Source organism: Streptomyces sp. CNQ329 (assembly GCF_000482585.1).
Genome location: NZ_AXVU01000004.1, coordinates 1 through 57,671, shown reverse-complemented (window position 1 = coordinate 57,671; position 57,671 = coordinate 1). Strand labels below are relative to the sequence as shown.

General features: G+C 73.8%; 44 protein-coding genes and 2 tRNA genes (1 of these 46 running past the window's edge). 39 read left to right on the top strand and 7 right to left on the bottom strand.

The window, feature by feature from the left end; all coding sequences use genetic code 11:
- On the top strand, positions 1 to 4 hold the end of the coding sequence (mreD, locus tag I003_RS0102875; RefSeq protein ID WP_027770116.1) for a rod shape-determining protein MreD. It extends 716 nt beyond the left edge of the window; the window shows 4 of its 720 coding nt (coding positions 717-720); its start codon lies off the left edge, out of view; it ends in the stop codon at positions 2 to 4.
- Positions 1 to 2,088 carry a penicillin-binding protein 2 gene (gene mrdA / locus I003_RS0102870; protein WP_027770115.1) on the top strand — a complete coding sequence of 696 codons (2,088 nt, stop codon included), beginning with the start codon at positions 1 to 3 and terminating at the stop codon, positions 2,086 to 2,088. The genes mreD and mrdA overlap by 4 nt, the downstream gene beginning before the upstream one ends.
- Complete coding sequence (gene rodA, locus I003_RS0102865; protein ID WP_027770114.1) at positions 2,085 to 3,284, top strand: rod shape-determining protein RodA; 1,200 nt, start codon at positions 2,085 to 2,087, stop codon at positions 3,282 to 3,284. Before mrdA ends, rodA begins: the two co-directional genes overlap by 4 nt.
- A 52-nt stretch (positions 3,285 to 3,336) precedes the next feature.
- On the opposite strand, the gene I003_RS0102860 is transcribed toward rodA, so the two are convergent.
- Positions 3,337 to 3,900, bottom strand: coding sequence for a DoxX family protein (locus I003_RS0102860; RefSeq protein WP_027770113.1), 564 nt, complete (start codon positions 3,898 to 3,900; stop codon positions 3,337 to 3,339).
- A gap of 128 nt (positions 3,901 to 4,028) precedes the next feature.
- On the opposite strand from I003_RS0102860, the gene I003_RS0102855 reads away from it, so the two are divergent.
- From I003_RS0102855 to I003_RS0102840, 4 genes are all read left to right on the top strand, one after another.
- Complete coding sequence (locus I003_RS0102855) at positions 4,029 to 5,660, top strand: CYTH and CHAD domain-containing protein (RefSeq protein ID WP_027770112.1); 1,632 nt, start codon at positions 4,029 to 4,031, stop codon at positions 5,658 to 5,660.
- A gap of 90 nt (positions 5,661 to 5,750) precedes the next feature.
- Positions 5,751 to 7,718, top strand: coding sequence for a TIGR03960 family B12-binding radical SAM protein (locus I003_RS0102850; protein ID WP_027770111.1), 1,968 nt, complete (start codon positions 5,751 to 5,753; stop codon positions 7,716 to 7,718).
- A 317-nt stretch (positions 7,719 to 8,035) separates the two neighbouring features.
- Positions 8,036 to 8,350 carry a hypothetical protein gene (locus tag I003_RS0102845; protein ID WP_027770110.1) on the top strand — a complete coding sequence of 105 codons (315 nt, stop codon included), beginning with the start codon at positions 8,036 to 8,038 and terminating at the stop codon, positions 8,348 to 8,350.
- Positions 8,351 to 8,478: 128 nt separating this feature from the next.
- The gene (locus tag I003_RS0102840) at positions 8,479 to 8,889 is read left to right on the top strand and encodes a rodlin (RefSeq protein ID WP_027770109.1); all 411 of its coding nucleotides are present in this window, start codon (positions 8,479 to 8,481) and stop codon (positions 8,887 to 8,889) included.
- A 166-nt stretch (positions 8,890 to 9,055) separates the two neighbouring features.
- On the opposite strand, the gene I003_RS0102835 is transcribed toward I003_RS0102840, so the two are convergent.
- Positions 9,056 to 9,514, bottom strand: coding sequence for a hypothetical protein (locus I003_RS0102835; RefSeq protein ID WP_027770108.1), 459 nt, complete (start codon positions 9,512 to 9,514; stop codon positions 9,056 to 9,058).
- Between the two features lie 177 nt (positions 9,515 to 9,691).
- Here I003_RS0102835 and I003_RS0102830 point away from each other — a divergent pair, with 177 nt between their 5' ends.
- The 7 genes from I003_RS0102830 (at position 9,692) to obgE (ending at position 19,634) form a co-directional block, all read left to right on the top strand.
- A complete protein-coding gene (locus I003_RS0102830) occupies positions 9,692 to 10,246 on the top strand; it encodes a GNAT family N-acetyltransferase (RefSeq protein ID WP_027770107.1) in 555 nt (184 codons plus the stop codon).
- A 48-nt stretch (positions 10,247 to 10,294) separates the two neighbouring features.
- Entirely contained in the window at positions 10,295 to 11,227 is a 933-nt protein-coding gene (locus I003_RS0102825; RefSeq protein WP_027770106.1) for a hypothetical protein, read from the top strand.
- A 181-nt stretch (positions 11,228 to 11,408) separates the two neighbouring features.
- Positions 11,409 to 12,191, top strand: a complete 783-nt coding sequence (locus I003_RS0102820) for a TIGR03936 family radical SAM-associated protein (RefSeq protein WP_027770105.1) — start codon at positions 11,409 to 11,411, stop codon at positions 12,189 to 12,191.
- A gap of 414 nt (positions 12,192 to 12,605) precedes the next feature.
- Positions 12,606 to 16,826, top strand: a complete 4,221-nt coding sequence (locus tag I003_RS0102815; RefSeq protein ID WP_486584065.1) for an Rne/Rng family ribonuclease — start codon at positions 12,606 to 12,608, stop codon at positions 16,824 to 16,826.
- Between the two features lie 591 nt (positions 16,827 to 17,417).
- A complete protein-coding gene (gene rplU / locus I003_RS0102810) occupies positions 17,418 to 17,741 on the top strand; it encodes a 50S ribosomal protein L21 (RefSeq protein ID WP_027770103.1) in 324 nt (107 codons plus the stop codon).
- Positions 17,742 to 17,754: 13 nt separating this feature from the next.
- Positions 17,755 to 18,012 carry a 50S ribosomal protein L27 gene (gene rpmA / locus I003_RS0102805; protein WP_027770102.1) on the top strand — a complete coding sequence of 86 codons (258 nt, stop codon included), beginning with the start codon at positions 17,755 to 17,757 and terminating at the stop codon, positions 18,010 to 18,012.
- Between the two features lie 179 nt (positions 18,013 to 18,191).
- Positions 18,192 to 19,634, top strand: a complete 1,443-nt coding sequence (gene obgE / locus I003_RS0102800; protein WP_027770101.1) for a GTPase ObgE — start codon at positions 18,192 to 18,194, stop codon at positions 19,632 to 19,634.
- 211 nt (positions 19,635 to 19,845) lie between these two features.
- Here the strand turns inward: obgE and I003_RS0102790 are convergent, their stop codons facing one another.
- A complete protein-coding gene (locus I003_RS0102790) occupies positions 19,846 to 21,957 on the bottom strand; it encodes a membrane protein (RefSeq protein WP_027770099.1) in 2,112 nt (703 codons plus the stop codon).
- 353 nt (positions 21,958 to 22,310) lie between these two features.
- On the opposite strand from I003_RS0102790, the gene proB reads away from it, so the two are divergent.
- The 5 genes from proB (at position 22,311) to I003_RS0102765 (ending at position 27,589) form a co-directional block, all read left to right on the top strand.
- Positions 22,311 to 23,432, top strand: a complete 1,122-nt coding sequence (gene proB / locus I003_RS0102785; protein WP_078563683.1) for a glutamate 5-kinase — start codon at positions 22,311 to 22,313, stop codon at positions 23,430 to 23,432.
- A gap of 255 nt (positions 23,433 to 23,687) precedes the next feature.
- Complete coding sequence (locus I003_RS0102780; protein ID WP_027770097.1) at positions 23,688 to 24,173, top strand: hypothetical protein; 486 nt, start codon at positions 23,688 to 23,690, stop codon at positions 24,171 to 24,173.
- Positions 24,174 to 24,344: 171 nt separating this feature from the next.
- Positions 24,345 to 25,649: a glutamate-5-semialdehyde dehydrogenase gene (locus I003_RS0102775; RefSeq protein WP_078563681.1), complete on the top strand. Its 1,305-nt coding sequence runs from the start codon at positions 24,345 to 24,347 to the stop codon at positions 25,647 to 25,649.
- Between the two features lie 196 nt (positions 25,650 to 25,845).
- Positions 25,846 to 26,337 (top strand): SCO2584 family spore wall biosynthesis protein, encoded by a 492-nt coding sequence (locus tag I003_RS0102770; RefSeq protein WP_486584064.1) that lies wholly within the window; start codon positions 25,846 to 25,848, stop codon positions 26,335 to 26,337.
- Between the two features lie 166 nt (positions 26,338 to 26,503).
- Complete coding sequence (locus I003_RS0102765; protein ID WP_027770094.1) at positions 26,504 to 27,589, top strand: SCO2583 family membrane protein; 1,086 nt, start codon at positions 26,504 to 26,506, stop codon at positions 27,587 to 27,589.
- A gap of 145 nt (positions 27,590 to 27,734) precedes the next feature.
- Here the strand turns inward: I003_RS0102765 and I003_RS0102760 are convergent, their stop codons facing one another.
- The gene (locus I003_RS0102760; protein WP_027770093.1) at positions 27,735 to 28,811 is read right to left on the bottom strand and encodes a M48 family metallopeptidase; all 1,077 of its coding nucleotides are present in this window, start codon (positions 28,809 to 28,811) and stop codon (positions 27,735 to 27,737) included.
- A gap of 240 nt (positions 28,812 to 29,051) precedes the next feature.
- Here I003_RS0102760 and I003_RS36355 point away from each other — a divergent pair, with 240 nt between their 5' ends.
- The 6 genes from I003_RS36355 (at position 29,052) to I003_RS0102730 (ending at position 32,942) form a co-directional block, all read left to right on the top strand.
- Positions 29,052 to 29,228, top strand: a complete 177-nt coding sequence (locus I003_RS36355) for a hypothetical protein (protein WP_199784225.1) — start codon at positions 29,052 to 29,054, stop codon at positions 29,226 to 29,228.
- Complete coding sequence (nadD, locus tag I003_RS0102750) at positions 29,225 to 29,824, top strand: nicotinate-nucleotide adenylyltransferase (RefSeq protein WP_051368062.1); 600 nt, start codon at positions 29,225 to 29,227, stop codon at positions 29,822 to 29,824. The genes I003_RS36355 and nadD overlap by 4 nt, the downstream gene beginning before the upstream one ends.
- A 100-nt stretch (positions 29,825 to 29,924) precedes the next feature.
- Positions 29,925 to 31,613, top strand: coding sequence for an LCP family protein (locus I003_RS0102745; protein ID WP_027770091.1), 1,689 nt, complete (start codon positions 29,925 to 29,927; stop codon positions 31,611 to 31,613).
- Between the two features lie 100 nt (positions 31,614 to 31,713).
- Entirely contained in the window at positions 31,714 to 32,145 is a 432-nt protein-coding gene (gene rsfS, locus I003_RS0102740; protein WP_027770090.1) for a ribosome silencing factor, read from the top strand.
- Entirely contained in the window at positions 32,138 to 32,773 is a 636-nt protein-coding gene (locus I003_RS0102735; protein ID WP_027770089.1) for a histidine phosphatase family protein, read from the top strand. Before rsfS ends, I003_RS0102735 begins: the two co-directional genes overlap by 8 nt.
- Positions 32,774 to 32,869: 96 nt before the next feature.
- Positions 32,870 to 32,942, top strand: a tRNA-Ala gene (locus tag I003_RS0102730).
- 12 nt (positions 32,943 to 32,954) lie between these two features.
- Here the strand turns inward: I003_RS0102730 and I003_RS31350 are convergent.
- The gene (locus I003_RS31350; protein WP_051368076.1) at positions 32,955 to 33,905 is read right to left on the bottom strand and encodes an MmyB family transcriptional regulator; all 951 of its coding nucleotides are present in this window, start codon (positions 33,903 to 33,905) and stop codon (positions 32,955 to 32,957) included.
- A gap of 107 nt (positions 33,906 to 34,012) precedes the next feature.
- Here I003_RS31350 and I003_RS0102720 point away from each other — a divergent pair, with 107 nt between their 5' ends.
- The 9 genes from I003_RS0102720 to I003_RS0102680 all read left to right on the top strand — a co-directional run bounded on the left by I003_RS0102720 (position 34,013) and on the right by I003_RS0102680 (position 46,419).
- Positions 34,013 to 35,545, top strand: a complete 1,533-nt coding sequence (locus I003_RS0102720) for an MFS transporter (protein WP_037719934.1) — start codon at positions 34,013 to 34,015, stop codon at positions 35,543 to 35,545.
- Between the two features lie 246 nt (positions 35,546 to 35,791).
- Entirely contained in the window at positions 35,792 to 36,025 is a 234-nt protein-coding gene (locus tag I003_RS0102715; RefSeq protein ID WP_026276023.1) for a hypothetical protein, read from the top strand.
- Between the two features lie 40 nt (positions 36,026 to 36,065).
- Positions 36,066 to 36,138 (top strand) — tRNA-Ala (locus I003_RS0102710).
- Between the two features lie 242 nt (positions 36,139 to 36,380).
- On the top strand, positions 36,381 to 39,227 hold the full coding sequence (gene leuS, locus I003_RS0102705) for a leucine--tRNA ligase (protein WP_027770087.1): 2,847 nt from the start codon (positions 36,381 to 36,383) through the stop codon (positions 39,225 to 39,227).
- Between the two features lie 230 nt (positions 39,228 to 39,457).
- Entirely contained in the window at positions 39,458 to 40,228 is a 771-nt protein-coding gene (locus I003_RS0102700) for a hypothetical protein (RefSeq protein ID WP_027770086.1), read from the top strand.
- A 123-nt stretch (positions 40,229 to 40,351) separates the two neighbouring features.
- On the top strand, positions 40,352 to 41,209 hold the full coding sequence (locus tag I003_RS0102695) for a DegV family protein (protein ID WP_027770085.1): 858 nt from the start codon (positions 40,352 to 40,354) through the stop codon (positions 41,207 to 41,209).
- A gap of 631 nt (positions 41,210 to 41,840) precedes the next feature.
- A complete protein-coding gene (locus I003_RS36670) occupies positions 41,841 to 42,482 on the top strand; it encodes a ComEA family DNA-binding protein (protein WP_486584063.1) in 642 nt (213 codons plus the stop codon).
- 160 nt (positions 42,483 to 42,642) lie between these two features.
- On the top strand, positions 42,643 to 45,384 hold the full coding sequence (locus I003_RS0102685; protein WP_027770083.1) for a ComEC/Rec2 family competence protein: 2,742 nt from the start codon (positions 42,643 to 42,645) through the stop codon (positions 45,382 to 45,384).
- A gap of 150 nt (positions 45,385 to 45,534) precedes the next feature.
- Positions 45,535 to 46,419 carry a YceI family protein gene (locus I003_RS0102680; RefSeq protein WP_078563679.1) on the top strand — a complete coding sequence of 295 codons (885 nt, stop codon included), beginning with the start codon at positions 45,535 to 45,537 and terminating at the stop codon, positions 46,417 to 46,419.
- 24 nt (positions 46,420 to 46,443) lie between these two features.
- Here the strand turns inward: I003_RS0102680 and I003_RS0102675 are convergent, their stop codons facing one another.
- A complete protein-coding gene (locus I003_RS0102675) occupies positions 46,444 to 46,716 on the bottom strand; it encodes a hypothetical protein (RefSeq protein ID WP_027770081.1) in 273 nt (90 codons plus the stop codon).
- A gap of 58 nt (positions 46,717 to 46,774) precedes the next feature.
- Between I003_RS0102675 and holA the strand changes: the two genes are divergently transcribed.
- A complete protein-coding gene (holA, locus tag I003_RS0102670; RefSeq protein WP_027770080.1) occupies positions 46,775 to 47,788 on the top strand; it encodes a DNA polymerase III subunit delta in 1,014 nt (337 codons plus the stop codon).
- Positions 47,789 to 48,193: 405 nt separating this feature from the next.
- On the opposite strand, the gene rpsT is transcribed toward holA, so the two are convergent.
- The gene (gene rpsT / locus I003_RS0102665; protein ID WP_027770079.1) at positions 48,194 to 48,460 is read right to left on the bottom strand and encodes a 30S ribosomal protein S20; all 267 of its coding nucleotides are present in this window, start codon (positions 48,458 to 48,460) and stop codon (positions 48,194 to 48,196) included.
- 189 nt (positions 48,461 to 48,649) lie between these two features.
- Between rpsT and lepA the strand changes: the two genes are divergently transcribed.
- The 4 genes from lepA (at position 48,650) to hemW (ending at position 57,159) form a co-directional block, all read left to right on the top strand.
- On the top strand, positions 48,650 to 50,518 hold the full coding sequence (gene lepA, locus I003_RS0102660) for a translation elongation factor 4 (RefSeq protein ID WP_027770078.1): 1,869 nt from the start codon (positions 48,650 to 48,652) through the stop codon (positions 50,516 to 50,518).
- A gap of 184 nt (positions 50,519 to 50,702) precedes the next feature.
- Positions 50,703 to 52,610 carry a long-chain fatty acid--CoA ligase gene (locus I003_RS0102655; RefSeq protein WP_027770077.1) on the top strand — a complete coding sequence of 636 codons (1,908 nt, stop codon included), beginning with the start codon at positions 50,703 to 50,705 and terminating at the stop codon, positions 52,608 to 52,610.
- Positions 52,611 to 53,148: 538 nt separating this feature from the next.
- Positions 53,149 to 55,683, top strand: a complete 2,535-nt coding sequence (locus I003_RS0102650) for a SpoIIE family protein phosphatase (protein WP_051368061.1) — start codon at positions 53,149 to 53,151, stop codon at positions 55,681 to 55,683.
- 255 nt (positions 55,684 to 55,938) lie between these two features.
- Entirely contained in the window at positions 55,939 to 57,159 is a 1,221-nt protein-coding gene (gene hemW, locus I003_RS0102645) for a radical SAM family heme chaperone HemW (RefSeq protein ID WP_027770075.1), read from the top strand.
- Positions 57,160 to 57,671: the final 512 nt, after the last annotated feature.

Here is a 57,671-nt window from a genome sequence, read left to right as displayed (position 1 = left end):
GTGACCAACATCCCGGAGACCGGCAAGTCCACCCGTGTCACCGTCCGTCTGATCGGCATCCAGGTCCTCGTGCTCTCGCTGCTGCTCACCCTGGGCGGCCGGCTGTGGTACCTGCAGATCCGCAACGGCCAGGAGTACGAGGAGGAGGCCGCCGGCAACCACGTCCAGCAGGTCATCGAGCCCGCCGTACGCGGCTCCATCCTCGACTCCCGCGGTGAGCCGCTCGCCGACAACGAGACCCGCCTCGTGGTCTCCGCCAGCCGCACCGACCTGATGAAGATGGACGACGACGGCGAAGCGATACTGACCAAGCTCGCCGGTGTGCTCGGCATGGACCCCAAGACCCTCATGGAGCGGGTCCGGCTCTGCGATGCCGAGACCCCCAAGCCGTGCTGGAACGGCTCCCCGTACCAGCCCATCCCCCTCACCGACGAGGCCACGGCCCGCCAGGCGCTGCAGATCCGCGAGCGCAAGGAGGAGTTCCCCGGCATCACCGCGGAGCCCACCGCCGTCCGCCGCTACGGCTCGCCGAACGACGCGAACACCGCGCAGGTCCTCGGCTATCTCTCCCCGGTCACCGACGAGGAGATCACCGAGGCCGAGGAGAGCGACAACCCGCTGCTGCGCACCGACCAGATCGGCCGCTCGGGCCTGGAGCGCTCCTACGACTCCGAACTGCGCGGCCGGGCCGGGGTGACGAGCTACCGCGTCGACAAGCTCGGCCGGGTGATAGGAGAGGCCGACAAGCAGCCCGGCGTGCCCGGCTCCAACCTGGTCACGAGCATCGACTCGCGGGTGCAGGCGCTGGCCGAGAAGGAACTGGCCAAGGCGATGAAGGAGGCCCGTACCCAGTTCGATGACAACACCGGCACGAACTACAAGGCGGACTCCGGCGCGATGGTGGTGATGGAGGCCGACACCGGCCGCATCGTCGCCATGGCGTCCAACCCCACGTACGACCCGAACGACTGGATCGGCGGCATCGACGCCGACACGTACAAGCAGCTCACCGGGAAGAAGGCCAACTACCCGCTGCTGAACCGGGCGATCCAGGGCCAGTCGGCTCCCGGCTCGATCTTCAAGCCGATCCCGACGACCGCCGCGGTCAACGCCGGTTACGCCTTCGACGGCAACTACGAGTGCAGCAGCGACTACAGCATCGGCGGCCAGGTCTTCAAGAACTTCGAGTCGCAGAGCTACGGCGCCATCGGCCTCGGCCGTGCCCTCGAAGTCTCCTGCGACACGGTCTACTACCGGCTGGCGCACCAGGAGTGGCTGAACGACGGCGGCAACAAGCCGAAGAAGAAGCCCGACGACTGGTTCTACAAGACCGCCCACCAGTACGGCCTCGGCGAGGAGACCGGCATCGACCTGCCCAACGAGGTCACCGGCCGGGTGCCCGACCGGCAGTGGAAGAAGGACTACTGGCGGGCCAACAAGGACACCTGGTGCAAGCAGGGCAAGCGGGACGGCGACTACACCGAGCGCATCGCGTACGAGAACTGCCTGGAGGGCATGCGGATGCGTGCCGGTGACTCCGTCAACTACTCCATCGGCCAGGGCGACACGCTCGTCACGCCGATCCAGATGGCGACCATGTACGCCGCCATCGCCAACGGAGGCACGCTCTACGACCCGACCGTGGGCAAGGCCGTCGTCAGCGCCGACGGCAAGAAGGTCGACATGATCGAGCCGAAGGCGCACGGCAAGCTGCCGCTGGACAAGGCCACCCACGCCGCCATAGACGATGCGCTCGCGGGCGTCGCCACCCGGGGCACCGCCGCCTGGCGCTTCGGCGGCTGGCCGCAGGACAGGATCCCGATGCACGCGAAGACCGGTACCGCCGAGGTCTACGGCAAGCAGACGACATCGTGGTTCGCGACGTACACCGAGGAATACGCGATCGTCATGACCATCTCTCAGGGCGGCACCGGCTCCGGCGCCTCGGCGCCCGCCGTCCGCGCCGTGTACGACGCGCTGTACGGCGTCGGCAAGGACGGCGGCATCGACCCGAAGAAGGCGCTGCTGCCCAAGCCGGAGAAGGAGCTGCCGAAGATCTCGCCGGACGGCAGGATCGAGGCACGATGACGGCGACCGACGGGTACTCGGTCCGGCGCTTCACGCCCGAGCTGGGCACGTGGGGCAAGCTGACCGCGCGTGACTCGCTGGTGCGCCGGGTCGACTGGATGCTGCTCTTCTCCGGGCTCGGGCTCTCCGCCGTCGGCACCGCGCTCGTCTGGTCGGCGACCCGCAACCGCGACGACCTCACCGGCGGCGACCCGTACTTCTTCGTGATGAGGCACGCGATCTTCACCACCATCGGCATCGCGCTGATGGCCGCCACCGTGTGGGTGGGCCACCGCAGGCTGCGCGGGGTGGTGCCGGTGCTGTACGGGCTGTCGCTGGCGCTCGTCGCCATGGTGCTCAGCCCGCTGGGCAGCACCATCAACGGCTCCCGCGCCTGGCTCGACCTCGGCGGCGGCTTCACGGTCCAGCCGGCCGAGTTCACCAAGATCACGATCATCCTGGGGATGGCGATGATCCTGGCCGCCCGGGTCGACGCGGGCGACCGCGAGCACCCCGACCACCGCACCGTCGTCCAGGCCCTGGGCCTGGCGGCGGTGCCCATCGGGATCGTCGTGCTGATGCCGGACCTCGGCTCGGCGATGGTGCTGACGTCGATCGTGCTGGGCGTGCTGCTGGCCTCCGGCGCGTCGAACCGCTGGGTGCTGGGGCTGGTGCTGGCCGGCGTCGGCGGCGCGGCGCTGGTCGTCTCGCTGGGCATGCTCGACGAGTACCAGGTCGCCCGGTTCGCCGCCTTCGCCAACCCGGCGCTCGACCCGGCCGGCGTCGGCTACAACACCAACCAGGCACGTATCGCCATCGGCTCCGGCGGCGCGACCGGCAAGGGCCTGGGTGAGGGCAGCCAGACGACGGGCCAGTTCGTGCCCGAGCAGCAGACCGACTTCATCTTCACGGTGGCGGGCGAGGAGCTGGGCTTCGTCGGCGCGGGGCTCATCCTGCTGCTGCTCGGCGTGATGCTGTGGCGGGCGTGCCGGATCGCGCGGGACGCCAGCGACCTGTACGGCACGATCGTCGCGGCGGGCGTGGTGGCGTGGTTCGCGTTCCAGGCGTTCGAGAACATCGGGATGACGCTCGGCATCATGCCGGTGGCGGGGCTGCCGCTGCCGTTCGTGAGCTACGGCGGCTCGTCGATGTTCGCGGTGTGGATCGCGGTGGGGCTGCTGCTGTCCGTCAAGGCGCAGCGCCCCCTGTCCGCCTGAGAGAGCGTGGAACGGCGGGGTCCGGCGGTACGTCGCCGGGCCCCGCCGGCGTTCACCACCGGCGCAGCAGCAGCACCGCCGCCCCCGCGGCGGCCCCCAGCAGCACGGCCGCCACCCCCGAGGCGAGCCGCCCGCCCCGCACCGCCCCGAGCGCGCCGTCCACGGAGACCGGCCCCGCCCCGGTCAGCGCGAGCGCCACGCCCGCGGCGCCGAGCAGGAACTCGTACTCGACGCCCCGCCGATCCGACGCCGCGATCGGGCCGCTCCAGTCGAAGCCCCACTTGAACGCCACGGCGTTGATCACCACGCCGATCACGGCGGCGGCCGCCAACGGGGTGAGGAAGCCGGCGATCAGCGCGATCCCGCCGATGATCTCGCTCAGCCCCAGCACCCACGTCATGGTCCGCTCCGCGGGATAGCCGGCCGCGGCCAGGGACGACGCCGTCGCGCCGAACCCCGCGCCGTCGAACCAGCCGAGGAGCTTCTGCGCCCCGTGGCCCACCATGACCACGCCGACCACCGCCCGCAGCACCAGCAGCCCGGCGTCCACACGGGTCACGCCCTCGTCGATGTCCTCGGCGTAGCTGATGACGGGGATGGTGCGCGTCTGGGTCATGAGCGGGCTCCTTGTCGTTCTGGGCGCGACGCTAGGACACCCCCGGGGCCCTCGCCACCCGGCACGTTCCGCGATTCCGCCCCTGCACACCTCATGACCAACCGCCCGAGCACGGCTAAATTCGATTCATGGTGGACACGGTGCGCGAAATCGAGCGGAAGTACGAGGCCAAGGCGGGCACCCGCGAACTGCCCCCGCTGCCGGACCTGACGGGCGTCGACGGGGTGGCGGCGGTGATCGACCGGGGCACCTCTCTGCTCGACGCCGTCTACTACGACACCGCGACCCGCCGGCTGGCCGCCGACGGCATCACCCTGCGCCGCCGCACCGGCGGCGACGACGCGGGCTGGCACCTGAAGCTGCCGGTGGCCGCCGGCGTACGCGACGAGGTCCGCGCCCCGCTCGGCGAGGGCGTCCCACGCCGTCTCGCGGCCCTCGTCCGCTCCCGTACGCGCGACGCAGAGCTGGTGCCCGTCGTGCGCATCCGCTCGGAGCGGGACGTCCACCACCTGCTCGGCGCGGACGGCGAGCCGGCCGCGGAGGTCTCCGTCGACCGGGTGAGCGCGGAGCGTCCGGAGACGGGGGCGACGGCGCAGTGGGCCGAGGTGGAGGCCGAGCTGAGCCCCGGGGCGGATCCGGCGGTGCTGGACGCGGTGGAGGCGGCGCTGACCGGGGCCGGGCTGCGGCGGTCCGCGGCGCCGTCGAAGCTGGCGCGGGCGCTGGCGGAGACGGACGAGAAGGCGGCGACGCGGGCCGGGAAGAAGAGGAACGGCGGCAAGAACAGCAGGAACAGCAAGAACAGCAAGGGCGGTAAGAGCAGCAAGGGCAGCAAGGAGGGCAAGAAGGACAAGAAGGGCAAGGGCGGGAAGAAGCGGCAGGACGAGAAGCCCGCCAAGCCCGCCGCCGGCGACGTCGTCCTCGACTACGTACGCACCCAGATCACCGCCATCGTCGAACTCGACCCCGCCGTCCGCCGCGATCAGCCCGACGCCGTCCACCAGATGCGCGTCGCCTGCCGCCGCCTGCGCAGCACGTTCCGCAGCTACCGCGCCGTCCTCGACCGCACCCGCACCGATCCCGTCTCCGACGAGCTGCGCTGGCTGGCCGGCGAACTCGGGGTCGACCGCGACCGCGAGGTGCTCACCGAGCGCATCCACGCCGGCCTCGCGGAGCTGGAGCGACCGCTCGTCCTCGGCCCCGTCCGCGGCCGGCTGCGCACCTGGTCCGCCGCCCGCCGCAGCGGCTCCCGGCGCCGTATCGTCGCCGTGCTCGACGGCCGCCGCCACCTCGCTCTGCTCGACGCCCTCGACGGCATTCTCACCGATCCCCCGCTGCGCAGCGCCGCCGCCCGCAAGGCGAAACCCGTGCTCCGCAAGGCCGCCGACCGCCAGTACCGGCGCTTCACCCGCGCCCTGCAGCAGAGCTTCGACCTCGCCCCGGGCCCCGACCGCGACGCCGCCATCCACGACACCCGTAAGGCCGCCAAGCGCACCCGCTACGCCGCCGAGGTGGCCCGCCCCGTCCTCGGCGGGGAGGCCAGGACCGTCACGTCGCTGATGCGGGAGGTCCAGGACCTGCTCGGCGACTACCAGGACGGTGTGCTGGCGCGGGCCGCGCTGCGCGAGATCGCGGTGCAGGCGCAGGCCGCGGGGGAGCCCTCGTTCACCTACGGCGTCCTCTACGCGCGCGAGGAGGCGCACGCGGCGGAGTTGCGCGACCGGCTGCCCGGGGTGTCGCGGGCGGCGCGGAAGCATCTCTGAACAGTGCGAAGAGGGGCACGTGCGGGGCGCGCGCTACGCTGAATGGTCACCCGCGTACGTACCACAGGACAGCCGAGGACAGCTTTCCCGATGACTGCCGTGCCCGCATCCACCGTCGAGTCGGTCTTCCCCCGCCTGGAAGCCCTCCTCCCGCATGTCCAGAAGCCGATCCAGTACGTCGGCGGTGAGCTGAACTCCACCGTCAAGGACTGGGACGCGGTCGACGTCCACTGGGCGCTGATGTACCCGGACGCGTACGAGGTCGGCCTGCCCAACCAGGGCGTCATGATCCTTTACGAGGTGCTGAACGAGCGCGCCGACACCCTCGCCGAGCGCACCTACAGCGTGTGGCCGGACCTGGAGGAGCTGATGCGCGCCCGGGGCGTGCCGCAGTTCACCGTCGACAGCCACCGCCCCGTGCGCGCGTTCGACCTCCTCGGGGTCTCTTTCTCCACCGAGCTGGGCTACACCAACCTCCTCGCCGCCCTCGATCTCGCCGGAATCCCGCTGTCCGCCGCCGACCGCGGCGACGACGACCCGATCGTCGTCGCCGGCGGGCACGCCGCGTTCAACCCGGAGCCGATCGCCGACTTCGTGGACTGCGCGGTGATCGGCGACGGCGAGCAGGCCGTGCTGACGATGACCGACATCGTCAAGGCGTGGAAGGCCGAGGGCCGCCCGGGCGGACGCGAGGAGCTGCTGCTGCGGCTGGCGAGGACGGGCGGGGTGTACGTCCCGTCGTTCTACGACGTCGAGTACCTGCCCGACGGCCGCATCGCCCGCGTCGTGCCGAACCGCTCCGGCGTGCCGTGGCGGGTCTCCAAGCACACCGTGATGGACCTCGACGAGTGGCCGTACCCGAAGCAGCCGCTGGTGCCGATGGCCGAGACCGTGCACGAGCGGATGAGCGTGGAGATCTTCCGCGGCTGCACCCGCGGCTGCCGCTTCTGCCAGGCGGGCATGATCACCCGCCCGGTTCGGGAGCGCAGCATCACCGGCATCGGCGAGATGGTCGACAAGGGCCTGAAGGCCACCGGCTTCGAGGAGGTCGGCCTGCTGTCGCTGTCGTCGGCCGACCACAGTGAGATCGGTGACATCGCCAAGGGCCTCGCCGACCGCTACGAGGAGGACAAGGTCGGCCTGTCGCTCCCCTCCACCCGGGTCGACGCCTTCAACATCGACCTGGCCAACGAGCTGACGCGCAACGGCCGCCGCTCCGGCCTGACCTTCGCCCCGGAGGGCGCCACGGAGCGCATCCGCAAGGTCATCAACAAGATGGTCTCGGAGGAGGACCTGATCCGCACCGTCGCCACCGCGTACGGCAACGGCTGGCGGCAGGTGAAGCTCTACTTCATGTGCGGGCTGCCGACCGAGACCGACGAGGACGTCGTGCAGATCGCCGACATGGCGGCCAAGGTCATCGCCAAGGGCCGCGAGGTCGCGCGGTCCAACGACATCCGCTGCACGGTCTCCATCGGCGGCTTCGTGCCCAAGCCGCACACGCCGTTCCAGTGGGCCCCGCAGCTCTCGGCCGAGGACACCGACGCCCGCCTGGAGCAGTTGCGCGACCGCATCCGGGCCGACAAGCGCCACGGCCGCGCCATCGGCTTCCGCTACCACGACGGCAAGCCCGGCATCGTCGAGGGCCTGCTCTCCCGCGGCGACCGCCGCGTGGGCGACGTCATCCGCGCCGTCTACGAGGACGGCGGCCGCTTCGACGGCTGGCGGGAGCACTTCTCGTACGAGCGCTGGATGCGCGCCGCGGAGAAGGCGCTGCCGGCGCACGGCGTGGACGTCGACTGGTACACGACCCGCGAGCGCTCCTACGAGGAGGTCCTGCCCTGGGACCACCTGGACTCGGGCCTGGACAAGGACTGGCTCTGGGAGGACTGGCAGGACGCGCTCGACGAGACGGAGGTCGAGGACTGCCGCTGGACGCCCTGCTTCGACTGCGGCGTGTGCCCGCAACTCGACACGGAGATCCAGATCGGCCCGACGGGCAGGAAGCTGCTGCCGCTGAGCGTGGTCAACGGCCGCCCGGGCGGAGACGAGGGCTGACGCGGGCCGGCCGTCGAGCCGGCCGCCGATACCCGCACGGGCGGGCGAAAACCGGGAGGCCCCGGACCGGAACTCCGGTCCGGGGCCCTTTCCGTGCCCGTCCGCGGAGCCATTCCACGGCATTCCGAGCACCCGGTAGGAGGCAGACAATCGCACTATTACTCCGCACGGGGGACGTGAATGTGATTGTTCCGCGTGCCGTGTCGTCGGCGGGCCGCCCTCGTTTCGCATAACGAAGGTGGGGGTTTCGGGAGAGCGGCCGTCGTTCCGACGGTAGGGAAATCGTTCCGAACTCTCCGTGGCGGAAAGGATGCCAAGTGAAGTACGTCAAGTCTGCCGTGGTCCTGTGCGGTGCCGCTCTGGCACTCGGCACCGCCGGCCCGGCGGGCGCGATCGACCCCGGGCTCACCAACCCGGACCTGAGTCTGGACGCCGCGGCCCAGCGGGCCGTGGAGGGCCTGGCTGCCAACCGGCCCCCGGCCGACCTGGTGCAGCACAGCCTGCCGGTCGACGGTCCGGCGGTCCGGGAAGTCACCCGGCCGGTCGACGAAGCGGCGCACGAGGCCATCCGGGGCGCTGGGTGGCAGAACACCCCGGCGCCCGCCGGCGCGGAGCAGTACGGCGGCTCCTGAGCGGTCCGTTTTCGCTCCGGACACCATCCGATCGCCTCCACGGGCGAGACCGGATAACTCACTCAAGGGTGTGGGCGTGTTTCAGCGTGCCCGCATCGTTGTTCCCTCATGCCGAAAAGGAAGACACCATGAAGAAGTACCTGAAGACCGCGGCGGTCGCCGTCACCATGCTCGGCGCCTCCGCGATGGCCGCCCCGCAGGCGTTCGCCGCCGACGACACCGGCGACGGCCCGTACGCCAACGGCAACGGCTCGACGCAGGCATACGGCAACACCGCGACGGGCGGCTACATGAGCCCGAACATGGCCCTGGTCAACGGCTCGTTCAACAAGCCGTGCATTGCGCTGACCGACGTCGCGGAGGACGTGCGCAACGTCGCCGGCCTGGCCAACGTCAGCGTGGACGACATCCTGAGCCAGAAGCAGAACCAGACCTGCGCCGAGAACTCCAGCGCGGACCAGGGCGACGCCCCGTTCTCCCACGTGCTGGACGACTTCCCGATCCTCTCCGGCAACGGCGCGGGCAACAGGGCCGGCTGAGTCCGCACCACACGGGGGGCCCGGCACCCGGCCCGGGGCGGGTCACGCACTCGCCCCGGGCCGGGGCCTTGCGCGCGCACGGCCCTACGGCAACGGCCCAGGGCGCCGGAAGACGGCCCGCGGAGCGTGTCCGCGGGCCGTCCCGCCGGTCTGCCGGGAGCTGCGCTCAGCCGACGACGCCCGAGGCGAACGGGCCGACCGTCGGCAGTTCCTCCAGCGACGCGCCCTCGGCCAGCGGCCCGGTGACCGCCGCCGTGCTCAGCGGCGCACCGCCCTCGCCGATCGTGGTGCCGACCGAGTTGTCCAGCGGGTCGGAGCCGGTCTTGGCCATCGGGTTGATCTGCATGGCCGTCAGCGGCGCGAGCGCCGTGCGCCTGCTCGTGTCCACACCCTTGGCGGCGCCGGCCAGCGCCGCGGCGACCTCTGCGGTCTCGATCTTGTTGTCCTCCCCGACCTTCAGCTCGTCCAGCGCGTCCAGCGCCGTGCTCGGCGGCCCGTCCGCGGGCGCCGCCGACGCGGCGGCGGCGCCGGCCACGAGCGCGGAGCCGGCGGCCGCCGCGGTCAGTCCGGCGCGCAGCAGGGCGCGGTGCGTACGGGAGGGGAATCGGGAGGCGTGCTGGCCCATGGTCACCACCAGTGAGGAAACGACACTTTCGCGGTCATGCTTCCATAAAGCCCTGGATTACCGGTAATTCTCCCTTGCGCCTCACCCTCCGCATCCGTCCCGACGTGTCTTGTGAATCCGCTGTGACCTCCCGTTATCCGGTTGCCCGGATGCTCCGCAGCCCGTAAGCATGGAGCGATGCCGCACCTGACCGCCCCTCATGTTCGATTCCGCGCCTCCTTCGCCGCGGCGATGAAGGAATTCGAGGCCGAGGGCAGGGGCTCGGTCGGCGACGACACGTCTCTCGGCCAGGACCTCCGCCGCTGGCGCACGCGGTGGCACGACCCCGCGGTCTTCGCCTCGTACGTCGCGGGGCTGCGCGCCGAGGCCGACGAGACGATCCCGATGATCCGGCCCGGCTGGGTGCACTGCACCTCGCTCTGGTACGTGGACGGGGACGCATACCTCGGCCGGATCGCCATCCGGCACTCGCTCACCGGCTGGCTGCGCGAACAGGGCGGCCATATCGGCTACGACGTCCGTCCGTCGGCCCGCAGACACGGCCACGCCACCGCTATGCTGCGCGACGCGCTGCCCGTGGCCCGCGGCCTGGGACTGGCGGAGGTGCTGGTGACGTGCGATCACGACAACGTCGGATCGCGAAAGGTCATCGAGGCCAACGGGGGCGTGTTCGAGGACCGGCGGGGACTGAAGCTGCGGTACTGGATCGCCACGGGGGCGGCGCGGGCGTAGCGGCGCAAGGGGGCGCGTCCGCGCGGGCGGACGAGGGGGATGAGGGCGATGGCCCAGGAGTGGGAACGGTACGGGCAGAAGACGCCGGGCGGTGACGCGGGCGGCGGGGGCTGTCTCGCGGCGCCGCTCCGGTGGGTGGTGCTGGTCCTCGTGGTGCCGGTGCGGGCGGTGTGGGACGTGCTCGTGGCCGCCGCGAAGGCACTCGGCGCCGGTCTTCTGTGGCTGGCGGAGTGGCTGGTCGCCCGGCCGGCGGTGTGGCTGTACCGGTGGGTGCTGGCGCCGGTGGGCCGTGGTGTGGCGTGGCTCTGGCGGTGGGGCGTCGCCGTGCCCGTGGCGTGGCTGTGGCGGTGGCTGGTCGTGGCGCCGGCCGGCTGGCTCTACGCGTACCTCATGACGCCCGTCGGCCACGGCCTGTGGTGGCTGCTGCGCGTCCTCGTCGTCGTCCCCGTGGTGGCGCTCCACCGCTACGTCCTGCGCCCCGTCGGCCGCGGGATCGCCCTCGCGGCCGAGGCGGTGTCGGTGGCGGTGGTGTGGCTGTGGCGCTGGGTCGTGGTCTGGCCGCTCGCGCTGCTCTGGTCGTACGTCCTGAAACCGCTCGGCACGGGCCTCTTCTGGCTGCTCCGCCGGCTGGCCGGAATCGCCGGCCGGGTACTGAGCACCCTCTTCCTGCCCTTCCTCCTCCTCTGGCGCTACGTCCTGGCCCCCGCCTGGTCCGCCGCCGGGCGCTGCACCCGCTGGTTCTGGAACGCCACCGCCCGGCCCCTGGGCCGTGCCGTCCGCCGCGTCTGGCGGGCCGCCGGCGACGCCGTCGCCGCGGCGCGTGCGACGGCCCGCCGCACCCGCATGGAGCTGCGCGCCGCGCTCTTCGGAGGGCCCCGCGACCCGGCTCCCGGAGAGCCGCCGCGCGCGCCCGCACCGGCGCGGGCGGCCGGCCCCGCGCCCGGCGTGGACCTGGCCAAGCGCGAGGCCGGGCCCCGCTGACCGCCTGTTCCGCGGCGGCACCGGCGGCCGGCGCGCTCTCCGTGCGAGATACATGAAAGGCCGACGGAGCGGAGCCGCCGGAAAGGCGGGCACGTACTCTGGGGACAGGACAAGCTCACGGACGAAGGACTGAACGACTCTGGGCAAGCGACAGCCCGAAGGCCCGCCGCCCGCACCCCCGGTGCAGCGCATCCGCCTCCGCTACACCAAGCGCGGCCGCCTCCGGTTCAACAGCCACCGCGACTTCCAGCGCGCCTTCGAACGGGCGCTGCGCCGGGCCGAGGTGCCCATGGCGTACTCCGCAGGCTTCACCCCCCACCCCAAGGTCTCGTACGCGAACGCGGCGCCCACCGGCACCGCGAGCGAGGCCGAGTACCTGGAGATCGCGCTCACCGAGGCCCGTGATCCGGAGCTGCTGCGCGCGCTGCTCGACGAGTCCCTGCCCACCGGCCTCGACGTCGTCGACGCCGTCGAGGCCCGGGCCCCGGGACTCGCCGACCGGCTGGGGGCGTCGGTGTGGGAGCTGCGGCTCGACGGCGTGCCGCCCGCCACGGCCGGGGAGGCGGTCCGCGCCTTCCTGGCCGCGGAGAAGGTCGAGGTGGAACGGCAGACGAAGAAGGGGATGAGGACCTTCGACACGCGCGGCGCGGTGGCCGCGCTCGAGGTGCTCCCCGACGGGAGCGATAGGCCGCAGGCGGGTCCTTGTGCGATACTGCGGCTGGTAGTGCGGCACCTGACACCTGCCGTACGACCCGACGACGTCCTGTCCGGCCTGCGAGTCGCGGCTGACCTGGCGCCGCCGGTCCCGGCAGCGGTGACCAGGCTGGCGCAGGGGCCGCTCGACGCGGAGACCGGCACGGTGACCGATCCGCTCGCGCCGGACCGCGACGATGCCACGGCCCTCGCCGCCACACCGCAGGTCGCGAGCGGGGCCCCGCCCACGGCAGGGGACGGCACCGGGTAGGGACGGTGTCGACGCGCCGCCGGTCGACGAGGGAGCCACCCCGGGCCCGGCAGGCGCACGGACCAGCAGACTTTCGCCGGTCCGCCTGAGAAGGCGGGCCCGGCGAGCGAGACAAGAGCCCTCGCGCGGCGCATACGTCCCGGGCGGTGGCCCTGTGCACGGCACGGGCGCCGCCGCCGTACGGGGGGTGGCGCCCGGGGGCGTGACGGGAGAACCGCCCGCATGCTCGAACCGATTGAGCCTTCGGAAGCGCAGTCGCCTTCCGCGGGCAGCACCGGCGATGCCGAAGCCGCCGTTGGCGGACCACTCGACACCCCCAGTGACCGCCTGCCCTTCCGCCGCCGCCGGCGCACGGCGGCGGCGGAGCCGGCGGGGGAGGTGTCGCCGAGTACGTCCCCGCCGTGGGGCAAAGACGTGACGCAGAGAGCGACGGAGCCGATCGCCGGTGAGCCGGTGTCGGCAACGGCGTATGAGCCCGCCGGGGAGCCGGCGGGCGGGATGAGCGGCGCCCGGCCGGTCGCCGGCGTCACCGGGGAGGGGCCCGCCGCGGCGGGCGGCCTCGGCGGTGCACCGGCGGCCGACGACACCGGGCTCCCCGAGCCGCGGGCCGGCGCGACCGCGACCGCAGACATCACGGCGCCGCCCGCGAGTGTGGCCGCAGGAGCGGCCGCCGGGCCGGACGCGCCCGTGGACCCGGAGCAGAACACCGCCGGGCCGGCGTCGGAGCCGGTCTCCGGCGCCCCGGCCGCCGCGCCTGCGAGGCGTTCGCGTCGCCGGGTCGTACGCGACGCCGCCGCGCCGGAGACCGCCGCGCCGGGCACCGTTTCGGTGCCGGCGGGCGGGCAGCCCGAGCCCGCGACGTCCGGGCACGCGGTATCCGCGTCCGCCCCGGACCGGGACGCCGCCGAGCCGGTTACCGCACCGGCCGCCGAGGCCGCGCCGCCGCGCAGGCGGCGGGTCGTACGGGACGCGGGCACGCCGCGGCCGGCGGCCGCCGCCGGTCCCGTACCGCAGTCCGCCGCGCCCGGGGACCCGGCCACCGCAGACCACCATGACAGCACCACCGAGGGAGCCCACACCGTGGCCGACAACGACACAGAGGCCGACGGCGGCGACGCTTCCGCCGAAACCGGCCCCCGCCGCCGGCGCCGCCGGGTGACCCGCACCGCGGGCACCCCGGCCGCCGGCGCCGAGCAGACGCCGCAGACGGCACCGGAGCCGGCCGCCGAGGCGGCGCCGCTCCCGGAGGCGGAGGCCGGAACCGGCCCCGCCGCCGCGGAGACCGCGCCGGAGCCGGACGCCGGCGCCGCCGCCCCGAAGGGGCGCAAGCGCCGCCGCGTCGTACGCGGTGCGGGTACGCCGGAGACCGCTGAGCCCGCCGCCGCGGAGCCCGCCGCTGAGCCGCAGGCCGTATCCGCCGAGGCCCCGGTGCCCGACGAGGAGCCGGCGCCGCGCGCCCGTCGCGTACGCCGGCGCAAGGCCGCCGAAGCCGCCGAGCCCGCCGAGCCCGCCGAGCCCGTTGAAGCCGCCGAGGCCGCCGGCGCCGCGGAGACCGCCGCCGAGACCGCCCCCGCCGCCGGCGAGGACGCCGCCGAGCCGGCCGCGGGCACCCGCCGGCGCAAGGCCCGCCGGGTCACCGCCCCCGCGGGCGAGCCCACCCGCGCCGAGCCCGCCACCGACGCCCCGGCGGACGCGGGCGCCACCGGCTCCGCGCCGGCCGCGGAAGCCGCCGCCGGCACCGCGGAGGCCCCCGCCGAGGCCGCGCCGGCCGCCGGCAGCGGGCGCCGCCGTACCCGCCGCGTGACCGCGCCGGCGGGCGAACCCGCCGGCGACGCCGCGAGCGCGTCCGGCGAGCAGCCCGACGACGGGCCCGCCGCCGGGACCGCCCGCCGCCGTACCCGCCGCGCCGCCGCCGGATCCGGTGAGCAGGGCGCCGAGTCCGACTCCGGCACCCCCCGCCGCCGTACCCGCGCCGCCGCCGCCGCCGAGCCGGCCGCGGACGACACGGCCGGGCAGTTCTCCGACATCGGCGCCGAGCCGCCCCCGCCCGGCTTCGGTGCCGCGCCGCTCGCGCTCTTCCAGGCGCCCGTGTTCACCGAGCCCGCGTTCCAGACGCCGCAGCGCGCCGCCGCCGAGGCGGCGGTGGGCCCGGAGGAGCCCGAGGAGACCGACGAGACCGACGAGACCGAGGCCCAGACGGAGGCCGGCGCCGACGACCGCGGCGAGGCCGGGACCGCCGAGGACCGTGACGAGCAGGACGACGACGGCGAGGACCGCGGCCGCCGCCGGCGCCGCCGAGGCGGACGGCGGAGGCGGCGCGGCGAGGGCGCCGAGGACGGCGACCGCGGCGACGAGGCCGCCGAGGCCGAGGAGGACGCCCGCGAGACCGGCACGGAGGCCGCGGACGGCGGCGCCGAGGACGGCGACCGGGCCAGGGGCGGTGCCTCGGGCAGCAGCACCAGCAGCCGCCGGCGCCGCCGCCGGCGTCGCCGTACCGAAGGCGCGGACGGCGCCGAGGGGGCGCCGGACGACCCGGAGCGCACCGTCGTCAAGGTCCGCGAGCCCCGCGCCAAGGCCGAGCCCAGCGACGAGGTGCAGTCCATCAAGGGCTCCACCCGGCTGGAGGCGAAGAAGCAGCGCCGCCGCGAGGGCCGCGAGCAGGGCCGCAGGCGCGTGCCGATCATCACCGAGGCCGAGTTCCTGGCCCGCCGCGAGGCGGTGGAGCGCGTCATGGTGGTGCGTCAGCAGGGCGACCGTACGCAGATCGGCGTGCTGGAGGACGAGGTGCTCGTCGAGCACTACGTCAACAAGGAGCAGTCGGCGTCGTACGTCGGCAACGTCTACCTCGGCAAGGTGCAGAACGTCCTGCCCTCCATGGAGGCCGCGTTCGTCGACATCGGCAAGGGCCGCAACGCCGTCCTCTACGCCGGCGAGGTCAACTTCGAGGCCCTCGGCCTCGCCAACAGCCCCCGCCGCATCGAGCACGCGCTGAAGTCCGGCCAGTCCGTCCTGGTCCAGGTCACCAAGGACCCCATCGGCCACAAGGGCGCCCGCCTGACCAGCCAGGTCTCGCTGCCCGGCCGCTACCTCGTGTACGTGCCCGAGGGCTCGATGACGGGCATCAGCCGCAAGCTGCCCGACACCGAGCGGGCCCGGCTGAAGACGATCCTGAAGAAGATCGTCCCCGAGGACGCCGGCGTCATCGTCCGCACGGCCGCCGAGGGCGCCAGCGAGGACGAGCTGCGCCGGGACGTGGAGCGGCTGCAGAAGCAGTGGGAGGACATCCGCAGGAAGGCGAAGAGCGGCAACGCGCCCACGCTGCTGTACGGCGAGCCGGACATGACCGTCCGCGTCGTCCGCGACATCTTCAACGAGGACTTCTCGAAGGTCGTCGTCAGCGGCGCGAAGGCGTGGGACACCATCCACGGCTACGTCTCGCACGTGGCCCCGGACCTCGTCGAGCGGCTGTCGAAGTGGACGTCCGAGGTGGACGTCTTCGCCACCTACCGCATCGACGAGCAACTGATGAAGGCGCTGGACCGCAAGGTGTGGCTGCCCTCGGGCGGTTCGCTGGTGATCGACAGGACCGAGGCGATGGTCGTCGTCGACGTCAACACCGGCAAGTTCACCGGGCAGGGCGGCAACCTGGAGGAGACGGTCACCAGGAACAACCTGGAGGCGGCCGAGGAGATCGTGCGGCAGCTCAGGCTGCGGGACCTCGGCGGCATCATCGTGATCGACTTCATCGACATGGTGCTGGAGTCCAACCGGGACCTGGTGCTGCGCCGGCTGCTGGAGTGCCTGGGCCGCGACCGTACGAAGCACCAGGTCGCGGAGGTGACCTCGCTGGGCCTGGTGCAGATGACCCGCAAGCGGGTCGGGCAGGGCCTGCTGGAGTCGTTCTCCGAGCCGTGCGCGCACTGCAACGGGCGCGGCGTGATCGTGCACATGGACCACGCCACGGCGGCAGGGTCCGGCGGTAAGCGCAAGAAGAAGGGCAAGGAGGCGAAGGACGTCCAGGGCGGCGGCGAGACGAAGGCGGCCAAGGCCGCTCCCGCCGAGGCGGCGGTCGTCGAGCCGGTCGAGCCGGTCGATTCGGTCGCTCCGGTCGAGGCGGTCGAGGCCATCGAGGCGGTCGAGCCGCTGGAGGTCGTCGAGGCTGAGCGGCCGGAGGCCGGCGAGCCCGCGGAGGCGCCGCGCCCGGCGCGTACGCGGCGGCGGGTGACCCGCAGGGCGATGTCGCCGGGCGGCCCGCCGAAGGCGGCGGAGACGGCGGGCGAGGAGCCCGCCGGTACGGACACGGGGGCCGAGGAGGCGCCGCCGGCCGCGGAGTCCGCCCGGGCCCCGGAGCCGGCCGCCGCGGACGCGGACGGCGCGGAGGCGGACGGCGCGGAGAGGCCCCGGGCCCGTAAGAAGACCGCCGCCAAGCGTGCCTCCGCCAAGAAGGCGACGGCGAAGAAGGCCGCGGCCAAGAAGACGGCGAAGACCACCGCGAAGAAGGCCGCGACCAAGTCCGCCGCCACCAAGACGGCGACGAAGGCCACGGCCAAGAAGTCGGCCAAGAAGTCGGTCAAGAAGACCGCCGCGGCCGAGCAGGGCTCTCCGCCCTCGGTCTCCGTCACCACGGAGGACTGACGCCGCCCCGCCGGTTCCGTACGCCCCCCGCCCCCCCGCCCCGCCGGTCCCCGGCGGGGCGGGGGCTTTCTGTCATCCTTTGTCCGCCCGCTTGACACCGGTTCGTGAGCGGGTTTTCGATACACCGCACTCGAAGGCACGGGCGCCCCCATCGCGCGGCAGTCGGGGCAGCAGCCGGCAGCCGTGCACAAGTCACCGGCTCGCAGAACCTGACCGGTCCGGCGCTGCGCGAGAACGACGAGGCCGTGGTCAGGACCGACAGCGATCCCGTGCACGACACGTGCCTCGGCCACTGCTCGTCGATGCGGAGTGCGGCGTGGCGCGGGACGGCGGACAGGACGAACCTGTGCCAGGGTGTGAAGCCGCTGCCCCAGGACAGTGAGCGCCCTCGCCTCCAGACCGGTTTGACCAGGCGGTCAAGGGGCCCGTAACCTGATACGTCGGCGTGTCTGTGTGACGCGCCAGGCTCCTGAGCAACTCCCTCCCGCAGTCTCCTCGCGAGCGGCGTGAGAGGCCGCTCATCCCATGTGCCCCAGCCGAGCGGCTGGCATCAGGGGTCTCCGTCGCGACCGAGGAAGAGAGCTGAAGCGCGTGTACGCGATCGTGCGCACCGGCGGCCGCCAGCAGAAGGTTTCTGTGGGCGACGTCATCGAGGTAGACCGGATGTCCAGCAAGAGCGTCGGCGACAGCGTCGAACTCTCCGCTCTGCTCGTCGTCGACGGCGAGACCGTGACCAGCGACCCCTGGGTCCTGGACGGTGTGAAGGTCCAGGCCGAGGTCGTGGACCACCACAAGGGTGACAAGATCGACATCCTGAAGTACAAGAACAAGACCGGTTACCGCAAGCGGATCGGTCACCGCCAGCTGCACACCGCGCTGAAGATCACCGAGATCCCCGCGCCGGCCGCGAAGTAAGGACTGAGGAGAGATGGCACACAAGAAGGGCGCATCGTCCACTCGGAACGGTCGCGACTCCAACGCCCAGCGGCTCGGCGTCAAGCGCTTCGGCGGCCAGGTCGTCGGCGCCGGTGAGATCATCATCCGGCAGCGCGGTACCAAGTTCCACCCGGGCACGGGCGTGGGCCGCGGCGGCGACGACACGCTGTTCGCGCTGATCCCCGGCTCGGTCCAGTTCGGCACCAGCCGCGGCCGCAAGGTCGTGAACATCGTCCCGGCCGCCGAGTAAGCACCGGCTCCGGACACCACACACCTGATCCGAGGGCGGTCCGCCGCTCCGCACGTGCCACGGACGACGTGCGGGGAAGCCGGGCCGCCCTCGGCGCGTTTCCCTGGTCGTACGGCGCGAACGTCCCGTACGGCGCCGCAGGCCCCTGACCGCTCCACACCGCCGGGAGGCACACCCCAATGACCACCTTCGTCGACCGCGTCACCCTGCACGTGGCCGCGGGCAACGGGGGACACGGCTGCGCCTCCGTGCACCGCGAGAAGTTCCGGCCGCTCGGCGGCCCCGACGGCGGCAACGGCGGGCACGGCGGGGACGTCATCCTCACCGTCGACCAGAACATCACCACCCTGATCGACTACCACCACACCCCCCACCGCAAGGCCACCAACGGCAAGCCGGGCGAGGGCGGCGACCGCGCGGGCGCCAACGGCAAGGACCTCGTCCTGCCGGTGCCGGACGGCACGGTCGTCCTCACCCGGGAGGGCGAGGTGCTCGCCGACCTCGTCGGCCACGGCACCACCTTCGTCGCCGCCCAGGGCGGCCGCGGCGGCCTCGGCAACGCCGCGCTCGCCTCCCAGCGCCGCAAGGCCCCCGGCTTCGCGCTGCTCGGCGAGCCGGGCACCGCGCGCGACGTGGTGCTGGAGCTGAAGACCGTCGCCGACGTCGCGCTCGTGGGCTACCCCAGCGCCGGCAAGTCGTCCCTGATCAGCGTGGTGTCCGCGGCCAAGCCGAAGATCGCCGACTATCCGTTCACCACCCTGGTGCCCCACCTCGGCGTCGTCACCGCCGGCGCCGTGACGTACACGATCGCCGACGTCCCCGGCCTCCTCCCCGGCGCCAGCGAGGGCCGGGGCCTGGGCCTGGAGTTCCTGCGCCACGTCGAGCGCTGCTCGGTGCTCGTCCACGTGCTGGACACCGCGGCCCTGGAGTCCGACCGTGACCCGGTCAGCGACCTCGACGTCATCGAGGAGGAGCTGCGCGCGTACGGAGGGCTGGAGGACCGGCCGCGCGTGGTCGTCCTCAACAAGATCGACATCCCGGACGGCCGCGACCTGGCCGAGATGGTGCGCCCCGACCTCGAAGAGCGCGGCTACACGGTCTACGAGGTCTCGGCGGTCGCCCGTACGGGCCTGAAGGAGCTGTCGTACGGGCTCGCCAGGATCGTCGGCGCGGCGCGTGCGGCGCGGCCCAAGCAGGAGTCCACGCGGATCGTCATCCGCCCGCAGGCCGTCGACGAGGCGGGCTTCACCGTCGCCCGCGAGGGCGGCGCGGACGGGCCCCTGTTCCGTATCACCGGTGAGAAGCCGGAGCGCTGGGTGCGCCAGACCGACTTCGGCAACGACGAGGCCGTCGGCTATCTCGGCGACCGGCTGAACCGGCTGGGGGTCGAGGACCGGCTCCGCAAGGCCGGGGCGAAGCCGGGTGACGACGTGGTCATCGGCACCGGCGACGACGCCGTCGTCTTCGACTGGGAACCGGCGATGGCCTCCGGCGCGGAAATGCTCGGCCGCCGCGGCGAGGACCACCGCTTCGACGCCCCGCGGCCGGCAGCGCAGCGCCGCAGGGAGCGGGACGCGGAGCGGGCGGAGGAGGAGTACGAGGACTTCGACCCCTTCTCGTGACGAGCGTGATGCGCGATGCGTGCCGCACGACGCGGAACGACGGCGGCGGCCCGCGGGATCTCCTCCCGCGGGCCGCCGCCGTTTCACGCCTGCAGTTCCGGATCCGCCTCCGGGCCGGAGTCCGCCTCCGCGACCGCGACTGCATCCGCGACCGCCTCGGCGTCCTGGTCCGGGACCGGTTCCGTCACCGGCTCCGTATCGGGGACGTGGCCTAGACGCCTGCCGGCTCCTCCGGCTCCAGCTCCATCTCCTCGGCCGCGTCCCGACGCTGTGAAGGGATATCGGACTCCCCTCGCGCGTCCATGCGCGCCGCGCGCGCGTCCGCCTTGGCGCACAGCGCCAGCGCGGCGGCGTTGAAGCGCACCATCGACGGTGGATCGGCCGGCCCGAGCAGATGCTCCTTCAGCTCGGCGCGGGCCCGCACCAGGGTGTCCTGCTCCGGGTTGCGGACGGCGTCGAGGAGGGCGGGGATCTGCTTCGCCTTCGGGCCGAGGATGGTGCCGGCGCGTACGGTCGGGAACTCCGCCTTGAACTCCGCCTCGGTCAGACCGCTGGTGTTGGCGACCGCGTACGGCTTCTCACTGCTCAGATAGTCCGAGATGACGCTGGAGACATCGCTGATCAGCACGTCCGCGACGTTGAAGCAGGCGTAGATACCGGGGCGGGAGTCGGTGATGATCTGGTGCTCCCACGCGGGCAGCGAGGCCCAGTAAGCCGCCTCCCAGGCCTCCGTCGCGGCCTGGATGGCCTCGGCCCTGCCGGCCTCGGGGGTGGACTGCACGAGCATGCGCTCGACCTCGTCGGCGCCGGCCCTGAAGGACGCGGCGTCCAGCCCGTCCAGCTCCGCCTGCACCCGGGCCAGCTCGGCGGCGGCCTCCGGGCCGGGGCGCTGGACGCCCCGGCCGTTCGCGCCCCCGCCGCCGGCCGCGGCCTGGGCGACGACGGCCGCGTTCGCCTCGGTGATCATGGCCTGGATCCGCTTGTCGGCCTCGCCCGCGCGCGGGTCGACCGAGCCGGTCAGCGGGTGCGGCTTGTACAGCAGCCGCACCTGCGGGTCGGCGAGCAGCGCGCGCACGATGTTCTCGCCGGCCAGCACGACCGAGGTGTTGCCGGGGTTGCCGTCCCAGCCTTCCCACGTGGGGGCGTACAGCACGGTGGTCAGGCCGCCGGCGGGCGGCGGACCGGGGTAGGGCCGGATCGGCGCGAGCTGGGGGCGGCCGACCTCGACCACGTCGTGGTCGTCGACGCCGATGTCGGCGAGCTGGTAGCGCTCACGGGCCGCGGGGCCGGCCACCCACACCTCGTCGTACGCCTTGGCGTACGGGTTGCAGCTCGACAGCTTGTCGCTCTCACCGTGGTTGGTGAAGGCGTGCTTGATGGTGGGGATGCGCAGCACCTGCGAGGTCTTCCCGGAGTTCGACGGGTGCAGCAGCATCTTGAGCGTCGAGTGCTCCAGGAGCATCAGGTCGGCGACCTTGGGCAGGCAGACGATCGGCACGTCGGTGGCGGTGATCTTCTGCACCATGAAGCGCTCGCGGAGCACGATCACCGGCTTGCCGTCGAGGGCGGCCAGCGTGGAGACCCACATGTTGGCCTGGTACGCGGACGTGGCCCCGCCGGAGAAGTAGAGGCCGACGGTCGGGCGGTACTCCTGCAGCCAGTCGGTGAACCACGCGCGGACCCGCTCGTCGTCCGGGGTGCGCTTGCCGGGCAGCAGCCAGGTCGCCAGGTACAGGGCGCCGGCCACGCTCAGCGCCAGCGAGATGCCCAGGCCCAGCACCCCCCACAGGGCGTCCGCGGTGGCCGCCGTGGTCAGCAGGCCGACCGTGACCGGCACGGAGAGGTAGAGCAGGCGGTGGCTGGAGCGGCGGGCGAGGATCCGCGGCGGGGCGGGCGCGAGGCCCAGCGCGGAGGCGTCGACGTTCCGGGTGACGACCGGCACGGTGCGGTCCCGGCGCACCATGATCGTGACGCCCTGGATGAGGAAGTGCAGCAGGTACGTCGACAGCAGCATGACCGTCAGGGGCGACTGCTCCCTCAGCGGCTCGATGCCGTCGATCTGCAGCAGGCCGAAGAGGATGAGCATGTCGCGCAGGAGCTGGCGGACCATGATGTCGAAGCGGACCCTGCTGAGCAGGGAGAGCAGTCCGGGCTGCTGGTGCTGCAGGTAGAGGTCGAGGGCGAGGCCGCCCGCCGCCGCGGCGACGAGCAGCGGCACGCTGGGCTTGAGCGCGCCGACGAGCTGCGCGCAATACGCTGCTAGCAGCGCTGTCAGCGCCATGAGCTGCACGGCGCGGCGGGGGGCGATACCGGCGAAAGGCACGGGTGCTGACTCCTGGCAGGGAGGTCGTGAGGATGGTCCCGGGACCGCGTGGTTCCGGGGGTGGTACGGAGTTGACCTCAGACCGTATGACGGTCACGGGGCAGGAGACAATTCTCCACCCGGCATGGGCCGCCAATCGGGCGTACAGGGAGTTTGCGGCCTTAGTGGTCTTTTCGTTTTTCACGACCGGCTCATGGTGCGGGCCCCGGCGCGCCCCGGCCGGGGCGCGCCGGGGCACCGGAAGTCCGGGGGACGTCCGCACCGTGGGACGGCGCGGCCCGGTGGCCGGGCGGTGGCGTAGATTCGCAGTTCCGTACGTAAGGGACGCGGGCCGGGAAAGCGCAGGGGTACAGGTGGCAGGGGCGAGTCGGGAAGCCGCGGCGGGGGCCCGCAGGGTCGTCGTGAAGGTGGGGTCGTCCTCGCTGACCACCGCGGCCGGCGGGCTGGACGCGGACCGGGTCGACGCGCTGGTGGACGCGCTCGCCAAGCACGGCGGGCGGGAGATCGTGCTGGTCAGCTCCGGCGCCATCGCCGCGGGTCTGGCGCCGCTCGGCCTCGGCAAGCGGCCCCGGGACCTGGCCAGGCAGCAGGCGGCGGCCAGCGTCGGGCAGGGGCTGCTGCTGGCCCGCTACACGGCCTCGTACGCGCGCTACGGCAGGCGCGTCGGGCAGGTGCTGCTGACCACCGACGACATGAGCCGCCGTACCCACTACCGCAACGCCCAGCGCACGCTGGAGCAACTGCTCGCCATGGGCGCCGTGCCCGTCGTCAACGAGAACGACACCGTGGCGACCGAGGAGATCCGCTTCGGCGACAACGACCGCCTCGCCGCCCTCGTCGCCCATCTGGCCCGTGCCGACCTGCTGGTGCTCCTCTCCGACGTGGACGGCCTGTACAACGGACCGCCGACCGCCCCCGGCACCACCCGCATCGCCGAGGTGCGCCACCGCGGCGAGCTGGCCGGCGTCCGGCTCGGCGCCGCCGGGCGGGCCGGGGTGGGCACGGGCGGCATGGTGACCAAGGTGGAGGCCGCCCGGATCGCCACCGGCGAGGGCGTGCCCGTCGTGCTGACCTCCGCCGTGCACGCGGACGCGGCGCTCGCCGGGCAGCCCACGGGCACGTACTTCCACCCCACCGGACGGCGCGCCCGCGGCCGGCTGCTGTGGCTCGCGCACGCCTCCACCCCGCAGGGGGCGCTGGTGCTGGACGACGGCGCGGTACGGGCCGTCACCGAGCGGCGCACCTCGCTGCTGCCGGCGGGGATCAAGGAGGTGGAGGGCCGGTTCACGGCGGGCGATCCGGTGGAGCTGCGGGACACCGCGGGCCGGGCGGTCGCCCGCGGGCTCGTGGCCTTCGACGCCGAGGAGCTGCCGCGGCTGCTCGGGCGCTCCACCCGTGAGCTGGCCAGGGAGCTGGGCCCGGCGTACGAGCGCGAGGTCGTGCACCGGGACGACCTGGTGGTGCTCGACACGTAAGGACGCGGGTAGTGCGGCGCGACAACTGAGGCGGTAAGTGCCGGGCGGCACTGGAGGGTTGAGCGGCGGCGCGCGGCAGGCGCGACGGGCGCCGCACCCCGGGGGAGACCGGCGCGCGGCGCGCGAAAAATCCTGTGTCGCGGCAGAGACCTTGGGCAAAAGCACCACGGGCGGGCGCGTTGGCTGGTCAACTTTGTTGTATGGGGGCTGCCGCGGCGCGCAGCCAGTTGCAGACTCGTATTCAGGAGGCCGCCCGTGACACAAGGGCGCCCAGGGGCGCTGCCCCGGGGAACGGCACAGCGGACGCTGACCAGCGTCAGGGGGACCGGAGGTGGGCATGCGGGCAGCGCGGAGGAGCCGGCGACCGCGGCGGGCGCCGACGGGCCCGCCGCGGACGGTGTCCACCGGCTCTGGCACGTCACGCTGAGCGTCGCAGGACCCGAGGCCCCGCTGAAGGAGATCAGACGCGGGCTGGAGCGGCTGGCGCACGACCATCCCTTCCTGCTCACCAGTCGCTACGCCAACGACCACGCCGAGATCCGCTACTGGGAAGAGGCCCGCGACCTGCACGACGCGGCGGCCGTGGCGCTGCGGCTCTGGGGGGAGCACCGGGCGTCGGCGCAGTTGCCGCCGTGGGAGATCGTCGGCCTGGAGGTCATCGCGCGGGAGACGTACCACCAGCGCATCGCCGACGGCTACGGACCGGCACCGGCCGTGCCGGTGGGGGTCCACCCGTTCTGAGCCGCTGAGGGCGAACCGGGGCGGCGCCGGCCGCCGCAGGGGGCGTACGCCCCGGCGCGCACGGCAGTGACCGCGCTCCGGGGCGGCTACCGGCGCACGCGCACGAGGTGAAGCGCGGGCGTACGCACCCACCGGCGCCCGTGTCTCGCGGAGTGATACGGGTCGTCCACGATGCCGGCACCCCCGACTACGCTGACCGGCATGAGCAGCGAAACCCTGTCCCCGGTCCGCCAGGCCGCCCAGCGCGCGCGTACCGCGGCGGCGATGATCGCCCCGCTGCCCCGGGCCGCCAAGGACGCCGCACTGCTGGCCGTCGCCGACGCGCTGCGGGCGCGCGCCGCGGAGGTCGTCGCGGCCAACGCGGAGGACGTCGCCCGCGCGCGTGCCGACGGGGTCTCCGACGCGATCGTGGACCGGCTGACGCTGACCGAGGAGCGGATCGCCGGCGTCGCCTCCGACGTCCGGGACGTCGCCGGGCTGCCGGACCCCGTCGGCGAGGTGGTCCGCGGCTCCACGCTGCCGAACGGTCTCGAACTGCGGCAGGTGCGGGTGCCGCTGGGCGTCGTCGGCATCATCTACGAGGGCCGGCCCAACGTCACCGCGGACGCCGCCGCGCTCTGCCTGAAGTCGGGCAACGCGGTGCTGCTGCGCGGCTCCTCCTCCGCGTACGCCTCGAACGCCGCCCTCGTCGCCGTGCTGCGCGACGCGGTCGCCTCCGCCGGGCTGCCGCCGGACGCGGTGCAGTTGGTGCCCGGCCAGGGCCGCGAGTCCGTGCACGAGCTGATGCGCGCCCGCGGCCTGGTCGACGTGCTCATCCCGCGCGGCGGCGCCGGCCTCATCCGCACCGTGGTCGAGGAGTCCACGGTCCCGGTGATCGAGACCGGCACCGGCAACTGCCACGTGTACGTCGACGAGCACGCCGACCTCGACCTCGCCGAGAAGATCCTCGTCAACGCGAAGGCCCAGCGCCCCAGCGTGTGCAACGCCGCCGAGACCGTCCTCGTCCACCAGTCCGTGGCCGACGTCTTCCTGCCCCGCGCCCTGCGGGCGCTCGGCGCCGCGGGCGTCACCGTGCACGGCGACGACGCCTGGGTGAAGGCGGGCGCCGCGGCCGGCGTGGAGGTGGCGCTCGCCGACGACGAGGACTGGGCCACGGAGTACCTGTCGTACGACATCGCCGCCGCGGTGGTGCGCTCCCTGGACGACGCGGTGGCACACATCCGCCGCTGGTCCTCCGGGCACACCGAGGCCGTGGTCACCCGCGACGCCGGCGCCGCCCGCCGTTTCACCTCACTGGTGGATTCCGCGGCGGTGATGGTGAACGCCTCCACCCGGTTCACCGACGGCGCGGAGTTCGGCTTCGGCGCGGAGATCGGCATCTCCACCCAGAAGCTGCACGCCCGCGGGCCGATGGGGCTGCCGGAGCTGACCTCGACGAAGTACATCGTTACGGGCGACGGTCAGCTCAAGCGGTGATCCGGCGCCCCGCCGCCGAACGGACCAGCGTGCCTCCTCCGGGTGCTCGGGAGCCTGAAGGGCCGCGAGAGGGCCGTACAGGCGCCTTCTCAGGCCCGTAGCGCCCGCCGTCCGGGTCCGCGGAGGCGGCCGGGAACCGCCGTCCGGGCCCCCCGCTGCCTGGCGCATCCCGACTGTCCCGGTTTACGCTGGTCGGGTGCCGGACGATGTGGGGGGCAGGCCGTACGCCGACGGTGACGAGCCCGACAGCCACTACCACGGAGGCGCGGACGAGGAGTTCGCCGCCGTGGTCCTCGACGAGGACTTCGTCCGTTCCGCCCATTTCCACGAGCCCAGCGCGGTGGAGCGCATGGTCGGCGCCGCCGAGGCGCGCGCCCAGGCCGAGGCCGTCCTTGACGACGCCGCCCAGGACGAGCGGCTGTACGACGACTGGGACGACCCGGACGCCCCCGACCCGTACGGCCCCTACGGCGGCGCCCTGCGCCCGTACCGCGGCCACGGGCACTGGCAGCGCCCCGTCGCCCTGCTGCTCGCCCTCCTCCTCGGCGTCGGCATAGTCGCGCTCTCCTTCGCCGCGGTGTACCGTTCCGGCCCCGACGGCCGCGACGACGCCCCGTCCCCCGGCGGCTCCAGCCCGTCGGCCACGACCGGCGCGGACGCCCGCGAGCCCTCCCTGACACCCCGCTGAACCCCCGGCGGGCCGGCGCCGGAGATCGGTGCAACCGCTTCCGCCCGATTGATCCTCACCCTCCCCCTACGTCCTGCGACCGTGGGCGGTACCCCCCATGGCGCAGCGGCAAGTTGGCGTTGATGCGCCGGTTTACGCCGGGCGCCGCGGACCTACTCTTCTGTATATGGCCGGGCACGAAGGCCCGCCCGACGGGACACCCGAGCGCGCCCCCGGAGGCGGAGACGACGAATACCGCTCCATCGTCTTCGATGAGGCGTTCGTCAAGGCTGCCCGCCTGGAGGAGTACTCGGCCCAGGAGCGCGTCGGCGACCACGCCCCCGCCGTACGCAGCCGCCGCCCCCAGCGGCCCGGCGCCTCCCGGCAGGCCCTGGTGCTCGTCCTGCTCATCGCGCTCGCCTTCGGCACCGCCATCTACATGGGCGTACGCCACCCCTACCGGCAGCCCGGCGTCCCCGCCGCGGCCCCGCTGCGCAGCACCGTCGTCCCGCTGACCCCCGACGGCCCGGTGCCCGGCGGCGCGCCCGGCGAGCTGATCGCCGACAGCTCCGCCGCGGACTTCGGCACCGGCGCCGACGGCATCGAACTGCCGGACCCGGAGGCGACGCGGCACTTCACCGAGGAACAGGTCGTCCAGGCCCTCACCGCCGGCAAGGACTACCTCGTCACCTCCGCGGTCGACGTCCACACCCTCACCGGCGGAAACGCCCGCGACGTCCGCATCCAGCTCGACCCCCAGCAGCACGGCCAGTTCGACCAGAGCCTCGCCCGCCCCTCCGACGACGGCAGGCACGCCGCGACCGGCTGGATGATCCGCTTCGACCCCGAGCACGTGCGGCTGGCCGACCGGAGCGTCCGGGTCGACGGCGCGGTGACGTTCGCGGAGGTCAGCGAAGAGGAACTGGAGGTCAGCGCCGACCACGTCTTCGTCTACGCGCTGCGCCCCGCGAAGGTGTCCGCCGGGACGCCGGGGGAGGCGGACGCCTCGCTGTTCACCGTGCGCCGCCAGGTACGCATCCGCTTCGACCACGACGACCTGCGCGACCGGCAACTGGAGCTGGCCGAGACCACGCTGACCGCCGGCCCGCTGGCGTGCACCGCGGACGCCTCGGGGTATCTGCGGCCGCTGCTGGCCGGCGAGCGGGACCCGCGGAAGACCCCGCAGGGCACCAACCCGTTCGCGACGCCGGGGCAGTTGAGCGGCTCGCTGTGCGGCGTGCTGGACACGGGGCAGGCGACAGAGCCGTCGTAAGCGGCGTGCCGGGTGCGGACCGCCGGTGCGGGGCCGTACCCGACCGAGGGCCCGGTACGAAGGACGCCGCCGCCCCGGGACGAGGGGGCGGCGGCGTGGTGCGTACGGTGGGCGCTGCTCGCTGAGCGGAGGGGGGGACGGGTGCTCAGTTGGGCGAGGCGTCCGCGGGGCCGGAGCCGTCCGACGGTGCGGAGCCGCCGGAGCCGCGGTTGTTGAAGCGGTCCCGCAGCTTGCCGCCGATGTCGGCGGTGCCGCCCGCGATGTCGTTGACGAGCCGCAGCAGCGGGTCCTTGCTGTTCTTCACGGTGTCCGCGTAACTGCTCGCCGACTCGCGGAAGGAGTCCCGCGCGGAGGTGTCCTTGTCCTCGTCGCGCCGCGGGTAGTGGCCGTCCATGATCCGCTGGTAGTCGCGGCTCTCCGACCACCGCTTCAGCTCGGCGGCGCGGATGGTGGTGAACGGGTGGCTGCGCGGCAGCACGTTGAGGATCTTCAGGACGGAGTCGCGGACGTCGCCGCCCCGGTCGTACTCCTCGGCCTGCTCCAGGAACGCGTCCACGTTCATCTCGTGCAGGTGGTTGCCGCCGGCGAGCTTCATCAGCCCGCGCATCGACGCCTCCAGGTCCTGCCCGACGAGCAGCCCGGCACGGTCCGCGGACAGCTCCGACTTGCGGAACCACTCCAGCAGCGCGGCGATGATGGCCCGTATCGCCAGGGCGCCCAGCGGGATCCAGGCGAGCGCGAGGGCGAGGTTGGTGAGGAAGAGCATGATCGTGCGGTACACCGAGTGGCCGGAGAGCGCGTGGCCCACCTCGTGCCCGATGACGGCCCGCATCTCCTCCTCGTCGAGCAGCTCGACCAGGCCGGTGGTGACGACGATGATCGGCTCGTCCATGCCGATGCACATCGCGTTGGGCTGGGGGTCCTGCTTGACGTACATCTGCGGGACCTTGTCGAGGTCCAGGATGTAACAGGCGTCGCGCAGCATGTCGTGCAGGTGCTGGAACTGCTGGTCTCCGACCCGCACCGAGTCGGAGAGGAACAGCAGCCGCAGCGAGCGCTCGGGCAGCATGCCGCTGATCGCCTTGAAGACCTTGTCGAAGCCCGTGAGCTTGCGCAGCGAGACGAGCGCGGAGCGGTCGGCGGGGTGCTCGTACGCCCGCGAGGAGATGCCGGGGAACCTCCTGCGTTCTCGGCTCGGCACGTTCTTGTTGAGTTCAGGCATGGCTGTCCGTCCCCTCCCCGTACGTCTGGCCCCCAAGGCTAGTGCGACAACGGGCCGGCGCAGCCGGGAGTTCCGTAGCAGGTTCGTCACGGCATCCATACCGGACGGTGACCTCGGCCGCCGCCGCGGCGACCCCGGCCCGCGCCCCCGATGGCGGAGCCGACGTGGGGGCGGGCCGCGGACCCGCTTACGATGTCGAGGCACGCCCACCCCGACGACACCGGATTGGCCACCGTGACCATGAGCGCTCTGACTGCCGCCCACGACCTCGCCGTGACCCTCGCCTCCGCATCCGAGAGCGGTGGCGGCGGTGAGCACGAGAGCAACGGCCCCAACGCCTACTTCGTCGGCGGGAGCACGCTGTTCATCCTGCTCCTCCTGCTCTTCATCACCACCCGCTTCAACCGGGACCGCTGACTGCGGTGAAACGCAGACTCGGGGTGATGGGCGGGACGTTCGACCCCGTCCACCACGGTCACCTGGTGGCGGCGAGCGAGGTCGCCGCCCGGTTCCACCTCGACGAGGTGATCTTCGTGCCCACGGGCGAGCCGTGGCAGAAGGGCGACAAGGTGGTCTCGCCCCGCGAGGACCGTTATCTGATGACCGTGATCGCCACGGCGTCGAACCCGCAGTTCTCGGTCAGCCGCATCGACATCGACCGCGGAGGCCCGACGTACACGATCGACACGCTCCGGGAGCTGCACGGGCTCGAACCCGAGGCGGAACTGTTCTTCATCACCGGTGCGGACGCGCTCTCCCAGATCTTCACCTGGCGGGGCGCGGAGGAACTCTTCTCCCTGGCCCACTTCATCGGGGTGACCCGACCGGGTCACCGGCTGCACGACCCCGGGCTGCCCGAGGGCAGGGTCTCCTTGATCGAGGTGCCCGCGCTCGCCATCTCGTCCACGGATTGCCGGGAACGGGTGGCTCGCGACGAACCCGTCTGGTATCTGGTGCCAGACGGCGTTGTTCGTTACATCAACAAGCGAAGGCTTTACCGCGACCGGCGTTGACGCGCAGGATCTACAGGGGCGGGCGGGGGGCCGCACGGGCAGCAAAGGGTAAGCACGGGGGGACCGTGGGCGGGGATTGCCCATTATGGAAGGGGCACCAGTGAACGACGGATACCGCGGCCCGCAGGGCCACGACCCGTACCAGGACCCCCACGCCCGCGGCTACGACCCGTACGGACAGCAGGGCTACGACTACGACCAGCAGGGCGCCCCGCCGGACCCCGGCGGCCAGGGCTACCGGGACCCGTCCGCCGGCTACGGGTACGACTACGACCCGTACGCCCAGCCGCCGCCCCCGCGGCAGAACGTCCCCTACCCGGTCCAGGCCCCCCACCCCACGGCACAGCAGCAGCACTACGCCCCGCACGCCCCGCCCCCGGCCGTCGGGTACGACTACGACTACGACCCCTACGGCCCGGCCGCGCACTCCGGCGAGCAGCCCGTGACGCCCGTACCGCCCGACGGCGACTGGGGGCGCATCCCGCAGCAGCGCCCCCCGGGCGAGCCCTCCGCCCCGGGCCCTCGGCCGCACGAGCCGCGCGAGTACGCCACCGAGCAGTTCTCCTTCGTCGAGGACGAGACCGACTCCTCCGAAGACGTCATCGACTGGCTGAAGTTCACCGAGAGCCGCACCGAGCGCCGCGAGGAGGCCAAGCGCCGCGGCCGTAACCGCCGTGTCGCGCTGCTGGTCGTCATGGTCCTCGCCGTGCTCGGCGGCACCGGCTACCTGTGGGCGACCGACCGGCTCCCCTTCGTCGGCGGCGACTCGGCGCCGGCGGCGACGGGCGAGGAGAAGCGGGACACCCTGGTGGTGCACCTCCACGACACCGACGGCGGCGGCAGCGCCTCCGCGCTGCTCGTGAACAACGCCACCACCGGCAAGGGCACCACCGTGCTGCTCCCCAACGACCTCGCCGTCTCCGGCGACGACGGCACCGCCACCACCCTCGGCCAGGCCGTCGACGAGCAGGGCGCGGGCGCCACCAGGGACGCGATCGACGCGCTGCTGGGCTCCGAGATCAAGGGAAGCTGGCGGCTGGACACCCCGTACCTGGAAATCCTCGTGGAAGGCGTCGGCGGCATCGTCCTCGACGCCGACGCGACCGTGCCCGGCGCGAAGAAGGGCGACGACCCGCTGGTCGAGAAGGGGCAGAAGCGCAGGCTCAACGGCGAGGCGGCCATCGCCTACGCCACCCACCTGGCCGACGGTGAGCCGCAGACGGCGCAGTTGCGGCGCTTCGGGCAGGTCATGCAGGCCGTGCTGAAGAGCCTGCCCAGCGACACGGCGGGCGCCAAGAACCTGGTGAAGTCCATGGGTATGGTCCTCGACCCGTCCCTGTCCGAGGCCGAGCTGGCCGCGTCCCTGGCGTCGCTGTCGGAGCTGGCCAAGGAGGGCGCGTACGCGACCGAGACGCTGGAGGTCGGAGGCGACGGCCGGCCGAGCGAGCAGGCCACCCGGAAGATCGTCGAGGACGTCCTCGGCGGCACGGTCAAGAGCCCCGACGGGGCCACGGCGATGCGGGTCAGCGTGCAGAACGGCACGGGCAGCGCGAAGCCGGCGGAGCACGCGAAGGTCGCGCTGGTCAACGGCGGCTTCACGTTCGTCGACGGCGGTCAGGCCGGGGAGCCCGCGGCGTCCTCCGAGGTGCGCTACGCGGACGCGGCGGCGAAGGAGCAGGCCGTGCAGGTCGCCAGGACGCTCGGGCTGCCGGAGAAGGCCGTGGCCAAGGGCCGGACGCCGGCGAACGCGGACGTGAGCGTCGTGCTCGGGCAGGACTACGAGGGGTGACGGTGCCGGGAGCCGCGGGCCTGTCGTACGGGCGTGAGATCCTGGAATACGTATCCGCAGTGATAGTCCGAGTTCCCGACAGAAGTGGACAGCCCCGCCCGTGACCGCAACGGACCGCTCCCTCGACCTGGTCGGCACCGCGGCGCAGGCCGCCGCCGACAAGCTCGCGCACGACATCGTCGCGTACGACGTCAGCGACGTCCTCGCCATCACCGACGCCTTCCTGCTCGCCTCCGCGCCCAACGACCGCCAGGTCAAGGCCATCGTGGACGGCATCGAGGAGGCGCTTTTGAAGGAGCGCGGCGCCAAGCCGGTGCGGCGCGAGGGCGAGCGGGACGGCCGCTGGGTCCTGCTGGACTACTCGGACATCGTGGTCCATGTGCAGCACTCGGAGGAGCGGGTCTTCTACGCGCTGGAGCGGCTGTGGAAGGACTGCCCGCAGCTCGACCTGCCGCCGGACGCGGTGGCCACCCGCGGGCGCGCCGCGGAGTACGCGGAGGCGCACGGCGACGGGGCCCGGCGGGATGCGTGACCGCCGGATCGTCCTGTGGCGGCACGGCCAGACCGCGTGGAACCTGGAGCGGCGCTTCCAGGGCCAGACCGACATCGAGCTGACCGAGGCGGGCGTGCTTCAGGCGAGGCGCGCCGCCCGGCTGCTGGCGGCGCTGCGGCCGGACGCGATGATCTGCTCCGATCTGGTGCGTACCCGCGCCACCGCCGCCGAGCTGGTGGCGCTGACGGGCCTTGAGGTCACGTACGACAGCGCGCTGCGGGAGACGTACGCGGGCGTCTGGCAGGGGCTGACGCACGACGAGATCATCGCGCGCCACGGCGAGCAGTACGCCGCGTGGAAGCGCGGCGAGCCGGTGCGGCGCGGCGGCGGCGAGCTGGAGACCGAGGTCGCCGACCGGGCGGCGCCCGTGGTGATGGCGCACGCCGAGAAGCTGTCCGACGCCGGCACGCTGGTGGTGGTCAGCCACGGGGGCACGATCCGCACGACCATCGGCCGGCTGCTGGGCATCGAGCCGCGGAACTGGGAGGCGCTGGGCGGGCTGTCCAACTGCAGCTGGTCGGTGCTCGGGGAGTCGGTGCGCGGCTGGCGGCTGCTGGAGCACAACGCGGGGAGCCTGCCGGAGCCGGTGCTGGGCGACGACACGTAGGCGCCGGGCGGCCTCGGGTAACCGATTTTTGTTTCCGGCCCCCTTCCCGCTAAGCTTTAGCTCGTTCGCCCGCCGGTTCCGGCGAAGCGGCCGCAAGGGGCTATAGCTCAGTTGGTAGAGCGCTTGCATGGCATGCAAGAGGTCAGGAGTTCGATTCTCCTTAGCTCCACCCGAACGGTCTTCAGAATCCCGTCCCGCTGGGGCGGGATTCGTCGTTTCCCGGGCCCCGCAGCGCCGCCTGCCGGGCGCGCTCCTGCGACAGAGGGCGGGCGTGGACCTTGCAGCCGATCAGGGGGTCCGCCAGCGTCCGCAGGCAGTCGAGCAGCTTGCGGCTGGCCTCGTCCGCGGGGGAGTAGACCACGATCCGGGTCTCGGGCATCCCCGTGACCGACAGCGACGTCGACACGCAGCGCAGCTCCCCGACCGAGGCGTGCTGCACGACCTTGACGCGCGAGCCCGGCGGCGCCACGTCCCCGCGGCGCCACATCGCCGCGAAGTCCTCGCTGATCTCGGACAGGGAGCGGATCAGAGACTCCCAGGACGGCTCCCCCACGTGCCGGCCGTACGCCCCGCGGAACGTGGCCACCAGGACCGGCAGCTCCTCGTCCCTGTTGACCATGGCGCAGCAGCAGGCGCGGGCGGAGAAGAGCTGCCACAGCACGTTGCGCTCATGCGGCTCGGCGTGGCCGAGGGCGGGGAACATCCGCTCGTACAGCTCGTTGGCGGCGAGCACGTCGTAGCGCGCGTTGTAGACCGCCGCGGGCAGGTCCAGGGCCGTCAGGATCCCCAGCACCTCCGGACCGACGGAGCGGGCGGCGGCGGCCGGCTCGGGCGCGTACGCCACCTCGGCCAGGTGGTACAGGTGCTCGCGCTCCATCGCGTCGAGGCGCAGCGTGCGTGCCACCGCGTCGAGCACCTGAGGGCTGGCGTTGATGGGCCGGCCCTGCTCCAGCCACGTGTACCACGTGACACCCACGCCGGAGAGCTGCGCGACCTCCTCGCGGCGCAGCCCCGGGGTGCGGCGCCGCGGGCCGGGCGGCATGCCGACGTCCGCCGGGGTGATGCGCGCCCGGCGGCTGCGCAGGAAGGAGGCCAGCTCGGGCCTGCGGCGTCCGTTCGCCACCGTCGTCATGCTCATCACTCCAGGGTCGGGCCGGTCGGCCCGCCGTGCCAGGTGCTGTCAGTACCAGCATCAGCAGGCTCTCATTACCAGTACAGCGCCGGAGGGATGCTCGCGGTATGCATGAGACCACCACGACCTCCCCCGCCGGCGGCACCGCCGCCGGCGCCCTCCGCGCCACCGGCGGCGGCCGGCCGTCCGGCACCGCCGCCACCTCCAGTAAAACGCCCGGCACCGACAACGTCTCCGGCGTACGCCCCGGCTGGCTCCTCGGCATCGTCCTCGCCGGCCAGTTCATGGCGCTGCTCGACGTCTTCATCGTCAACGTCGCCGCCCCCACCATGCGCACCGACCTGGGCACCTCCGGCGCCGAGCTGCAACTGATCGTCGCCGGGTACGTCATCTCGTACTCCGTGCTGCTGATCACCGGCGCCCGGCTCGGTGCCATCCTGGGCCACCGCCGCATGTACCTCGGCGGTCTCATGCTCTTCACCGCCGCCTCGCTCGCCTGCGGCCTCGCCGCCACCTCCGGCCAGCTCATCGCGTTCCGGCTGGTGCAGGGTGCGGGCGCGGCGGCGATGATTCCCCAGGTGCTCAGCCTCGTGCAGCGCACCTTCACCGGCACCGCGCGCGTGCGGGCCCTCGGCGTCTACGCGGCCGTCCTGGCCACCGGCGCCGCCGCCGGGCAGATCGCGGGCGGCCTGCTGGTCAGCGCCGACCTCTTCGGCTGGAGCTGGCGCCCGGTGTTCCTGGTGAACGTGGTCGTCGGTCTCCCCCTGCTGGTGCTCGGCGCCCGGATGCTGCCCCGTGACGAGCCGCGCCCCGCGGCGGGCGCGGGCCCGGTCTACGGCGGGGTGCTCGACCGGGGCGGGCTGGTGCTGCTGGCGGCCGCGGTGACCCTGTTCACCGTGCCGCTGGTGCTCGGGCAGGAGCTGGACTGGCCCGTCTGGGGCTGGGTCATGCTGGGCGGCAGCGTCGCGGCGGCGGCGGCCTTCGCGGCGTACGAGTCGAGCCTGGCCCGGCGCGGGGGCGTGCCGCTGTTCCCGCCGCGCGTGGTGCGTGCGCCGGGGATGCCCGTGGCCGTCGTGCGCGCCGGGCTCGCGATGGTGGCGAACAGCGGATTCATGTTCGTGATGGCGCTGCACCTGCAGTCCGGTCTCGGCTTCGGCGCCCTGCGCGCGGGGCTGACCTTCGTGCCGACCGCCGTCGCCTTCGGCGCCGCGGGGCTGACCTGGCAGCGGCTCCCGGAGCGGCTGCGCCCGGCGCTGGTGCCGGCCGGCTTCGCCACGCTCACGGTGTCGTTCCTGGCGGTGGGGCTGGCGATGCGCGACGGCGGCGAGGGCGGCCCCGGCTTCTTCGCCGGGCTGACCGGCGTCGGACTGGGCCTGGCGCTGGCCTTCAGCCCCAGTCTGACCGGCGCACTCGCGCTCGTACGCCCCGAGGACGCGCCGCATGCCAGCGGCCTGATGACCACCACGGCGCAGCTCGGCGGCCTCATAGGAGTGGCGACGATCGGCACCCTGTATCTGGAGCGCGTGGGCGCACCGACGGCGCAGGCTTCCGCGGATGCGGTGGGGAACGCGGCCCTCGCGCTGGCCGCTGTGGGCGTACTCGGGCTGCTTGCGGGGGTTCGGTACCGGTATCGGCGCTGACCGCCCCGGCCGCGCGTGGCAGAATCACAGCATCCTCACAGGGCGGAAGCCGAAGGGAGGGGCTGCGAGATGCCTTCGTGCGCCACCGGGAGGCAGCAGGCGGCCGTGACCCGTCGGCAGGGAGCGTCCCGCGCCTCCGTCCTGCACTGTCCGGCCTGCGGTTCTTCGCACGTCGCGCAGGTGCTCGGTGACAACGGCGGAGTGTCCTATGTGTGCACGGCCTGCGGCCATAGCTGGAGCTGAGTGATGGGAGCACACAGCAGGAAGTGCGACTGGTGCGGAAACGGCACCCCCATCGTGCGCGACATGGAGCCGCTCAACCCCGACTACCAGTACTGGTGCGAGGAGTGCGCGCGGGCGCTGATCATAAAGGGCGATCCCATCGAGACGTACCGGGAGCTGGAGGGCGAGCCGATCTACGGCCGGCTGCTGGACGAGCACTGCACGCTCAAGCGCTTCTACTCGTTCGCGACGGCCTGATCTCCGCCCGCCGCCGGTGGGGTAGGGTGAGGGCCGCCCGGGGGCTATAGCTCAGTTGGTAGAGCACTTGCATGGCATGCAAGGGGTCAGGAGTTCGAATCTCCTTAGCTCCACTCACCCGTCAGGATGCGGGTCCCGGACCCGCGCCCGACCCCTGCCCCCGGCCGCGGCGACATGGGCATCCCGGCTCGGCCGGCGGCTGCGATACCCTGAGCACATGCGTGCCCGACGCCTTCTGCTTAGCGGGCCGCGCTGACGGCAGGAAACACTCAGCGCGGCGTCCCCTCCTGTGCGAGGGGTTTTTTCGTTTCCGCATCCGGACCGCAGGCAGAGACCACCAGGAGCTTTGAGGACGATGAGCAGCGAGACGACCACCGCCGCCGCCCCCGAGACCGTGCCGGCGACGGCACCGCACCGCTACACCGCGGCCCTGGCTGCCGAGATCGAGGCACGCTGGCAGGACTTCTGGGCGCGTGAGGGCACGTACGCGGTGGACACCGCCGCGGCGTCGGACCGGCCCCGGAAGTTCATCATGGACATGTTCCCGTATCCCTCGGGCGCGGGGCTGCACGTGGGCCACCCCCTGGGATACATCGCCACCGACGTCTACGCCCGCTACGAGCGCATGACCGGCCACAGCGTCCTGCACACCATGGGCTTCGACGCCTTCGGCCTGCCCGCCGAGCAGTACGCCGTACAGACCGGCACCCACCCGCGCGTCACCACCGAGGCGAACATCGCCTCGATGCGCCGCCAGCTGAGCCGCCTGGGCCTGGGGCACGACGGGGACAAGTCGTTCGCCACGATCGACCCGGACTACTACAAGTGGACCCAGTGGATCTTCCTGCAGATCTTCGAGTCCTGGTACGACGAGGAGGCGGACGCCGCCCGTCCGATCGCCACCCTGGTCGAGCAGTTCGAGACGGGCAAGCGTGAGACGCCCGACCGGCGCCCCTGGGCGGAGCTGACGGACGCGGAGCGCGCCGAGGTGCTGAGCGGCTACCGCCTGGCCTACGCCTCCGACTCGCCGGTCAACTGGTGCCCTGGCCTGGGCACCGTCCTGGCCAACGAGGAGGTCACCGCCGACGGCCGCTCCGAGCGCGGCAACTTCCCCGTCTTCAAGGCGAATCTGCGGCAGTGGATGATGCGCATCACCGCCTACGCGGACCGGCTGCTGGCCGACCTGGACGAGCTGGACTGGCCGGAGGCCATCAAGCTGCAGCAGCGCAACTGGATCGGCCGCAGCGAGGGCGCCCGCGTCGACTTCCCCGTCGACGGGCACGAGGACACGCGGATCCCGGTCTTCACCACCCGCCCCGACACCCTGTTCGGCGCCACCTACATGGTGCTGGCGCCCGAGCACCCGCTGGTCGACGGCATCGTCCCGGGCGGCTGGCCGCAGGGCACCCACGAGGTGTGGACCGGCGGGCACGCCACGCCCGCGGAGGCGGTGGAGACGTACCGCGTCCAGGCCGCCGCCAAGTCCGACGTGGAGCGGCAGGCCGAAGCCAAGGAGAAGACCGGCGTCTTCACCGGCGCGTACGCGCTGAACCCCGTCAACGGCGAGCGCCTGCCGGTCTTCGTCGCCGACTACGTGCTGATGGGCTACGGCACCGGCGCCATCATGGCCGTACCCGGACAGGACACGCGCGACTGGGAGTTCTCCGAGGTCTTCGAGCTGCCCATCATCCGTACCGTGCAGCCGCCGGCGGACTGGGACGGCAAGGCGTACACCGGCGACGGGCCCGCGATCAACTCCGCGGGGGAGGACATCGACCTGAACGGCCTGGAGGTGGCCGAGGCCAAGCGGAAGATCATCGCCTGGCTGGAGGACCGCGGCGTCGGCGAGGGCACCGTCGGCTTCCGGCTGCGCGACTGGCTGTTCAGCCGCCAGCGCTACTGGGGCGAGCCCTTCCCGATCGTCTACGACGAGAACGACGTCGCCCACGCCCTGCCCGAGTCGATGCTGCCGCTGGAGCTGCCCGAGGTCGAGGACTACTCGCCGCGCACCTTCGACCCGGACGACGCCGACAGCCGCCCCGAGACGCCCCTGTCCCGCAACGCGGACTGGGTGAACGTCACCCTGGACCTGGGCGACGGCTCGGGACCGCGACGCTACCGGCGCGAGACCAACACCATGCCCAACTGGGCCGGCTCCTGCTGGTACGAGCTGCGCTACCTGGACCCGCACAACGCCGAGCGGCTGGTCGACCCCGCGATCGAGCGCGCCTGGATGGGCCCGGCGGAGGGCAAGCCGCACGGCGGCGTCGACCTGTACGTCGGCGGCGCCGAGCACGCCGTGCTGCACCTGCTGTACGCCCGCTTCTGGTCCAAGGTCCTGTACGACCTGGGCCACATCTCGTCCGCGGAGCCGTTCCACAAGCTGTTCAACCAGGGCATGATCCAGGCGTACGTCTACCGCGACGCCCGCGGCTTCCCGGTGCCCGCCGCGGAGGTCGAGGAGCGCGACGGCGCCTACTGGTACGGCGGCGAGCGGGTCAGGCGCGAGCTGGGCAAGATGGGCAAGTCCCTGAAGAACGCCGTCACGCCGGACGAGATCTGCGCCGAGTACGGGGCGGACACGCTGCGGCTGTACGAGATGGCGATGGGCCCCCTGGACGTCTCCCGTCCCTGGGACACCCGCGCGGTCGTCGGCCAGTACCGGCTGCTGCAGCGGCTGTGGCGCAACGTCGTCGACGAGTCGACCGGCGCCGTCACCGTCGTGGACGCCGAGCCGGACGAGGAGACGCTGCGGGCGCTGCACAAGGCCGTCGACGGGGTCACCAGGGACATGGCGGGGCTGCGCTTCAACACGGCCATCGCGAAGGTGACGGAGCTGAACAACCACGTCACCAAGCTGCGCGCGGTGCCGCGGAGCGTCGCCGAGGTGCTGGTGAAGCTGGTCGCGCCGCTGGCCCCGCACGTCGCCGAGGAGCTGTGGCACCGGCTGGGGCACCCCACGACGGTGGTCTACGAGCCGTTCCCGGTCGCCGATCCGCGGTACGTGGCCGACGAGACGGTCACGTGCGTGGTGCAGGTCAAGGGCAAGGTCAAGGCCCGGCTGGAGGTGTCGCCCGACATCGCGGAGGCGGAGCTGGAGGCGGCGGCGCTGGCCGACGAGGCGGTGCGGCGGGCGCTGGGCGGGGCGCCGGTCCGCAAGGTGATCGTACGGGCGCCGAAGCTGGTGAACGTGGTCATCTGAGACGCCGCGTGCGGCCGGGCACCCGGCTTCGGGTGCCCGGCCGCACTGCGTGCCGGGCACGGCGCGCGATCGCCGGCGAAAATCCGCCGGGCCCTCCCTCAGGGATGATTCAGGGAAGACCGGGGGCCGGACGGTGTCGTCCGGCCTTTCCCGTACCCGTAGGCTGGAGAGAGACCGCCTGCGGGGGCCGCCGGGGCCTGCGGGGCCCGAGAGGGAGGGATGCAGACCTCATGGACGTCGTCGTCGCTCTGCTGGCGCTGTTCTTCGTGCTCTGTGTCGCGGCGGGCGTGGTCCTGACCGTGAAGGCGACGCGGGCGGTGAAGCGCGGCGTCGAACGCACGGTGGCCGATACCCGCAGAACGGTCCAGGAGACCACGCTGAAAGCCCGCCGCGCGGTGCAGCCGGGCGCGGCCGGCGACATCGCGGGCCTGCGGCTCACCCTGCGCAGCTCCATCGACTCCACCCGCCGTGAGCTGGAACTCGCCGTGGAGGACGACCCCGGGCTGCGCGAGTCGATCGGCCTGCTGGACCGGCTCCACGAGTACGCCCGCCAGGTCGACGGCGAGCTGCGGCTCCTGGAGCGGGAGCCGGACAAGGCGCGCGTCGCGGAGCGGCTCCCGGAGCTGCGCAGCCGCGCGGAGCGGATCGCCCAGTCGGCGAACTCGCTGCGCTGGGCGGCGCAGGACCGTGCGCGGCACACGGCGGAGGACGACGAGGGTCTGGACGCGCTGACGACGCAGATCGACCTGGAGACGGGCGCGCTGCGGCACTGGACGCCCGCGGCGGAAGAGCAGTCGCCGGGGGCCGCCGCCGGGGCCTCCGGCCCGTCGGCCGCCGCGTCCGGCGTGCCGTCCGGAAAAGACGCGCCGGCGGCGGACGGCGCGGGCCGGTCGCCGAAGCAGCAGCCGGCGCTGTCCTCCTCAGGGGCGGCGGAGGGGCAGGACGCCTTCCAGGCTCTGCTGTCGAAGATCGACAAGCTGCGCAAGCCGGAGTCGGCGTAGCGCTGTCCGGGGCCGTGACACCGACCGGGACACCGGGCGTGACCTCGGCGGATCGCCTAGCCCGTACGCGCCGTGCGGGCCCTCGGATGCGGGGGGTTCGGCGAGCCCAGTAGTGTCTTGGGCATGTCCCCCGATGTCGCGATCGTCGCCGATTCCACGGCCTATCTGCCGCCCGAGGCGATGCGGCGGCACGGCATCATCTCCGTCCCGCTGACCGTCGTGCTCGGCGACCGGGCGCTGGAGGAGGGCACCGAGATCTCCGCCCGTTCGCTGGCCGAGGCGCTGCGCAAGCGGAATCCGGTGACGACGTCGAGGCCGAGCCCCGCGCTCTTCGCGGCGACGTACCGGAAGGCGGCGGAGGCGGGCGCCCGGGGCATCGTGTCACTGCACCTGTCCGCCGAGTTCTCCGGGACGTACGACGCGGCGGTGCTGGCGGCGAAGGAGGCTCCGGTGCCGGTGCGGGTGGTGGACACCCGGATGGTGGCGATGGCCCTCGGCTTCTGCGCGATCGCCGCCGCGGAGGCCGCGGAGGCGGGTGGCACCGTGGACGACGCGGTGGAGGCGGCGGAGCGGCGGGCGGCGGGCACGTCGGCGTTCTTCTACGTCGACACCCTGGACTACCTGCGCCGCGGCGGCCGGATCGGGACCGCCCAGGCGCTGCTGGGCTCGGCGCTGGCGGTCAAGCCGCTGCTGCGGCTGGACGGCGGACGGATCGAACTGCTGGAGAAGGTCCGTACGGCGGGCCGGGCGATCCTGCGGCTGGAGGAGCTGGTGCTGGAGCGCTCGGCGGAGGGGCCGGTGGACGTCGCGGTGCACCACCTGGCCGCGGCGGAACGCGCGGCGGAGCTCGCGGACCGGCTGCGGGAGCGGGTGCCGGGGCTGGGGGAGCTGCACCTGAGCGAGGTGGGCGCGGTCATCGGGGCGCACACGGGGCCGGGGCTGCTGGGCGCGGTGGTGTCGCGGCGTAGCCGCGGCGCGTAGCCGCGGTTTGTCCACAACTGGCGAGTTATCCACAGGATTTGCCGGTGATCACCGGAGGTGGGGGCGGGGCTCGTACCTTCGGGCCATGAGCGCACGTACGGAGACCAGGGGACCGGGCCGGCACGAACCGCGCCGGCACCGTCTGCGCGGGAGCGCGGCGGCGGGCGGGCCGAGGGGAGCCGGGCGCGGGACGCGCCCGCGGAGGCATGCGGTGGTGGGTGACCCCGCGCAGACACCGCGAGACCGCCTGCGCACCCGAGCGACGACCATGCTCACCCTTCCGCCCCCGCCGTCCCGCCACCCGCCCGGCGAACCAGCTCCGCCCCTGCGCTGGTCCGGCCAGGACCCGCCGCGGTTTCCCCGGAAGGGCCCGGCGGAGGAAGACCGACGGGCGGCGGCGCAGGGTCCGGCGCCGGGGGACCGGGGTGGAACCGGTGCGGTAGGGGCCGCCCCCCTCTCCGCGACGACTCTGCCCACCGTCCTCCCGCCCTCTCCTGCCGGGCCGGCCGCGGAGCCGCGGGCGGGGGATCCGGACCCACCGGTCCCGGAGCGGGGGGAGGCGGGGCGGTGGGAGCGGTGGAGCGCGGCGGCGCGGGAGCGGTTGCCGGTGTGGATCCGGCTGCGGTGCGGGATGGAGCCCGCCACCTGCGCGGCCCTGGCGCTGGTGCTCGTCGCCGGGGTCGCTCTCGCCGCGTACCACTTCTGGTCGGGCCGCCCTCAGTCCGTAGCGCCTCCGGAGGTGCGCGGCTCCGCGCCACCGCCCGCCGCGGAGGCGGCGGTGCCGGAGGCGACGGGAAAGCCCGGTGCCGGTGCGGCGGCGGACGTGGTGGTGGACGTCGTCGGCAAGGTACGCGAGCCGGGTGTCCACCGGCTGCCTGCCGGGTCCCGCGTCGAGGACGCCTTACGCGCCGCGGGCGGGATCGGCCCCGGCGCCGCGGCCGACGGCCTCAACCGGGCTCGTCCGCTGGTCGACGGCGAGCAGATCGTGGTCGGCGAGCCGTCGTCGTCGGCACCGGCGGCGGCTCCGGGCGCCCCACCCGCCCCCGGCGCGAGTCCACCGGCGGGAGACGGCTCGCCCACGGGGGTGGTGAGCCTCAACTCGGCGACTGCGGAACAGCTCGACGCGCTGCCGGGCATCGGACCCGTGCTGGCCCAGCACATCATCGACTACCGCGACCAGAACGGCGGCTTCACCGACGTCGGGCAACTCCGCGACGTCAACGGCATCGGCGACAGCCGCTTCGCGGATCTGCGCCCTCATGTCCAGCCGTGATTCCGCCGGCACCACGACCGCCGCCCCGGCACCTTCGCATCCCTCCCCGCCCCGGGGCCGGTTGCGGGATCCGCGACGGGAGGGCAGGCAGGAGGCCAGGCCCGCTGCGGCGGGGGCGCCGGGGGAGGGGCCGGCCGATCTGCGGCTCGTGCCGCCGGCGTTGGCCGCGTGGGCGGCGGCGGCCCTGGCGCTGGGCCGGGAGGGGGCCGGGGTGCCGGTGGCGTGCGCGCTGGCGACGGCCGCCGCGCTGGGGCTGCTCGCGGTGGCGCACCGCCGCCGTGGCCGCCGGCGGCGGCGGTCGGCGCACCGCTCGGCCGCCGGCGTCCGCCCGGTCGCCGGGGCACCGTCGCGGGTGCTGGTGGCCGGGGCCACAGCGTTGCTGTGTGGCGCCGCGGGGGCGGGGGCGGCGGCGTTGCACGGCGCCGACCTCCACCGCGGTCCGCTGCCCGCGATCGCCGGGGGGTACGGGCAGGCCACCGTCGAGCTGGAGGTGACCTCCGACCCCCGTCCGACCCGCCCGCAGGTCAGCGGTCCGGCGCCCACCCCCGCCGCCGTACTCGTCAGAGCCGAAGCCCGTCTCGTCACCCCCCACCCGACCGACCCGCCCCCCTCGGGCCCGACCGGCGCGACCCCCGCGCACCCGACTCTCGCGTCCCCCGCGCACCCGGACGGCGCCGGGACCGCGCCGTCCGGTTCCGTCTCCCCGCCCGCCGCCGGGGTCACCCCCCACCCCGCCGGTCCGGCGCCGGTGCCGGCCACCGTCCCCCTCTCCGCCCCTGAGGAGTCCGCAGCCGCCGGTCCGCCCCCGCCCACCCTCGCCGGCCCGGCTCCGCCCCCGTCGTCCGCCACCCGGCCGGCTCCCGTCCCCGTCCCCGCCGGCCGCCAGGCCACCCGCGTGCGGACCCCCGTGCTGGTCCTCGTGCAGCCCCGGGACTCCGCCGCGCGGCGGGCGTGGCTGGGGCTGCTGCCCTCCACCCGGGTGCGGGTCGACGCGCGGGTCTCGCCGGACTCCGGCGGCGGCCGGGCCGTGGGCGCCGTGCTGCGTGTCACCGGCAAGGGGCCGCCGGAGGTCGTGGCCGGGCCCGGCGGCCTGCAGCGTGCCGCGGGCGCCCTGCGGGCCGGGCTCCGCGAGGCCACCGACGGGCTCACGGCCGACGCCCGCGCGCTGCTGCCCGGGCTGGTCGTCGGCGACACCTCCCGCATCCCCGCCGAGTTGCAGGACGCCTTTCACGCCACCGACCTCACCCATCTCCTCGCCGTCAGCGGAGCCAACCTCACGGTCGTCCTGGCCCTCCTCGTCGGCCCGCCCCACCTCGCCGCCCGCGCCGAGCGCCGCGGGCTCGCCCCGCGGCTCGGCATCCCGCTGCGTGCCACCGCGCTCCTCGGCGGGCTCCTCACCCTCGGCTTCGTCCTCGTCTGCCGTCCCGAACCGAGCGTTCTGCGGGCGGCGGCCTGCGGCCTCATCACCCTGCTCGCTCTCGGCACCGGCCGGCGCCGCTCCCTGCTGCCCGCTCTCGCCGCCGCCGTCCTGCTGCTCGTGCTCCTCGACCCGTGGCTTGCCCGCGAGTACGGCTTCCTCCTCTCCGTTCTCGCCACCGCGGCCCTGCTCACCCTCGCGCCCCGCTGGAGCGCGGCGCTGCGCGCTCGCCGGGTGCCCCCGCGGCTCGCCGAGGCGCTGGCCGCGGCGGGCGCGGCGCAGGCGGTCTGCGCGCCGGTGGTCGCCGTGCTCGCGGCGCGGGTCAGTCTGGTCGCGATCCCGTGCAACCTGCTCGCCGAGTTCGCCGTCGCGCCCGCCACCGTCCTGGGGTTCGCCGCGCTCGCCCTCGCCCTGCCCGCGCTGCCGGCGGCCGAGCTGCTGGCGACGCCCGCGGGCTGGGCGGCGGAGTGGATCGCCGGCGTCGCCAGGACCGGGGCCGCGCTGCCCGGCCCCACGTACGGCTGGCCCGGCGGCTGGTACGGCGGGCTGCTCCTGGCCGCCGTAACCCCGCCGCTGCTCCTCGGCCTGCGCCGCCTGGCCCGCCGCCGGTGGCTCTGCGCCGCCTGCGCCCTGCTGGTGCTGCTCGCCGTGCTCCGCCCCGTCCCCCTCACCCGGGTCCTCAGCGGCTGGCCGCCCGCCGGCTGGCGCCTCGTGGCGTGCGACGTCGGCCAGGGCGACGCGCTCGCGCTGGCCGCGGGCGACGGTGAGGCGGTCGTCGTGGACGCCGGCCCGGACCCCGCGCTCGTCGACCGCTGTCTGCGTGACCTCGGCGTCCGCCGCGTCCCGCTGCTCGTTCTCACCCACTTCCATGAGGATCACGCAGCCGGTCTGGCCGGCGTCCTCCGCGGCCGGGCGGTGGGCGCCATCCAGGTCGGCGGCCTCGACGAACCGCCGGGGCGGGCAGCCGCCGTGCGCCGTACGGCCGCCGCCGCGGGGGTGCCGGTGATCCGGGCGCGGCCGGGGGAGCGGCGCCGGGTGGGCGGGCTGTCGTGGCAGGTGGTGTGGCCGGCGGCCGGTGTCCCGCCGCCGGCCGAGCCGAACGACGCCAGCGTCACCCTCCTCGTGCGCACCGCGGGCCTCACCGTCCTCCTGCCCGGGGACCTGGAGCCGCCCGCCCAGCGCGCGTTGCTCGCCGCCGTCCCCCGGCTGCCGCGCGTCGATGCGCTGAAGGTTCCGCACCACGGCTCCGCCTACCAGGACCACGCGTTGCTGCGGCGCCTCAGGCCCCGCTTCGCGTTCGTCAGCGCGGGCACCGGCAACCCGTACGGCCACCCCTCGTCCCGTACCGTCGCGGCTCTGCGCGCCCTGGGCGCCGCGGTGTTGCGCACCGACCGGCACGGCCCCCTCGCCCTCACCGCGGAGGGAGGCGACGGTGCGGAGCGCACCCCCGCCGCGGCTCCCGGCGGCAAGGAGACGAGCCCTTGACGGACCCGACGGCCGGGCGAAGTCCGGCACTTGACCCAACCCCGCACCAGCCGTCACAACCCGGTAATGAACCCCCGGTTTGCAGAGAAAGCAACATCAGTGCTCGAATGAGTGCCCGAGCCAGTGAAATTCCACGGGGGTGGATGCTTCATGATCGGTCGTCTTCGACGCAGATCCCCGGCCAGGGCGACCCGGCGCGGCGCCGGGGTGGTCGGCCTGCACATTCCTTCGCACGCGGGGGTGCTGAGCTGCCGCGTGCTCGATCCGGTCGACCAGCCGCTGCCGCAGGCGGAGGTCGTACTCGCCGACACGGGCGGGCGCAGAATCGTCAGCGGGGAGAGCGACCCGTTCGGCACCTTCGTCGTGGCGGTCCCCGCCGGCGGCTACCGGCTCTCGGTCAACGCCGAGGGCTTCACCCCCTACCGCGGTGAGGTCGAGATCGTCGAAGGCGCCCACCACTCCCTCGGCGACGTCGCGCTCCGCCCTTCGCCGCTGCCGCAGCTCCCGCCGCCCGGCGACTGGAAGATCGACCCGGCGCACACCACCGTCGCGTTCGTCGCCCAGCACATCGGCATGGCGCGCGTACGCGGCCGGTTCAACTCCTTCAGCGGCGCCCTGCGCGTCGGCGAGCGCATGGAGGACTCCGCGCTGCGCGTCGCCATCGAGGCCGCCAGCATCGACACCAACATCAAGATGCGCGACGACCACCTGCGCTCCCCGGACTTCCTCGACGTCCGGCGCTACCCGGCCATCGAGTTCGCCGGCGACCGGTTCCTCCACCGCGGCGGCGCCCGCTGGGCCGTCGCCGGCGCGCTGTCCATCCACGGCGTCAGCCGCACCGTCACCCTGGACACCCGCTACCTCGGCACCGGCTACGGCACCGAGGGCGAACTGCGCGCCGCCTGCCGGGCCACCGCCGAACTGCACCGCGAGGACTTCACGCTCAACTGGCAGCACATGCTCGCCCGCGGTATCGCCGTCGTCGGCTCCAGCATCCAGATCGAACTGGACATCCAGGTGGTGGCCGCGGCCTGACCCGCGCCCGGCGGCCCCGCGGGTCTACTCCGCCGGGCCGTCCGGCACGGTCGCGGAGCCCTCCAGCCAGCCGTCGTAGGACTCGGCCAGCTCCTCCAGCTCCGCGGCCACGGTCTCCCGCGCGTCCTCGACGACGACGAGCCACTGCGCGTCCTCCGCGTCGTCCTCGCCGGCGAGGGCGTCGCGGATCAGTTGCGGCTCCCCGGCCAGACCGAAGCGCTCCACGGCCAGCTCGGCCACCTCCTCCGCGGCGTCGCGGTCGGGCAGCACGAGTACGTACGTCAGGTCGTCGCTCACGGCGCCATTGTGCCCGTGCCGCCGGCGATGTCGTACCGGCGTGGGATGCTGTACGGCGATGGCAGCGACGACCCGGAACCCCAGGACCGGCAAGGGCACAGGCGCCGGCGGCGACCCCCTCACCCCGGTCACCCTCGCCGTCGGCCAGGAGGATCTGCTGGTCGACCGTGCCGTGCAGGAGGTCGTGGCCGCCGCCCGCGCCGCCGACCCCGACACCGACGTGCGCGAGCTGACCCCCGACGCCCTCCAGCCCGGCACGCTCGCCGAGCTGACCAGCCCGTCGCTCTTCGCCGAGCGCAAGGTCGTGGTCGTCCGCGGCGCGCAGGACCTCGGCGCCGAGGCGGTGAAGGACGTCAAGGCGTACGTGGCCGCCCCCGCCGACGAGATCACGCTGGTGCTGGCGCACGCCGGCGCCGCCAGGGGCAAGGGCCTGCTGGACGCGGCGCGCAAGGCCGGCGCCCGGGTGGTCGACTGCGCGAAGGTGACCCGCCCCGCGGACCGGCTGGCGTTCGTGAAGGCCGAGTTCCGGGCCGCGGGCCGCACCGCGACGCCGTCCGCCTGCCAGGCGCTGGTCGACGCCATCGGCTCCGACCTGCGGGAGATGGCGAGCGCCTGCGCGCAGCTCGCGGCCGACGTGGAGGGCACGATCGACGACGCCGTCGTCGCGCGCTACTACACGGGCCGGGCCGAGACCTCCGGCTTCGAGGTGGCCGACCGCGCCGTCGAGGGCCGCGCGGCCGAGGCCCTGGAGGCGTTGCGCTGGGCCCTGCACACGGGCGTGGCCCCCGTCCTGCTCACCAGCGCCCTCGCCCAGGGCGTCCGCTCCATCGGCCGCCTCGCCTCGGCCCCCCGCGGCATGCGCCCCGCGGACCTGGCGCGCGAGCTGGGCATGCCGCCGTGGAAGGTGGACCGGGTCCGTCAGCAGATGCGCGGCTGGACCGCGGACGGCGTGGCCACGGCCCTGCGCGCGGTGGCCCGGGCCGACGCGGACGTCAAGGGCGGCTCCGATGACCCGGCCTACGCCCTGGAGAAGGCGGTCGTCGCCATCGCCACCGCCGCCCGCTCCCGCTGACCCGGCACCGTAGGGCACAGGGCCGTCACCCGGGGGGCGACGGGGCCCGCGGCGCGGCCGGAGACGGCGGCCGTTGACATGCGGCACCTGCCGTCGCCGACGCCCCGGATCTGTGCCCACCCGCACCGGCGGGGCAGCCACGGAGGGGGACGGGCCGGGAGAAGAAGGCGGTCCGCTCCGGACGTCGTGACAGCGGGGAGCGGACGTCCGGGAAGCTCAGGCGGTTCAGAGCCGTCGCCTCACGCGAAAGGCTCCGCCCCGGGCCCTGGGGAAGGGCCGGAGGCGGAGCCTTTCGGTAGGCCGTGGCGCCGCACCCGCGTGGCGAACGCAGGCCGCGTGCGGCGCGGAGTCTGCTCGTGCCCGACCGGAGCGGAGTGAGAGGGCCCGCTGCGGTCCGGCGGTGGGTCAGGACTGGAGGGCCTGGACCCGCTTGGCCAGCGCGGCCTTCTTGTTGGCCGCCTGGTTGCGGTGGATGACGCCCTTGCTGACGGCCTTGTCCAGCTTGCGGGCGGCGGCGCGCTGCGCCTCCACGGCCTTCTCGGCGTCCCCGGCCTCGACGGCCTCGCGGGTACGGCGGATCGCGGTGCGCAGTTCGGACTTCACGGCCTTGTTGCGCAGCCGGGCCTTCTCGTTGGTCTTGATCCGCTTGATCTGGGACTTGATGTTCGCCACGTAGCTGCCTCTGAGGGTGTTCGAAGATTGTCCTGTGGACCTGAACTGCCGGACCTCACCGGGTCCAGACACAGTGGCTCAGGCTACCAGCAGCCAGGACGGCCGCCCAAACCGTCCCCGGCCCCGCGCGCATGGGACCATGGGGGCGACGAGTGCAGACATGCCCCTCCCTCCCGACAGGACCCTTAGGTGCCCGCGACCGAAACCACCGTGCCGCAGCCCAGCCGTACCGAGCCCGCGCTGATCCGCAACTTCTGCATCATCGCGCACATCGACCACGGCAAGTCGACGCTGGCCGACCGGATGCTCCAGATCACCGGAGTCGTCGACAAGCGCCAGATGCGTGAGCAGTACCTCGACCGTATGGACATCGAGCGCGAGCGCGGTATCACCATCAAGTCCCAGGCCGTGCGCATGCCGTGGTCGCCCACGGAGGGTGAGGGCGGTGGCACGGCGCACATCCTCAACATGATCGACACTCCCGGGCACGTCGACTTCACCTACGAGGTCTCCCGCTCCCTCGCCGCCTGCGAGGGCTGTGTGCTGCTGGTGGACGCCGCCCAGGGCATCGAGGCGCAGACCCTGGCGAACCTCTATCTCGCGATGGAGAACGACCTCACGATCATCCCGGTCCTGAACAAGATCGACCTGCCCGCCGCCCAGCCGGAGAAGTTCGCCGCCGAGCTGGCCGGGCTCATCGGCTGCGACCCCGCCGACGTGCTGCGGGTCTCGGCGAAGACCGGCGAGGGTGTCGAGGAGCTGCTCGACGAGGTGGTCCGGCAGGTCCCGGCGCCGGTGGGGGCCGAGGACGCGCCGGCCCGCGCGATGATCTTCGACTCGGTCTACGACTCGTACCGCGGCGTCGTCACGTACGTGAAGGTCGTCGACGGCACGCTCGGCAGGCGCGAGCGGATCAAGATGATGTCGACCGGTGCCCAGCACGAGCTGCTGGAGATCGGCACGAACTCGCCGGAGATGACCCCGGCCGACGGCCTGTCCGTCGGCGAGGTCGGCTACCTGATCACGGGGGTGAAGGACGTCCGCCAGTCCAAGGTCGGCGACACCGTCACCCGGCTCAGCAAGGGCGCCACCGAGCCGCTCGGCGGCTACAAGGACCCCAAGCCCATGGTCTTCTCCGGGCTCTACCCGGTCGACGGCTCCGACTATCCCGAGCTGCGTGACGCGCTGGACAAGCTCCAGCTCAACGACGCCGCGCTGGTCTACGAGCCGGAGACCTCGGCGGCGCTCGGCTTCGGCTTCCGCGTCGGCTTCCTCGGGCTGCTGCACCTGGAGGTGATCCGGGAGCGGCTGGAGCGCGAGTTCAACCTCGACCTGATCGCCACCGCGCCCAACGTCGTCTACCGCGTCGTGCTGGAGGACCGTACCGAGCACGTCGTCACCAACCCCAGCGAGTTCCCGGTCGGCAAGATCGACGAGGTCTACGAGCCGGTCGTACGGGCGACGATCCTCACCCCCAGCGAGTACATCGGCTCGGTCATGGAGCTGTGCCAGAACCGCCGCGGCACGCTCCTCGGCATGGACTACCTCTCCGAGGAGCGGGTCGAGATCCGCTACACGCTGCCGCTCGCCGAGGTCGTCTTCGACTTCTTCGACCAGCTCAAGTCCAAGACCCGCGGCTACGCCTCCCTCGACTACGAGCCCACCGGCGAGCAGAGCAGCCAGCTCGTCAAGGTCGACATCCTCCTCCACGGCGACAAGGTCGACGCCTTCTCCGCGATCACGCACAAGGACAAGGCGTACGCCTACGGCGTGCGGCTCGTCGCCAAGCTGAAGGAGCTGATCCCGCGGCAGGCGTTCGAGGTGCCCGTCCAGGCGGCGATCGGCTCCCGCGTGATCGCCCGGGAGACCATCCGCGCCATCCGCAAGGACGTTCTCGCCAAGTGCTACGGCGGTGACATCTCCCGCAAGCGGAAGCTCCTGGAGAAGCAGAAGGAGGGCAAGAAGCGGATGAAGATGGTCGGCAGCGTGGAGGTGCCGCAGGAGGCGTTCATCGCCGTGCTGTCGTCGGACGACGGCGACGGCAAGGCGAAGAAGTAGCCTCCCGGCCGGCCGCGGCGGCGGCCCGGAAGCGGAGTCGTACGGACCGGGCCGGCGGGATGCATCCGCCGGCCCGGCTTCGAGACCTATCCGACGCCTTGCAGACCCTTACGTCGCTCGCAGTCACCCTCTAATCTGCTGGTTACTCGCCAGTTACCAGCGAAGAGCAGGGCCGGAGGATGCAGTGACCGAGACCGAAACCCAGACGAAGCTGGACAGCCGCCCGCCGTCCGTCGCCACGCTCTTCCTTGACCGCGTCGAGTCCACCCCCGACCGGGAGGCGTTCCAGTACCCCGTGCCCGGGTCCGGCGGCTCCGAGGGCTCCGGGGAAGGGGAGGAGTGGCGGTCGCTGACCTGGGCGCAGTCCGCCGAGCGGGTCTTCGCGATCGCGGCCGGGCTGCTCGATCTCGGCCTGCAGCCCGAGGAGCGGGTGGCGGTCGCCTGCAACACCCGGCTGGAGTGGATCCTCACCGACCTCGGCATCCTCTGTGCCGGCGGCGCCAACACCACCGTCTACCCCAGCACCAACGCCGAGGAGACCGCGTACATCCTGGCCGACTCCGGCAGCCGCGTGCTCGTCGCCGAGGACGCCGCGCAGCTCGCCAAGGCGCGCGAGATGCGGGCGGGGCTGCCGGACCTCGCGCACGTCGTCGTGGTCGAGGCCGCGGACGCCGTCGCCGAGGAGGGCGACCCGGACGGCTGGGTGCTCTCCCTCGCCGAGCTGGAGCGCCGCGGCGCCGACTATCTGGAGAAGCACCCCGAGGCCGTACGCGAGCACATCCGGGCCCTGCGCCCCGAGCAGCTCGCCACCCTCATCTACACCTCCGGCACCACCGGCCGGCCCAAGGGCGTACGGCTGCCGCACGACTCGTGGTCGTACATGGGCCACGCCATCGAGGGCATCGAGCTGGTCACGCCCGACGACGTGCAGTACCTCTGGCTGCCGCTCGCGCACGTCTTCGGCAAGGTGCTCACCGCCGGGCACATCAAGGTCGGGCACGTGATGGCGGTCGACGGCCGGATCGACAAGATCATCGAGAACCTGCCGGTCGTCCGGCCCACCCAGATGTGCGGCGTCCCGCGCATCTTCGAGAAGGTCTACAACGGCGTGGCCGCCAAGGCGAAGGCCGGCGGCGGCGCCAAGTACAAGATCTTCCTGTGGGCCGCCGAGGTCGCCCGCGAGTACGCGCGCGTCACCCAGGACAACCACCGCCGCACCGGACGGCGCACCGCGCCCGCCGGCCTGAGGGCCAAGCACGCCCTCGCCGACAAGCTGGTGTACGGCAAGTTCCGCGCGGCCTTCGGCGGCCGGATGCGCGGCATGGTCTCCGGCTCCGCCGCCCTCGCCCCCGAGATCGGCTACTTCTTCGACGGGGCCGGCGTCCCGATCCTGGAGGGCTACGGCCTCACCGAGTCCGCCGCCGCCAGCTTCTGCAACCGCCTGGAGACCTACCGCACCGGCACGGTCGGCAAGCCGCTGCCCGGCTGCGAGGTACGGGTCGCCGACGACGGCGAGATCCTGCTGCGCGGCCCCGGCATCATGCAGGGCTACCACGGCCTGCCGGAGAAGACCGGCGAGGTGCTGGAGGACGACGGCTGGTTCCACACCGGCGACATCGGCGAGCTGTCCGACGACGGCTTCCTGCGCATCACCGACCGCAAGAAGGACCTGATCAAAACGTCCGGCGGCAAGTACATCGCGCCCAGCGAAGTCGAGGGCCAGTTCAAGGCCGTCTGCCCGTACGTCGGCTCGATCCTTGTCATCGGCGCCGACCGCAACTTCTGCACCGCGCTGATCTCCCTCGACGAGGTGGCGCTCACCGGCTGGGCGAAGGAGAACGGCCTGGAGGGCCGGCCGTACGCGGAGCTGGTCGCCTCCGCGGAGGTGCGGGAGCTGGTCGAGAGGTACGTCGAGCAGCTCAACGAGCGGCTGCAGCGCTGGCAGATGATCAAGAAGTTCCGGATCCTGCCGCGGGACCTCGACGTCGAGCACGGAGAGCTGACGCCGAGCCTGAAGCTGAAGCGGCCGGTGGTGGAGCGGGAGTACAAGGACCTGATCGAGGACATGTACGCGGGCACCCGGGAAGCCTGAGACGCCTGAGACGCGGCTTCCGCCGGCGGGGCCCGGGCGGGCCGGGCCGGCCGGGTCGGCGGCGCTCGGGCAGGTAGGGCCGGCGGGGCGGCAAGTCCCGTATGCCGGTGGCCGCTTGCGGCCGGTCCGCGGGTGGATGCCCGTGGTGAGCCACGGGGTGCGCGAAGGGCGTTCAGGGGTGTGCGGGCGGCGTGGGCGCCACCGGTCGCGCCCCTCGTCCGGGCGTAGCGCGCGATCTTGTTGACGGGGCGTGCGGCCCCCGCGGCAGGGTGGTTTCGGGACCGCCCGCGCGGGTGCCGGCGTCTCGTACGCACGCGTGTCCACCACGGTGAGCTGTGCGTTTGCCGCCATCGCCGTCCGGGGCCCGCGCCGCACGCGGCCGGCGGGAAGGTCCGGGCGGGGGTGGCCCGAGGGGGTAATCCGGGCGGCGGGGCGGCGGTCGGATGGGCCATATCCGGTCACCAGTTGTGTCACTTGGCGCATCTGGGCGAGCTCAGTCTGTCACTCTGGCTACGTGGGGAACGCCCGTATGCCGGGAATGGGCCGGGAGAGGACAGTGGGGACGACCTTCGCAGTGCATGCCGTACGTCGACCGACCGTGGTGTCGGTCGTGCGAAGAGAGCCGGCGGAGCAGGACGGCGGGGACAGCGGGCACGGCGGAGGTGGCGTGGAGGGCGCCGACGACGCGGACGGGACGGACGGCGCGGACGACGTGCCGGCGCAGGGCGGGGAGGCCGGCGGCGGCACCCCCGGAGCCCGCCGTGCGGCGCGGCGCGGCGCTGACGGCGAGGCGGGGGACGACTCCGAGGACGACGCGGGGGACGACTCCGAGGCGCAGGCGGGAGCTGCGGCGCCCCCCGCGGCGCCCGCGGAGCCCGCGGACGGTGACGAAGCGACCGGTTCCGCGGAGGAGGCGGCCGGCGACGCGGCTCCCGACGCGGGCGGCGGCGCGGTCGGGGACGAGGCTCCCGGCGCGGTTGGCGACGCGGCTCCCGGTGAGGCCGTCGACGAGGCTCCCGGTGCGCAGGGGGTGACCGACGTCGCCCTGACGCTCGCCGCCGGGATGCCCGCCGCCGAGGCGGCCCGCCGCTTCGTACGCGAACTGCTGGCCGGCCGCGCCGGGCCCGAGGCCGACGACGCCGAGCTGCTCACCAGCGAGCTGGTGACGAACGCCGTGGTGCACGCCGGCACCGAGGTACGGGTGCGCTGCCGCCTGGTCACCGAGGACGCGACCGCCGCCGGACTCGCGCGCGACGGCGCGGACGGCGCGGACGGCGCCGGCCCGGCCCCGGAGCCGACGCTGCTCGTGGAGGTCACGGACGGGCACGCGGCCCGCGTGATGCCGCTGCCGGCACCGGAGGAGTCGTACGGCTACGGCCTGCAGCTCGTCGCCGCGCTCGCCGACGCCTGGGGCGTGGAGCACCGGCGCAGCGAGAAGACCGTCTGGTTCCGGATGGGCCCGCTGCGCGAGGTCACCGAGAACGCGGCCGACGACGACCCCGCCGCCGGGGCACCCGGCGAGGAGGGCGACCCGGCGGGCGCGTACGGCGAACCCGCGGGCGAACCCGACGCCGTACCCGATGACGCGGCCCACCGCCGGGGCGTACCGCACCACGCGGACGGCTCCGGCGGCGACACCGTGCGCGGCGCACACGACCTCCCCGACGACGACGCCGACCCCGACCCGCACGCCGCCCCCACGGCCGCACTCCGCCTGCCCAGCCAGGCCACCGCGCACGCCCCGCGCAGCGCCACCGACCCCGACCTGCGCGGCGGCGGCGCCTGGGCCGGCGTCGGCGCCTTCTCGTTCCTCGCCGAGACCTCCGACATGCTCGCCGGCCAGTTCGACGAGGACATGGTCGCCTCGTTGGCCACCCAGCTCCTCGTGCCCCGGCTCGCCGACTGGAGCGCCGTCTGGCTCGAAAGCACCGACGGCACGGAGCCGCGCCTCGCGCAGGTCTGGCACGCCGCCGAGGAGCGGATCTCCCCGCTGCGCCGCGCCCTGGAGCAGTGCCCGCTGCCGCCGCCCGACGCGCGCCCCGTCCCGGTGTCCTGGCCCGGCGGAACCGCCGGCGTCGCCCGCGGCCCCGGGGACGCCGGCTACGGGCTCGGCGGCCCCGCGCTGGCCTGCCCGCTCGTCGCCGGCGGCCGGCGTGTCGGCACGCTCCTCTTCGGCCGTGCCGGCGTCGCCCGGATCGGCGGCGACGTCGTCGCCGTCGTCACGGACTTCGCCCGCCGCGTGGCGCACGCCGTCTCCGCCGCCCGCCAGTACACCCGGCAGGTGACCATCAGCGAGGTGCTCCAGCGGGGCCTGCTGCCCAGCGGCATCGCGGAGATGCCGGCCATGGACACGGCCGTCGTCTACGAGCCGGCCGAGGGCGCCGCCGCGGGCGGCGACTTCTACGACCTCTTCCCCAGCGGCAGCGACCGCTGGTGCTTCGCGCTCGGCGACGTCTGCGGCCAGGGCCCCGAGGCGGCGGTCGTCACCGGCCTCGCGCGGCCGGTGCTGCGGCTGCTGGCGCGCGAGGGCTACGGCGTCGCCGACGTCCTCGCCGGCCTGAACCGCACGCTCGTGGAGCACGCCTTCGAGGCGGTGGAGGCGGCGACGGCATTCGGGCTGCCGCCGGAGCAGGCACGGTTCCTGTCGCTGCTGTACGGGGAGCTGGTGCCGTACGAGCACGACCGCGGCGGCGTCCGGTGCACCGTGGCCAGCGCCGGGCACCCGCTGCCCCTGCTGCTGCGCAGCGACGGCGGGGTGCGGCCGGCGGCGGACGCCCAGTTGCTGCTGGGGGTGCTGGACGACGCGGAGTACTACAGCCAGTCGTTCGACCTGGAGCCCGGCGACACGCTGCTGTGCGTGACGGACGGGGTGACGGAGCGGCGGTACGGGGACCGCCTGTTCGACGACGAGGACGGGCTCGCGGAGGCCCTGTCGTGCTGCACGGGACTGGGCGCGGCGGCGGTGGCGGAACGGATCAGGGAGGCGGTGCACGACTTCGCGCCGGTGCCGCCGAGGGACGACCTGGCGATGATGGTGCTGCAGGCGCGGAGGACGGAGCCGGGCGGGTACTGAGGCGGGGCGAGGGCCGGGCCGGGGCCAGGGGCGGGGGCGGAGGGCCGAGGGCCGGGACCGAGGAGCGCGGCGGCCGGGGAGCCGAGGGCTGGGACCGAGGAGCGCGGCGGCCGGGGAGCCGAGGGCTGGGAGCACGAGGCCCGGAGTATGAGGCCCGGAGAGCGGAGCCCGGGGCCGGGGCCCAGAGCCCGGGGGACCGCACGCCGGGCGGGCCGGGGAGACGGGCTTTGCGCCGGGCGGGGGACAATGGGGCGTATGCCCTCCGTACTGCCCGATGGCGAGCCCGCACCCGAGGACGGGACCCTGCCCGCCGAGGCACTGGCCGGGGCGGCCGACCGCCCCCTCGGCTTCTACGCCCACGTCCCGTACTGCGCCACCCGCTGCGGGTACTGCGACTTCAACACCTACACCGCGACAGAGCTGCGCGGCACCTCCCGCGACGACTACGCCGCCACGTTCGCCGAAGAGGTCCGCCTCGCCCGCAAGGTGCTCGGCGACGACCCGCGGGAGGTCGAGACGGTGTTCTTCGGCGGCGGTACGCCCACGCTGCTGCCCGCGGCGGACCTGGGGCGGATGCTGGGAGCGATCCGCTCGGAGTTCGGCCTCGCGCCGGACGCGGAGGTGACGACGGAGGCCAATCCGGAGTCGGTGGATCCGGCGTCGCTGGCGGAGCTGCGGGAGGCCGGGTTCAACCGGATCTCGTTCGGCATGCAGAGCGCGCGGGAGCACGTGCTGCGGGTGCTGGACCGTACGCACACGCCGGGCCGGCCGGAGGCGTGCGTCGCGGAGGCGAAGGCGGCGGGGTTCGACCACGTGAACCTGGACCTGATCTACGGCACCCCGGGGGAGACGGACGACGACTGGCGGGCGTCGCTGGCCGCGGCGCTGGAGGCGGGCCCGGACCACGTGTCGGCGTACGCGCTGATCGTGGAGGAGGGCACGCAACTGGCGCGGCGGATCCGGCGGGGCGAGGTGCCGCCGACGGACGACGACGTGCACGCCGACAGATACCTGATCGCGGAGGAGGCGCTGTCGGCGGCGGAGATGGAGTGGTACGAGGTGTCGAACTGGGCGGCGCCGGGAGACGGCGCGCGCTGCCGCCACAACGAGCTCTACTGGACGGGCGCGGACTGGTGGGGCGCTGGACCGGGGGCACACAGCCACGTGGGCGGGGTGCGGTGGTGGAACGTCAAGCACCCGGCGCCGTACGCGGAGGCGCTGGCGGCGGGCCGGTCACCGGCGGCGGGCCGGGAGGTGCTGACGGAGGAGGACCGCAGGGTGGAGCGGATCCTGCTGGAGCTGCGCCTGTCGGCAGGCTGCCCGCTGTCGCTGCTGCGCCCGGCGGGGGCCGGGGCGGCGGAACGGGCGGTAAGGGACGGCCTGTTGGAGCGCGGCCCTTACGAGGCGGGGCGGTTGGTGCTGACGCTGAGGGGCCGCTTGCTGGCGGACGCGGTGGTCCGGGATTTGGTGGACTGAGGGACCGCTGCCCAACCGCGGACCCTCCCGGGCTCGGGGGGCCCTGAGGCTCGGGGGGCGCACGGATGAAGCGGGAGCCGGAGCCGGCGTGGCGGGGGTCTGCGGAGGCTCGGTACGGGGAGTGCAGCACGGGGACGTCACGCCCTATCGGGGGGTCCGGCGGAATGCCGGTTGGCCCCCGCAGACGGGCGTCGGTCTCCGCGCGCGGTTGGCGGCGGTGGGCGCGCGTTGGCGGGGGTGGGCGCCGCTTGGCGGCGGTGCACGTGCGTGGGCCGAGGGATGCGTCTGCTCTGGGATTGGGCCCGGGTTACGGGTGCTGGCGGCTGGGTCGTCGTGTGCGTGCGGCGGGTGCGGGGCGTGCGCACCGGGGGCGGGCGTTGGTGCGCGGGCGCCGGTGTCGGGGGGTGCCGGTGGAGGGCTGGCGTCGGTGTTTGTCCGGAACGGTACGTCCTCTCACGCCCGCCCTGGTGTTTGTCCGGAACGGTACGTCCTCTCACGCCCGCCCTGGTGTT

What these genes read in the sequence shown, in the direction of transcription:
- rodA (WP_027770114.1), top strand. Translation starts at nt 2,085, where the DNA reads ATGACGGCGACCGACGGGTACTCGGTCCGGCGCTTCACGCCCGAGCTG.
- I003_RS0102860 (WP_027770113.1), bottom strand. Translation starts at nt 3,900, where the DNA reads ATGACCCAGACGCGCACCATCCCCGTCATCAGCTACGCCGAGGACATC.
- I003_RS0102855 (WP_027770112.1), top strand. Translation starts at nt 4,029, where the DNA reads ATGGTGGACACGGTGCGCGAAATCGAGCGGAAGTACGAGGCCAAGGCG.
- I003_RS0102850 (WP_027770111.1), top strand. Translation starts at nt 5,751, where the DNA reads ATGACTGCCGTGCCCGCATCCACCGTCGAGTCGGTCTTCCCCCGCCTG.
- I003_RS0102840 (WP_027770109.1), top strand. Translation starts at nt 8,479, where the DNA reads ATGAAGAAGTACCTGAAGACCGCGGCGGTCGCCGTCACCATGCTCGGC.
- I003_RS0102835 (WP_027770108.1), bottom strand. Translation starts at nt 9,514, where the DNA reads ATGGGCCAGCACGCCTCCCGATTCCCCTCCCGTACGCACCGCGCCCTG.
- I003_RS0102830 (WP_027770107.1), top strand. Translation starts at nt 9,692, where the DNA reads ATGCCGCACCTGACCGCCCCTCATGTTCGATTCCGCGCCTCCTTCGCC.
- I003_RS0102825 (WP_027770106.1), top strand. Translation starts at nt 10,295, where the DNA reads ATGGCCCAGGAGTGGGAACGGTACGGGCAGAAGACGCCGGGCGGTGAC.
- rpmA (WP_027770102.1), top strand. Translation starts at nt 17,755, where the DNA reads ATGGCACACAAGAAGGGCGCATCGTCCACTCGGAACGGTCGCGACTCC.
- obgE (WP_027770101.1), top strand. Translation starts at nt 18,192, where the DNA reads ATGACCACCTTCGTCGACCGCGTCACCCTGCACGTGGCCGCGGGCAAC.
- I003_RS0102775 (WP_078563681.1), top strand. Translation starts at nt 24,345, where the DNA reads ATGCCGGCACCCCCGACTACGCTGACCGGCATGAGCAGCGAAACCCTG.
- I003_RS0102765 (WP_027770094.1), top strand. Translation starts at nt 26,504, where the DNA reads ATGGCCGGGCACGAAGGCCCGCCCGACGGGACACCCGAGCGCGCCCCC.
- I003_RS0102760 (WP_027770093.1), bottom strand. Translation starts at nt 28,811, where the DNA reads ATGCCTGAACTCAACAAGAACGTGCCGAGCCGAGAACGCAGGAGGTTC.
- I003_RS36355 (WP_199784225.1), top strand. Translation starts at nt 29,052, where the DNA reads ATGAGCGCTCTGACTGCCGCCCACGACCTCGCCGTGACCCTCGCCTCC.
- I003_RS0102735 (WP_027770089.1), top strand. Translation starts at nt 32,138, where the DNA reads ATGCGTGACCGCCGGATCGTCCTGTGGCGGCACGGCCAGACCGCGTGG.
- I003_RS31350 (WP_051368076.1), bottom strand. Translation starts at nt 33,905, where the DNA reads ATGACGACGGTGGCGAACGGACGCCGCAGGCCCGAGCTGGCCTCCTTC.
- I003_RS0102720 (WP_037719934.1), top strand. Translation starts at nt 34,013, where the DNA reads ATGCATGAGACCACCACGACCTCCCCCGCCGGCGGCACCGCCGCCGGC.
- I003_RS0102715 (WP_026276023.1), top strand. Translation starts at nt 35,792, where the DNA reads ATGGGAGCACACAGCAGGAAGTGCGACTGGTGCGGAAACGGCACCCCC.
- leuS (WP_027770087.1), top strand. Translation starts at nt 36,381, where the DNA reads ATGAGCAGCGAGACGACCACCGCCGCCGCCCCCGAGACCGTGCCGGCG.
- I003_RS0102700 (WP_027770086.1), top strand. Translation starts at nt 39,458, where the DNA reads ATGGACGTCGTCGTCGCTCTGCTGGCGCTGTTCTTCGTGCTCTGTGTC.
- I003_RS0102695 (WP_027770085.1), top strand. Translation starts at nt 40,352, where the DNA reads ATGTCCCCCGATGTCGCGATCGTCGCCGATTCCACGGCCTATCTGCCG.
- I003_RS36670 (WP_486584063.1), top strand. Translation starts at nt 41,841, where the DNA reads ATGGAGCCCGCCACCTGCGCGGCCCTGGCGCTGGTGCTCGTCGCCGGG.
- I003_RS0102680 (WP_078563679.1), top strand. Translation starts at nt 45,535, where the DNA reads ATGATCGGTCGTCTTCGACGCAGATCCCCGGCCAGGGCGACCCGGCGC.
- holA (WP_027770080.1), top strand. Translation starts at nt 46,775, where the DNA reads ATGGCAGCGACGACCCGGAACCCCAGGACCGGCAAGGGCACAGGCGCC.
- I003_RS0102650 (WP_051368061.1), top strand. Translation starts at nt 53,149, where the DNA reads ATGGGCCGGGAGAGGACAGTGGGGACGACCTTCGCAGTGCATGCCGTA.
- hemW (WP_027770075.1), top strand. Translation starts at nt 55,939, where the DNA reads ATGCCCTCCGTACTGCCCGATGGCGAGCCCGCACCCGAGGACGGGACC.